Here is a 55,492-nt window from a genome sequence, read left to right on the forward strand (position 1 = left end):
ACAGCGTGCGGCCAAGAAAGCGGCCGCCGCGCACCAGAACGTAGGCCGCCATGGTGCCCAAAATGGTCGCCAGTGTGGACGAGAACACAGCGACCCGCAGCGTGACCCAGGCCGCGTCCAGGAAAGCCTGGTTGCGGATCAGTTCGCCATACCACTTGGTCGAGAACCCGGCCCAGACCGTCACCAGCTTGCTTTCGTTGAAGCTGAAGATGATCAGGATGACCATCGGGATGTAGAGAAAGGCGAATCCCAGAGTCAGGGACACCGCGTTGAACCAGCTCAGCCTGTTCATTGCTCCGCCTCCGCCTGTTTCTGCTGATTGCGCTGGAACAGCACGATCGGGATGACGAGGATCAGCAGCAGCACCACCGCCACCGCCGAAGCCACCGGCCAGTCGCGGTTCGAGAAGAACTCCTCCCACAGCACCTTTCCGATCATCAGCGTGCCCGAGCCGCCAAGCAGCGACGGGATCACGAACTCACCGATCACCGGGATCATGACCAGGAAACATCCCGCGATGATGCCCGGACGGGACAGCGGGATGGTCACCAGCCAGAAGGCCTGCGCCCGCGAGCAGCCCAGATCCTCGGCCGCCTCGATCAGCGACCCGTCCAGGCGGTCCAGCGCCGCGTAGATCGGCAGGATCATGAAGGGCAGATAGGTGTAGACGATGCCGATATAGACCGCCGCAGGCGTGTTGAGGATGATCAACGGCTCGGAGATGATGCCGGTCCACATCAGGAACTGGTTCAGGTAGCCTTCGTTGCTCAGGATACCCATCCACGCATAGACCCGGATCAGGAACGAGGTCCAGAACGGCAGGATCACCAGCATCATCAGGGTTGGGCGCCATTCCTCGGGCGCCCGGGCCATGCCATAGGCGATCGGATAGCCGACGAGCAGGGTCAGAGCGGTGGAGATCAGCGCGATCTTGACGCTGGACAGGTACGCCTTCCAGTAGAGGGCATCTTCGGTCAGGAAGATGAAATTCTCGAAATCCAGCTCTCTGACGAAGGCCCAGATGCCTTCGGCCCAGTCGAACTGCGGAATGTAGGGCGGCCTCGCGATGGCGGCGTCGGACAGCGAGATCTTCAGGACGATGAAGAACGGCACCAGGAACAGGGCCAGCAGCCACAGATACGGGATGGCGATGAGAACGAACCGGCGCATCAGTCTGCCAGCAGAACGCCTGCCGTGGCGGTCCAGGACAGCCAGACAGGGTCTTCCCATGTGTAGGAACGGCGCGAGATGCGCCGGGTGTTGGCGGATTGCGCCTTCATGATCGTGCCGTTGGCCAGTTCGACGTGGTAGGTCGAGAGATTGCCGAGATAGGCGATGTCATGCACCTTGCCCTGAACCGCGTTGGCGGCATCCGCGGGGCGCTCGGACGAAATCGTCACCTTTTCGGGACGGATCGCAAAATGGCAGGCCTGACCCTTTTCGAAAGGATGGGCAGAGGTGGCGGTCAGCGGCTCCTGCCCCTCGGCCCAGTCGATCCGATAGGTCTCGCCGTCGTTCGGGGTGGCGCGGCCCTCGATGATGTTCACGTCTCCGATGAAGTCCGCGACATAGACCGAGTTGGGCGTTTCATAGATCTTCGCCGGTGTGTCCGCCTGCACGATGCGCCCGTGATCCATCACCGCCACGCGCGAGGCGACGGTCATCGCCTCTTCCTGGTCGTGGGTCACGATCACGAAGGTGGTGCCGGTCTTTTCCTGGATGTCCATCAGTTCGAACTGCGTGTCCTGCCGCAGTTTCTTGTCCAGCGCGCCCAGCGGTTCGTCCAGAAGCAGCAGTTTCGGCGCCTTGGCGAGCGAGCGGGCCAGCGCCACGCGCTGCCGCTGACCGCCCGAGATCTGGTGCGGCTTGCGGTGGGCGAACTGTTCCAGCCGGGTCAGGCGCAGCATTTCCTCGACGCGCTCCTTCAAATCCTGCTTCGGCATCTTGGCGCGCTTCAGGCCGAAGGCGATGTTCTCCCAGACGCTGAGGTGGGGGAACAGGGCGTAGGACTGGAACATCATGTTCACCGCCCGCTTGTTCGGCGGGATCGGGTCGATGTCCTGGCCGGACAGCAGGATCACGCCCTCGGTCGGGGTCTCGAAACCCGCCAGCATCCGCATCATGGTGGTCTTGCCGCAGCCGGATGGGCCGAGAAGGGCGAAGAACTCGCGCTCGAAGATGTCGATCGACAGGTCGTCGATCGCGGTGAATTGCCCAAACCGTTTGGTGACGTTCCGGAACTGGATCAAGGGTTTCGCCTGGGGATCATCCCACGGCGCAAAGACGGAAGAATTCAAGGCGGACCCCCGTGTGGCTGCGGTCAGCAGTTTGGAAAGAAGCGGCGGGGCGGCCCGAGGGACGGCCCCGCCGACGAGGTTCAAATCAGGTGCCCGATTTGATCTTGGTCCACAGGCGGGTGACGGCCCGCTGGGTCTTTGCCGGATATGGCGTGGTGATGAAGAGGTTCTGCATGGTTTCCTCTCCCGGGTAGATCGCCGGGTCTCCGATCACGTCCTCTTCCAGATGCTCCTGGCTCGCCTTGTTGCCATTGGCGTAATAGACGTAGTTCGACGCCGCCGCCATGTTCTGCGCATCGAGGATGAAGTTCAGGAACTTGTGGGCCCCGTCGGGATTCGGCGCATCGACCGGAATCGCCATCTGGTCGAACCACATCTGCGCGCCTTCCTTGGCCGCGTGATACTCGATCTCGACGCCATTGTCGGCCTCGACCGCACGGTCGCGGGCCTGCAGGATGTCGCCGGACCAGCCGACGGCCACGCAGATGTCGCCATTGGCCAGAGCGTTGATGTATTCCGAGCTGTGGAACTTCTGGATGTAGGGCCGCACCGCCGTCAGGACCGGCTCGGTCTTGGCGATCACGTCGGGATCGTGGCTGTCCGGATCCTCGCCGATGTACTTGAGAGCCATCGGGATCATTTCGGCCGGTGCATCCAGGAAATGCACGCCGCACGACGCCAGCTTTTCCATGTTCTCGGGGTTCAGCACCAGTTCCAGGCTGTCGATCGGCGCATCCTCGCCCAGAACTTCGCGCACCTTGCCGACGTTCGCGCCGATGCCGGTCGTGCCCCACATGTAGTTGATCGAATAGGCGTTGTCGGGATCGTAGCCCGCGGTCCGGTCCTTGATGACGTCCCACAGGTTCTCGGCGTTGGGCAGCTTGGACATGTCGAGCGGCTGGAAGGCGCCGGCCTGAATCTGACGCTGCAGGAAAGTGCCCGACGGCACCACCACGTCATATCCCGACCCGCCTGCCAGCATCTTGGTCTCCAGAACCTCGTTGCTGTCGAACACGTCATAGACCAGCGTCAGGCCGGTTTCCTCCTGGAACTTGGTCAGCAGATCCTCGTCGATGTAGTCGGACCAGTTGTAGACGCGCACTTCCTCGGCGAATGCGGCCGAGGTTCCCAATGCGATCGCGGCCGTCATCGTCAGCGTTTTCAGTGTCATGTTTTTCTCCCTGGGTTTGTGCGGCTATTTTCCCCTTTTTTTGGATTTGATCAAGTTTTGCGTTCTGCGGCAACAATGTTTATGGTTTCACGAAGCGCCAAGTCCGGCACGTGACGACCATCAGGATCAGGGTAACCCTTTTGAATATGATCAAAAACAAGACATCAGAGTCGGCGTCCGACGATGGAAAACGCCCCGCGCACGAGCAGGTCTACCACACGCTCAGATCTCAGATCCTGTTCGGAGAGATGGTTCCGGGGCAGCCGGTGACCATCCAGGGACTGACTGATTCGCTGGGTGTCGGCATGACGCCCGTACGCGAAGCGATACGCCGCCTGATCTCGGACGGGGCGCTGGTGTTCCAGGGCAACCGCCGGGTCAGCGTTCCGGTACTGTCCGGCGAAGACATCGAGCAGTTGATCTTTGCCAGAAACGCAATTGAATCAGAGCTTTCCCGCCGCGCCGCGCTGCGCATGAACAAAAAGGAAGTCGATGACCTGGAAGCGATCGACCGGAACCTCGACGAGGCCATCGACGCGGGTGACGTCAGTGGCTATCTGCGGCAGAACTACGCCTTTCACGCCGCCCTTTACGCGCATGCGGACGCTCCTGTTCTCAGCGATCTCGCCGAACGCCTGTGGCTGCGGTTCGGGCCGTCGCTGCGCATCGTCTGCGGGCGATTCGGAACACAAAGCCTGCCGGACCGGCACAAGGACATCATCCGCTGCCTGCGCAACCGCGAGGCTGACGGAGTCGCCGAGGCCATGGCGCAGGATGTCGAACAGGGAATGGAACTGATGGCGGACGTGCTGGCAAAGCGGCCGTGACGTGATTCGATTGACAACGAAAAATTTGATCATATTGTGACCTGTGACCGTTTGCGCAGGAGATTTCCGATGTCGATCATCACCAACCACATGCCGACCGCCGAGTTGCAGGCGCTCGACGCCGCCCACCACATCCACCCTTTCTCCACCAACGCGGATCTGGGCAGGGATGGCGTCCGGGTCATTACCCGTGCGAAGGGCGTTTTCCTGACCGACAGCGAGGGCGAGGAAATCCTCGACGGCATGGCCGGCCTGTGGTGCGTGAACATCGGCTACGGGCGCGAGGAACTGGCCGAGGTCGCGGCGCGCCAGATGCGCGAACTTCCGTTCTACAACACCTTCTTCAAGACGACGCATGTGCCGGCAATCGCGCTGGCGAAAAAGCTGGCCGAACTGGCGCCGGGCGATCTGAACCATGTTTTCTATGCCGGCGGCGGCTCCGAGGCCAACGACACCAATATCCGCCTGGTGCGCACGTATTGGGCGGAAAAGGGCAAGCCGGACAAGAACGTGATCATCAGCCGCAAGAACGCCTATCACGGCTCGACGGTCGGCTCGGCCTCGCTGGGCGGCATGGCGCCGATGCACGCGCAGGGCGGCATTCCGATTCCGAACATCCACCACATCAACCAGCCCAACTGGTGGGCCGAGGGCGGCGGCATGTCGCCGGAGGAGTTCGGCCTGGCCCGCGCCCGCGAGTTGGAGGAAGCGATTCAGGAACTTGGCGAAGACCGCGTCGCAGCCTTCATCGCCGAACCGGTCCAAGGCGCGGGCGGCGTGATCGTGGCGCCGGACAGCTATTGGCCGGAAATTCAGCGCATCTGCGACAAGTACGAGATCCTGCTGATCGCGGACGAGGTGATCTGCGGCTTTGGCCGGACCGGCAACTGGTTCGGATCGCAGACACTGGGCATCCGTCCGCACATCATGACGGTCGCCAAGGGCCTGAGTTCGGGCTATGCCCCGATCGGCGCGTCCATCGTCTGCGACGAGGTGGCCGAGGTCATCGGCAACTGCGAGTTCAATCACGGATATACTTATTCCGGCCATCCGGTCGCCGCCGCGGTGGCGCTCGAGAATCTGCGCATTCTCGAGGAGGAGAAGATCATCGAGCACGTCCGCGACGTCGCCGCGCCCTACCTGAAGGAAAAGTGGGAGGCGCTGGTCGATCACCCGCTGGTCGGCGAAGCCAGGATCGTCGGCATGATGGGTTCGGTCGCTCTGACGCCCAACAAGGAGGCGCGGGCCAAGTTCGCTTCCGAGCCGGGCACTATCGGCCTGATCTGCCGCGAGCGCTGCTTTGCCAACAATCTGATCATGCGTCATGTGGGCGACCGGTTGATCATTTCGCCGCCGCTGATCATCACGCCCGCGGAAATCGACGAGATGTTCGTGCGCATCCGCAAGTCGCTGGACGAGGCCCACGCAGAAATCCTGCGGCAGGACCTGATGAAGGAAGCGGCCTGACGCCACCTGAGGCGCGACGGACCAAGAACAGGCTGACCGCGAAAGCGGTCGGCCTTTTTTGATGACCCCCGAAAGATGCGTCGCGAAAAGTCCGCAAGTGTCGTTATTCGGTTGCGCGGGGGTCCAAAGCGCGATTAACCTTGCGTGAATAGCGGCGCAGATCGCAGGAATACACAACGGGGAGTTGGCATTGACTGCACCAACCGGCAATGACGCGTTTGTCGAATTTGAACGCGTACAGAAAAGCTATGACGGCGAAACGCTTGTCGTCAAAGACCTCAACCTCACCATGCCGAAGGGCGAGTTCCTGACAATGCTTGGCCCCTCGGGTTCGGGCAAGACCACGTGTCTGATGATGCTGGCCGGGTTCGAAACCGCGACTCACGGCGACATCCGACTGGGCGGCATCTCGATCAACAACATCCCGCCGCACAAGCGCGGCATCGGCATGGTGTTCCAGAACTACGCCCTGTTCCCGCACATGACCATCGCCGAGAACCTGTCGTTCCCGCTGGAAGTGCGGAAGATGGGCAAATCCGAGCGCGAGGAAAAGGTGCGGCGGGTGTTGGACATGGTGGAAATGGGCGCGTTCGGCGGCCGCCGCCCGGCGCAGCTTTCCGGCGGTCAGCAGCAGCGAATCGCCTTGGCGCGCGCGCTGGTGTTCGAACCCGAACTGGTGCTGATGGACGAACCGCTGGGCGCGCTGGACAAGCAGCTGCGCGAGAAGATGCAGTTCGAGATCACCCACCTGGCCCACCGTCTGGGCATCACCGTGGTCTACGTGACCCACGACCAGACCGAGGCCCTGACCATGTCGGACCGAGTGGCCGTGTTCAACGACGGCGTGATCCAGCAACTGGCGCCGCCGGACGTGCTGTACGAAGAGCCGTCGAACAGCTTCGTCGCGCAGTTCATCGGCGAGAACAATACGCTGGAAGGCGAGATCAAGGAGATCAAGAACGGCATCGCCGTGGTCCAGCTGGACGATGGCGAACTGATCGACTGCAAGCCTGTCAATGTCAGCAAGCCCGGCGAACGCACCCGCGTTTCCATCCGCCCCGAGCGGGTGGAATACAACAAGGACCGTCTCAGGGCGGGCGTCCATACGCTCCATGCCGAGGTTCTCGAGTTCATCTACATGGGCGACATTTTCCGCACGCGCCTGCGCGTAGCCGGAAACGACGAGTTCATCATCAAGACTCGGAACGCGCCTGACCAGACCCGCCTGCAACCGGGTCAACAGATCGAGATTGGCTGGCTGCCGGAAGATTGCCGGGCGCTGGACGCCTGACGCGGCACGGCCTTGCAACCCGGCGCAAAGACCGGGGGGCTGATACCTGTCGGAACGAGTATTCAACAAGGAGTAAACTGAAGATGAAGCTATCCAAACTTTCCGCTCTGGCCGCGTCGACGGCGCTGTGTGCGCCGGCGGTCTTTGCCGAAGAAATGGCCAACGAACTGACGCTGGTCTCCTGGGGCGGCGCCTATCAGGCCAGCCAGATCAAGGCCTATGTCGAGCCCTATCTGGCAATGCACCCCGAAGTGAAAGTGGTCTGGGACGAAAGCTCGGCCGAAGCCACCGCCAAGATGCGGGCGATGACCGAAGCCGGCAACGTGACCTGGGACCTGGTCGACGCCGTGGCGTCGGACGCCATGCGGATGTGCGACGAAGGCCTGATCGAAGAGCTGGATCATGATGCCGTCCTGGCCGCCGCGCCCGACGGAACCCCGGCCTCCGAGGATTTCGGCGAGCTGCTGGTCAGCGACTGCTTCGTGCCGCAGATCGTGTATTCGACCACTTTCGGCTACCGCACTGACCTGGTCGGCGACAACCCGCCGGACAACATCTGCGCGATCTTCGACCTGGAAACCTATCCCGGCAAGCGCGCGCTGCAGAAGCGCCCGATCGACAACATGGAATGGGCGCTTTACTGCGACGGCGTTGCCAAGGACGAGATCTATGACGTTCTGAGCACGCCCGAAGGCGTCGAGCAGGCGCTGGCCAAGCTCGACACCATCAAGGACCAGGTGGTCTGGTGGACCGCAGGCGCGGAAACCCCGCAGCTGCTGGCCGATGGCGAAGTCGTGATGGGTTCGACCTTCAACGGCCGTCTGTTCTCGGCGATCGCCGAGCAGAACCAGCCGATCGGTATGCTCTGGGACATGCAGTCGTTCGACCTTGACGGCTGGGTGGTTCCGGCCGGTCTGCCGGCGGACCGCAAGGCTCGCGTCATGGACTTCCTGAAGTTCGCCACCGACACGCAGCGTCTGGCGGATCAGGCCAAGTACATCTCGTACGGCCCGGCACGCAAGTCGTCTGCACCGCTGGTCGGCCAGCACGCCGAACTGGGCATCGACATGGCGCCGCACATGCCGACCGACCCGGCCAATGCCGGCAACGTCCACGTCTACGACTACGAGTGGTGGGCGGACAACCGCGATGACCTGGACGCGAAGTTCCAGGCATGGCTGGCCAAGTAAGAACTTGAACTGCTGCAAGGGGGCCTTCGCGCCCCCTTGCAACCACAAGAACATGGCGGCCGCACAAGGCCGCAGACGCTGCAAGACGACAGCGGACAACGGGGAAAACGATGGCCGACACAACGCAAAACGGTCCGGTTCTGGCAGCCGACGGCACGCCGCTCAAGAGAAGCCTTTCGCGTGCGCTGCGAATGCAGAAGACGCGCGCCCTCATGCTGGTCGCGCCGCTGCTGCTGTTCGTTCTGATCACCTTTCTTCTCCCGATCGCGGACATGCTGTTCCGCTCGGTCGAGAACAACATCGTATCGGATACGCTGCCCAAGACCGTCGTAGCCCTGCGCGAGTGGGATCCGGCCTCGGGCGAAGCGCCCGGCGAAGAGGTTTACGCGGCGCTTGCCGCCGATCTGCAGGTCGCAGAGGAAAACAAGACCCATACCCGCGTCGGCACGCGCCTGAACTATGAGAACCCGGGGATATCCTCCCTGTTCCGCAAGGCGGGCCGCCGGGTCAGCAAATGGGACATCGAAACCGACGGCCCCTTCAAGGAACAGTTCCTTGATATGGACAAGGACTGGGGGAAAGTCGAAATCTGGCAGACCATCCAGACCTATTCCCCCACGATGACCAACGGCTACTTCCTGAACTCCGTCGACCTGATGAAAGGCGCCGACGGGGTCGAAGTGCGCCCCGAGAACGAACGGATCTACATCACGCTGTTCATCCGAACCTTCATCATGTCGCTGGTGATCACCTGCGCCTGCATCGTGCTGGGATACCCTGTGGCGTGGCTGCTGGCCAACCTGCCGACGCGTAGCGCCAACATGCTGATGATCCTCGTGCTGCTGCCATTCTGGACATCGTTGCTGGTGCGGACCTCGGCCTGGAAGGTGATGCTGCAGCAACAGGGCGTCATCAACGAAACGCTGGTCTGGCTGGGCCTTGTCGCGGATGACGCGAGGCTGGTGATGATCAACAACCAGTTCGGCACCATCGTCGCCATGACGCATATCCTGCTGCCGTTCATGATCCTGCCGATGTATTCGGTGATGCAGACGATCAACCCGTCTTACCTGCGCGCCGCGAAATCCCTGGGCGCGACCAACTGGACCGCGTTCTGGCGGGTCTATTTCCCGAACTCGGTTCCCGGGATCGGCGCGGGCAGCATCCTCGTCTTCATCCTTGCCATCGGCTACTACATCACGCCGGAACTGGTGGGCGGCACCAAGGGCGTCTTCATCTCGAACCGGATCGCCTTCCACATCTCCACCTCGCTGAACTGGGGGCTGGCGGCGGCGCTCGGAACGATCCTGCTGGCGGTGGTCCTGCTGCTATACTGGACCTACGACAAGATCGTCGGCATCGACAACGTGAAGCTGGGGTAAGAGATCATGAGCATCAATACCGTCGAACCTCAAACCCCCGGTTTCGTAGCTGCCGTCTCGGCCGCCGCCGGTGCCTTCTTTGGCCTCTTCGTCGGCACGGCGCAGGGATCGGGCCTGCTGGGCATCGTGATCGGGGCGGTCCTGCTGGGCACGATGGGCTTCGTCTTCGCGGGTATGGCCGAGCGCGAAAAGGCGCTGCGCTGGATCATCTTCGCGGTGTTTCTTGTGGCAGGCTTCGCACTGGGCGGTCTTTCGGTCGCGCTCGTGGGCGGGCTGTTCGGCTGGTTTGCCGGATGGTTCATCTTCTGGCTGGCCACGTCGCGCTATCGCGCCCCTCTGGCGCCCTATCTGACACCCGGACAGGTGCTGTGGCACTATACCTTCAGGGTCATCGCCGGGGCGATCTTTGTCTTCCTGATCACTCCGATTCTTGTGGTCATGCCACTCAGCTTCAACGCGCAGGACTTCTTCACCTTCACGCCCGAGATGCTTCGCTTTGATCCGGCGGGCTATTCTCTGAAGCACTACGAAGATTTCTTCAACAACCCGGATTGGCAGCAGGCGCTTTGGAACTCGCTCAAGATCGCGCCGATGGCGACGCTGCTTTCGGTCGGCTTCGGCACCCTCGCGGCCATCGGACTCAGCCAGCCGCACGTGCCGTTCCGCCGGGCGATCATGGCCATCCTGATCTCGCCCATGATCGTGCCTCTGATCATCTCGGCTGCGGGCATGTACTTTTTCTACAGCCGCATCGGCCTGCAGGGCACGTATTTCGGTGTCGTCCTGGCGCACGCCGCACTGGGCATCCCCTTCGTGATCATCACCGTCACGGCGACCCTCGTGGGCTTTGACCGGTCGCTGACGCGGGCGGCGGCCAACATGGGCGCAGGTCCTGTCACCACCTTCTTCCGCGTGCAGATGCCGCTGATCCTGCCCGGCGTGATCTCGGGCGGTCTGTTCGCCTTCATCACCTCATTCGACGAGGTCGTGGTCGTGCTGTTCGTCGGTTCCGCCGGTCAAAAGACCCTGCCGTGGCAGATGTTCACCGGCCTGCGCGAACAGATCTCGCCGACCATCCTCGCGGTTGCGACGATCCTGGTGGTCATCTCGATCATGCTGCTGACCACGGTCGAGATGCTGCGGCGACGATCAGAACGGCTGCGGGGCATGTCGCCGAGCTGACGAAATGAAAAGGGGGCCGCTCGGGCCCCCTTTTCTTTATCTCATACTTTCGAGCAATCGCAGCGAGGCGTAGCCATCCGGCCTCATTCCGCGGGCCAATTGATATTCGCGCACCGCGTTGACGGTCAGCGGCCCGATCCGTCCGTCGATCTTCTGCGTGTCGTAGCCAGCCCGGGTCAGGCGCAGCTGCAACTCCTGACGCTCGGTGAATGTCAGCGCCCGGTCGCCGCGCGGCCAATCCGTGCGGAAAGGTCCGTCGCCCGCGATCCGGTCGGCCAGATGCCCGACTCCGATCACATAGGCGTCGGCGGTGTTGTATCGTTCCAGCACTTCGAAATTGTCAAAGATCATGAACGCCACGCCCTGCCCGCCCGCAGGCAGCAGGATCGAGGCGCGGCTGTAATCCGGCACCGGCTTGCCGGCCATGTCGACAACGCCCGACGCGGCCCATTCCGACGGCAGACGGGTCAGTTCCCGTCTGGCGGAGGCGTAATCGAACCCGTCTGGCAATCGGACTTCGACGCCCCAGGGCTGGCCCTTGGTCCAGCCGTGACGCGCCAGGTACGCGGCGGTCGAGGCAAGCGCATCGGTCGGGTCGTCCGACCAGATGTCGCGCTTGCCGTCGCCGGTGAAATCGATGGCATGTTCCAGGTAGGAGGTAGGCATGAACTGGGTATGCCCCATGGCTCCGGCCCAACTGCCCCTCATCCCGGACGCCGTCACGTCGCCCGCATCCAGAATCTGCAGGGCGGCGATCAACTGCGCCTCGAAGAACTCGGCCCGGCGCGCATCGAAGGCCAGAGTCGCCAGCGAGCGGATGGTGCTGTCGCTGCCCCGGAAGGACCCGAACGCGCTTTCCAGCCCCCAGATCGCCGTCACGATCTCTTTCTCGACCCCGTATTTTGCTTCGATCCGCTCAAGCGTCGCCCGGTGCCGCTCCAGCGACGCCCTGCCGTTCCGGATCCGGTCATCCGAGACGGCGGAATCGAGATACTCCCAGATCGTCTTGGTGAATTCCGACTGGTTGCGGTCGCGTTTCACGACCTTCTCGTCATAGGTGACACCGCGAAACGCCTGATCCAGCGTCGCCGGTGAAATCCCCTGATCCAGCGCGCGGGACCTGAAGGTCGCGATCCAGACCTGGAATTGCGCATTGGATCCGCTTGCCGCCACGTTCTCTACCTCAGCCGAAGGCCGCAGGACGGGCCGGACCGATACCGCGACATCCGCCGACGCCAGTTGTATCACGCCCTCGGCAGGTTTTTCCTGCGGCCGGATCGTATGATTCCTTGTGTCCGCTGACACGCCTGTAGCCCAAATTGCGGCGAGGACGGCGCCACTCACGCATGTTCGCATTCCGGATTTCCCGATTGTCTGCTCGACCCCAGAATAGCGCGAATCTTGTCTTCCACAAATAGACTAGGACGGCGACTCGCGATCTTTCGCCGTGCGTTCCGCCCGGATGCGCTCCAGCGCCTCGCGCAGAAGCGGCACGCGGTTGGGACGGAAACTTTCCTCGGTGACCGACATCCCGCGCATACGGTCCAGGCGGAAGATCCGGAAATCCTGCCGCAGGTGGCACCAAGCGATCAGGACATTGGCGCGGTCCATATAGACGATGCTGAGCGGGTTCACCCGCCGGAAGGTCTCGGCCCCGTTCACGTCCGAATAGGCGAAGTCGACGGATCTCTCGTCCCATGTCGCCTGGCGCAAGGCCGCGACCGCGATCGTCGGCGGCTCGGGCCGGTCGAACCGGGTGGCGGTCAGAACCGCGTGGGTCAGGCGGTGCGATTGCCGCGGCGGCAGCCGCCCCTGCAGTTTTCTCAGCGCAGACCCGGCCGCTTCGAACAGAGCCGGATCGCCGATCAGCTGCACTTCGCGCAAGCCGAGGACCAGCGCCTCAAGCTCGTCGTCGGTGAACCCCAGCGGCGGCAAGGTGGCGTCTTCGACCAGCGTGAAACCGAACCCGGCCTCGCCATCGATCACCGCGCCCAGTCCGCGCAACGCGTCGATGTCGCGATGAATGGTGCGCGCGGACACCCCGAGATCCTGCGCCAGGTCATGCGACGTCCGCGGCGCCGGCCCCGAGCGCAGGGCTTGCATCAACTGGAACAGGCGATTGGTGCGGGACATGACAGACCTTATCTACACCTGATGACAGGAACTGTCATCAGCAAGGGATAGCCTTAAAGCTAACAACTATTGTGGAGTTTCCAGATGCTGACCCTGCTCACCTATCCCCCGGCCTTCGGCCTGTTCAGCGCCAGCCCGTTCTGCGTCAAGGCCGCCTACATGCTGCAACTGTCCGGACAAGCCTGGCAGCGGTCGGACATGCTGGACGCCCGCAGGATGCCGCACCGCAAATTACCGGTCCTGCGCACTGCGGAACGCCTGATGCCCGACAGCGACGGCATCCGCGCCTGGCTCGAAGCGCAGGGGGCGGATTTCGACGCCGGCCTTGACGATGTCCGCAAAGGCCAGTCCCGCGCGTTGATCCGCATGGCCGAAGAACATCTGTATTTCCAGGTCGTCATGGACCGCTGGGCCAACGACGAGGTTTGGCCCATCCTGCGCGACACGTTCTTCGCCGAAGTGCCCGCGCTGATCCGCAGGCCCGTAAGCAGCGCGATCCGCAAGTCGGTTTTGAAGGGTCTCGACGCGCAAGGCGTGTCCCGGTTCTCCGAGTCCGAGCGCCTGGAACGCGTCGAGTGCGACCTGCAGTCGATCTCGGCCTTTCTTCGGCAATCGGCGTTCCTGATGGGGGACGAGCCAACCTCGTCCGATCTGAGTGTCGGACCGATGCTGGCAGCCATGCGGGCGACACCGGCAGAAACCCGACTGACGCAGCGGATCAGGCAGGATAAGCTGCTGTGCGACTACATAGACATGATCGACCGGACCATAAGCCTGCCATGAGACCTTTTGCCGATCCGGCCGTGGCCCAAGCCTTCGATGCCTTTCCCGACGAGACCCGAAAGGGTCTGCTGGTACTGCGCGGGCTCATCTTCCAGACTGCCGACACCCTGCCGCGCGCGCAGCCGCTTCGCGAGGCGCTGCGCTGGGGCCAGCCCGCCTATCTGGCGCCGCTCGGGTCGACCATCCGGCTGGGTGCGCACAAATCCGCGCGGTTCGCGTTGTTCGTCCATTGCCGAAGCCGGCTGATCGGCGACTTCACCTCGGCCTTCCCGGGCGAAGACCGGATCGAGGGCACACGGGCCATCCTGTTCGACAACCCCGATCAGATCGACGAGACCCGCCACGGCTGGCTGATCGCGCGGGCGCTGACCTATCACCTCTGACGGCGTTTGCGTTCGATCTTGCGCTTGATCTTGTCCTTCTTGCGCTTGGTGCTGGCCGCCTTGCGCCGCACCCCGCGTCCCGCAGGAGCGCGCCCGCGCGGCAGGGACTGGTCGTCGATCGAAAGCAATTCCAGCTCCAGACCGCCGGTGACCGGAACCGCTTCGGTCAGGCGCACCGTCACGCGCTGCCCGATGGCGATCAGCAGACCGGTATCCGAACCCATCAGGGTTCCCGCCTCGCGGTCGAAGTGGAAGAATTCGCGCCCCAGCGACCGCACCGGCACCAGGCCGTCCGCGCCGGTTTCATCCAGCTTCACGAAGGCGCCGAACCGCGCGATGCCGCTGATCCGGCCGCTGAACTCGTTGCCCAAACGCTCGCTCAGATAGGCGGCCAGATAGCGGTCGGTCGTGTCCCGTTCGGCCATCATCGAACGGCGTTCGGTATCCGAGATGTGGTTCGCCGTCTCCTCCAGCCGGTCGATTTCGTCCTGCGTCAGGCCGTCCTCGCCCCAGCCATGGGCCGAGATCAGCGCGCGATGCACGATCAGGTCGGAGTAGCGCCGGATCGGCGAGGTGAAATGGGCGTAGTTCTGCAGCGCCAACCCGAAATGGCCGAAATTCTCGGGGCTGTAGTATGCCTGCGCCATGGACCTGAGCGTGCTGAGGTTGATGAGTTCCGCATCCTCGGTGCCCGCGGCCGCGTTCAGCAGGGCGTTCAGGTGCCGGGTCTTCAGCACCTGCCCCTTGGCCAGGTTCAGCCCGGCGGCCTGCGCGGTTTCCCGCAGCGATTCCAGCTTTTCGGGGGCCGGTTCCTCGTGAACCCTGAACACCAGCGGGCGGCGCTTGGCGATCAGCGTCTCGGCGGCGGCGACATTGGCGAGGATCATGAATTCCTCGATCAGCCGGTGCGCGTCCAGCCTCTCGCGGAAAGCGACGCTTTCGACATGACCGTTCTCGCTCAGGACGATCTTGCGCTCGGGCAGGTCCAGATCCAGCGGCTGCCGCGCCTCGCGCGCCCGCTTCAGCGCGCCATAGGCGTCGTAGAGCGGCTTCAGCACCTCCTCCAGCAGGGGACCCGTCCGGTCGTTGGGATTGCCGTCGATCGCCGCCTGCACTTCGGCATAGTTGAGCGAGACGACCGAGCGCATCAGCCCGCGCACGAAGCGGTGGTCGATCTTGTTGCCTTCGGAGTCGATGCGCATCCGCACCGCGATGCAGGCGCGCGGCACGCCCTCGTGCAGCGAGCACAGGTCGCCCGACAGCCGGTCCGGCAGCATCGGAACCACCCGGTCGGGGAAATAGGTCGAGTTGCCCCGCTTGCGCGCCTCGCGGTCCAGTGCGGTGCCGGGGCGCACATAGGCCGCCACATCGGCAATCGCGACCCAGATCACGTGACCGCCGGGGTTTTTCGGATCATCGTCGGCTTGGGCGTAGCAGGCGTCATCGTGGTCCCGCGCATCCGAGGGGTCGATCGTCAGCAGGGGCAGGTCGCGCAGATCCTCGCGCCCGGCCAGGCCCAGCGGTTTCGCCTTGTCGGCCTCTTCGATCACGTGGTCAGGAAAATCGTCCGGGATACCGTGCTGGTGGATCGCGATCAGGGACACCGCTTTGGGGGCCGACGGATCGCCCAGCCGCTCGACGATGCGCGCGCGGGGCAGGCCCATGCGGTTCTTGGGCCCCGACTGTTCGGCCTCCACCAACTCGCCGTCCCTGGCGCCCAGCGTCGTGCCGTCGGGCACAAGCCACTCGGTCGAGCCGGCCTTGTCGATGGGCACGATCCGTCCGCCCTCGGCCCCCTTGCGGAAGATCCCGACGACGCGCCGCTGGTTCTTTGCGATGCGGCGGATCAGGCGGGCCTCGTAGTTGTGATCCTCCTCGTGCACCAGCGTCAGCCGGGCAAGGATGCGGTCGCCTTCGCCCAGGGCCGGATCGCTGGCGCGCGGAAGAACCAGTACGATCGGCTCCACGCCTTCGCCATGCCACTCCAGCGGGCGGGCGAACAGGTCGCCGTCGGCGTTGGGCGCCTTGACCTGCAACACGCTGACCGGCGGCAGGCGGTCCGGATCATGGTAGCTGCGTTTGCGCTTTTCCAGATGCCCTTCGGCCTCAAGCTCTCTCAGAACGCGCTTGAGGTCGATCCGGTCCGCGCCCTTGATGCCAAAGGCCTTGGCGATGTCGCGTTTCGAAGTGAGGGTGGGATGCGCGGAGATCCATTCCAGGATTTCCTGCTTCGTCGGGATGCGTGTCATGTCTCCGCCGTAGCACGACGGAAATCGCCAGTCACCGCAAAAGCGACGGTGCCTGCACGGGCGCGGAAACTGCCGCCAGATCGGCCACACTGTCGACGTCACGCAACAGATCCACCATTGCCACCCGGCGGCCGGAGACCGTAGCCAGCGTGTCGGTCAAGGCATGTTCGGTCGACCAGCGCACGCCCTGGAACAGCCCGTTGGGCAGCAGGCCGGGGCGTCGCGCACCGACCAGCCAATAGCCGCCGTCCGTCGCCGGGCCGAACGCCATCTCGGCGCGGCCCAGCGCCGCGAAGGCCCGCGCGACATGGGCGGGGGTGATGCCGGGAATGTCCGCGCCGATCAGGCAGACCGGACCCTTCGGCGCCCGCCGCAACAACCGGCCCATACGCGCCCCCAGGTCGCCCCGTCCCTGTCCCGCGCGGGGCAGATCGTCGGGCCAGACCCGGCTGGACAATCCTTCGCGGTCCGGCGACACCGCCAGCACGATCCGCCAGCGCGGATCACGCAGGCCCCGGATCAGCGCACGGGCCTGGTGCCGGAACCACCACGCGGCGCGGACATGGCCGATATCCCGCCCCAGCCGCGTCTTGACCCGACCCGGGCGCGGTTCCTTGACCATGATGATCAGGGTGCGCCGCATGGATCAGGCGAAATAGTCCCGCAGGATCCGTCCGTAGATCGCCTTGAGCTGATGGATCTGGGCTACTTCCACGCATTCGTCCACCTGATGCATGGTCCGGCCCACAAGACCGAATTCCACGACCGGGCAATGATCCTTGATGAACCGCGCATCCGAGGTGCCGCCGGTGGTCGAAAGCTGCGGCGTCACGCCGGTTTCGGCAGCGACCGCGGCCGAGACCAGGTCCGACAGCGGGCCGGGCGGGGTCAGAAAGCTTTCGCCGGAAATCTGCAGCTTCATCTCGACCGCAACGCCGAATTCCTCGGCCACGCGGTCGGCCTCGGCCCGCAGCCAATCGCCGAGGCTGGCGCCGGAATGCAGGTCGTTGAAGCGGATGTTCACCGCTCCCTTGCATTGGGCCGGAATGACGTTGTTGGCCGGATTGCCGGTGTCGATGGTCACAACCGCAAGGGTCGAGGCGTCGAAATGCTCGGACCCGGTGTCAAGCTCGTGACTCGCCAGGCGGTCCATCAGGCGGGCCATCGCGGGCAGCGGGTTCCGCGCCCGGTGCGGATAGGCGGAATGCCCTTGCACACCGGTCACGGTGAACCAGGCGGTCATCGAGCCGCGGCGGCCAATCTTCATCATCTCGCCCATGCGGTCCGGGCAGGTCGGCTCGCCCACCAGGCAGACCGACATGCGCTCGCCCGCCTGCTTCATGTAGTCGAGGAGCGCCGTCGTGCCATCGACCGCGTCGCCTTCCTCGTCGCCGGTGATCGCCAGGATCACCGCGCCGTCCGGCGGGGTCTCGCGTACGAAATCCACGGCGGCGGTGGCAAAAGCCGCGACGCCCGATTTCATGTCCGTCGCCCCCCGTCCGTAAAGGACGCCATCGCGGATCTCGGCGCCGAAGGGCGCAACCGTCCAGGCCGCCTCGTCCCCCACGGGCACGACGTCGGTATGCCCGTTGAACCCGAAGCTGCGCGCATGGCCCCTGGCGCCCCAACGGGCGAAGAGGTTGCAGACGCCGCCCCGGTCCACCCGGACGCAGTCGAAGCCTGCATCGGCCAGCACCTTTTCAAGAAGGGTCAGTGCACCGCCTTCCACGGGTGTCACTGAAGGACAACGGATCAGGTCGGCGGTCAGTTGGGCGGCGTCGGTCATTTGGGTCGGGTTCTTTCGTTGCGCAATCAAAGGTCGCGCACAGATTCTATGAATTGTCCCGCTTGCCAACCCCTGACCCGCAAAAACGAGCCGCCCGCCGTTCTGGCTGGAGGGCAGGAACCCGAAATTCACCGCCCTTTCCCCGAGACTTCCTTGCCCGAACACCACAATCTGCGCTAGACGGCCACGAAACAGGTAGAAAATTGTCGATCCGAGCATTCTTCACCTTTCTGTGCCTGACTTTTTCGGCGCTTGCGCAGCAAAGTCTTGCACAGACCCTTACGGTCGCGACCGTGACCCGGCCCCCGTTCTCGTATGTCGAGGATGGCAAGGATGTGGGTTTCTCGATGGAACTGCTCGGGGCGCTGGCCCAGTCGCTGGGCTGGGACTACACGATCCAGCGCGCCGAAAGCTTCACCGACATGCTGGACGCGGTTCAGGAAGGGCGTGCGGACCTGGCGGTCGCGAACATCTCGATCACTGCTGCGCGCGAAACCCGCATGGATTTCAGCCAGCCGATCTTCGAGGCCGGGTTGCAGATCATGGTGCCCTCTGATGCCGCGCGCGAACCGTCCCTGCTGAACGCGCTGCTGGCGCGGGATCTTTTCATCGCCATCGGGCTGGCCTTTGGCATCCTGCTGACCGGCGGGATGCTGATGTGGTATTTCGAACGGCGGTCGCAACCCTATTTCGACCGTAGCCTGAACGAAGCCTGGTTTCCCTCGTTCTGGTGGGCGCTGAACCTCGTGGTGAACGGCGGGTTCGAGGAACGGGTGCCCCGGACCGCCTTCGGGCGGGTATTCGGCGTCGTTCTCGTCGTGTCCTCGTTGTTCATCGTGTCGGTGTTCACGGCCCGGATCACCTCGGTGATGACGGTGGACGCCATCAGCGGTTCGGTGAACTCGGTCAATGACCTCTATGGCAAGCGCGTCGGCACGATCGCGGCCTCCACCGCAGCCGGCTTCCTGGACCGCAGGGAAATCGAATACAGCAGTTATGACGGGCTCGATCCGCTGATCGCCGCCTTCGAGCAGAACGATCTGGACGCAGTCGTTTTCGACGCGCCGATCCTGTCCTACTATGCCGCGCATGAAGGGCGGAAGTTCGCGTCGATGGCGGGGGGCATCTTTCTGCGCGAGAATTACGGCATCGCCTTTCCGACCGGCTCGGCCCTGGTCGAGGACGTCAACCAGGCGCTGCTGGCGCTGCGCGAAGACGGCACCTATGACGCGATCTACAGGAAATGGTACGGCGCGCGGAACTGAGCGTCAGCCGTCCTGGTCTTCGGCGAAAAACGGGGTCATCTGCGCCACAATCACCGCGTTTTCATCGAGCGCCCGCTGCATCAGCCCGCGTTCCTCGTCATCGATCTCGTGCCCTGCCGCTTCGCGCTCTTCCAGTGTGCCGTATCCGGTCACGTCCAGAGGCGCGGTGTCTGCCTGTTTGAGGATCGCCACGGTTTCGCGCACCGCCTCGGCCTCGTCCACACCGCTGGCATAGCACATCAGCGCGGCGCCGGTTGCCCCCTTGGGCAGGCCATCGCCATCCTTGCGGCCGATCTGGACCAGAAGGGTATAGACCTGCTGGCGTGAGGGTTTCTTCTTTTCCATGGCGCCGCCATAAACGCGCGCCTGATCCCGGTCAACCGAATCCGCTTGATCGCGTCGCCGATCCCGATGCGCGATCAAAGGCTTGGGCATTCGCCCTGACCTGGAGTATCCTTCTGAACTGACAAATGAATTGGAACTTGAAGATGAAATTTCAGAAACTGTTTTCGGACGACGCCGGTGAAAGCCGTTGGGCGGACATCGAGGTCAATCTCGTGGAACGCAGCTTTGCTCCGCCGGCGCAGAACATCGAAATCTCGGAACCGGAGGACGTCAGGCGGATGATGTTTCTCAGGCTACGCGCGGGTTGGGACGAACCGATCCACCCGACCCCGGTGCGTCAGCGACTGGTCTGCCTTGCCGGCGCCGTCCGGGTCACCGCCAGCGACGGCGAGACGCGCGAGATCCGCCGCGGCGATGTCTGGCACATGGAAGACAAGAGCGGCAAGGGTCACCATACCTGCGTGATCGGCGACGAGGATTTCGAGGCGGTCATCGTTCAATTCGAGTGACAAAAGCGCCGGGGCCCAACGGCAAGGCGGGTCCGCATCCCGCCGCCTTTTGCCACGAAAAAAGGCCCCGGACACCTGTCGCCGCGGCCGTTCATATCGTTGCTACGCGCCGTATCAGTCGCGCAGCAGTTCGTTGATCCCTGTCTTCGAGCGGGTCTTTTCATCCACCCGTTTCACGATCACGGCGCAATACAGGTTGATGCCGTTCTTCGACGGCATCGAGCCCGACACGACGACCGAATAGGGCGGTACTTCGCCGTACATGACCTCGCCGGATTCGCGATCGACGATCTTGGTCGATTTGCCGATGTAGACACCCATGCCCAGGACCGAGCCTTCGCGGACGATGCAGCCCTCGACCACTTCCGAGCGCGCGCCGATGAAACAGTTGTCCTCGATGATGGTCGGGCCGGCCTGCATCGGTTCCAGCACGCCGCCGATGCCGACGCCGCCCGAAAGGTGCACGTTCTTGCCGATCTGGGCGCAGGAGCCGACGGTGGCCCAGGTGTCGACCATGGTGCCTTCGTCGACATAGGCGCCGAGGTTGACGAAAGAGGGCATCAGCACCACGCCCGGCGCGACAAAGGCCGATTTGCGGACGACGCAGTTGGGCACGGCGCGAAATCCGGCGGCCTTCCACTGATCGGCGCCCCAGCCGGCGAACTTGCTGTCCACCTTGTCCCACCAGCCGCCGCCCTGCGGGCCGCCCGACTGGATCTCCATGTCCTTGATGCGGAAGCCCAGTAGAACCGCCTTCTTGGCCCATTGGTTCACGTGCCAGTTGCCGTCGCCAAGCTTTTCGGCCACCCGCAGCGACCCGCTGTCCAGCGCGTTCAGCGTTTCTTCGATCGCGTCGCGCTGCTCGCCTTTGGTGGCGGGGGTGATGGTGTCGCGGACCTCCCAGGCGGCCTCGATCGCGGCTTCCAGTTTTGCGTTGGACATGGGGCTTCTCCCTGCAGAATCTCGTCGCGTTGGTGTCGCCTATATGCAAGCGGGGGCCAATGCGCAATGCGACGCAGATTCGATCCGATGCGGCAAGGCCGAAGATAATGCTGGCCTGGCGCGTTCAGCCCGCGAACGGATCGGGCGCGATGTTCCCGCCGCAGACCAGAACCGCGACCCTTTCGCCGCGCCGGGGCTGGTAGGCGCCGCAGGTCAGCGCCGCAAGCGCGGTTGCGCCCGCTGGTTCGACCAGCATCCGCCGCTCTTGCCAGAGGGCCCTTTGCGCCGCCGCGATCGCCGCGTCCGGCACCAGCACCGACTCGACCCCGCCGGACAGGCCGAAACAGATATCGCCGATGCGCCGGGCGCCGAGGGCGTTGGCGGCGATGCCCGACACCTCGACATCCACGGGCGATCCGGCGCGCAGGGCAGCATTCAGCGCGCAGGAGGTTTCCGGCTCGACCGCGACGACCTTGCGCGCGCCCTGCAGCCAGGCCAGCGCGCCTGCGATCAGACCGCCGCCGCCGACGGCGATCAGCACGGTGTCTGCCTGGAGACCCTGCGCCTCCCATTCGGCGAAACAGGTTCCCTGCCCGGCGACGGTGGCGGGCGCGTCATAGGCGTGGATCTGCATTGCGCCCGTCGCGGTCTCGTGCTCGCGGGCCTGGGCCAGCGCGTTCGCGTATTCCCCCGGCACGACGCTCAGATCGGCGCCGATGCCCCTGATCAGGGCAATCTTGGACAGCCCGGCCATTTCAGGAACGAAAATCTTGGCGGGGTATCCCAGCGCGCGCGCCGCATAGGCCGCCGCTGCGCCGTGGTTCCCGCCCGAGGCCGCCACCACGCCGGCGGGCGGCACATCGCAGCTGAGCAAGGTATTGAACGCCCCGCGCGCCTTGAAGCTGCCGGTATGCTGCAGATGCTCAAGCTTCATCTCCAGCGGGAAATCTAGCCCGAAGCCGCGCGTTTCGATCACTGGCGTCACCTGCACATGACCCGCGATCCGATCTGCCGCCTCCGCAATTTCCGCTTTCCAATCCATTCTCACGTTCCCGTCACTGGCGCTCCGTTCGCGAACCCTATAGCTGTTGGAAAAACACGCAAGCAGGGATCACCCAGCAATGAAAGAAGACCGCCGCAGCCCGTTCCGCGATGCCCAGACCGACCGTTCGACTGCACGTGGCGTTCCGGAAACGCCGCAATCCCGATCCCCGTCCTACAAGCTCGCCTTCGCGGACGAGGATTTCCTGCTTCGGGACGAGTTGCGCCCGGTGCGGCTGCAACTGGAACTGCTGAAGCCCGAGATGCTGATGGCCGAGCGGCAGATCACCTCGACCATCGTCATGTTCGGCGGCGCGCGCATTCCCGAGCCGTCGCAGAAGCACAAGGCACGCACGCAGACGCTGGCGGAACTGTCGCAGTATTACGAAGAAGCGCGCGAATTCGCCCGCCTGATGACCGAGAAGTCCAAGGAGAGCGGCTGCCGCGAAAACGTCATCGTCACCGGCGGCGGACCGGGCGTCATGGAGGCAGGCAATCGTGGCGCGCATGAGGCCGGGGGATGCTCGATCGGGCTCAGCATCGTGCTGCCGCATGAGCAGGCGCCGAACCTGTTCGTGACGCCGGAACTCAGCTTCAACTTCCACTATTTCGCCATCCGCAAGATGCATTTCCTGATGCGCGCCCGGGCCATCACCATCTTCCCCGGCGGCTTCGGGACGATGGACGAGATGTTCGAATCCCTGACGCTGATCCAGACTGGCCGGATGGGTCGGGTTCCGTTCCTGCTGTTCGGGCGCGCCTTCTGGGAAAAGGTCATCAACTGGGAGGCGCTGGCCGATGCCGGCACGATCTCGGCCGAGGATCTGGACCTGTTCCGGTTCGTGGACACCGCACAGGAGGCCGTGGAGATCATCGAGAACTGGGAGCCCGCGCCGCCGCGCGACACAATTCCGGGGAGGTGAGGCGATTCGTGCTACACTGAGCCCGTCCATTTCCAAGGGAGGGGCTCATGGCATATGTAACGGTCTCAAACTGGACTTATGACGACAGCCTGAACGAAGCGGCGCTGATCGCGACGGCCAAGGAAAAACTCAGCCAGCTCAAAGCCATGGGCGCCAGCAGCGGTCACCTGGTGCGCACCGGCCCGTACGAGGGGTTGATCGTGGTCGTGTATCCCGACGAGGGCTCCTGGAACCGCGTCCGCGAGGCCGTGCAACACATGCGCAAGGATACCAGCCCTTCCGAAGGCGGCGTGTTCACCGGCGCGCTCAGCGGCCCTGCCGTCGTGTCGGTCTGAGCGGCGCCTTTGTTCCGCCCGGATCAATGCAGATGCGCCGGCAACACACCCAGTTCGACACCCTGCGGCAGCTTGGTCAGCACCTGCGCGCCCGCCACCTCCTTGATCGCATAGCCGTAACCCGCCAGACGGAACTTCCATTCCCGCGCGCTCAGGGACTTGTCCCGCTCCCGTTGCAGCAGGTCCAATAGGCCCGCCTCGATCGCGTCGCGTGCAATTTCAACCCGTGCCATATGCCATCCTCCATGGCCTTGTTGCCAGTTTCGAAACTGATTGTTGATCGCGGCGAGGGTTTGCCGGGAATTGGGAAAGTTTCGGGCGCGCGGGCGGCTTTTCCCGGCGGGGATTGAGTGTTATGGCGGCCGTGTTGGATGAAGGAGACGCCCGGATGGACATGCTCGATGACGACCGGCCGCAGATGGGTGAAATGCTGCATCTGCGGGGCAACACGCTGGCGAAGGGCGACCCGGTCGCCTTGCCGCTGACCCAAAGCAGCATGTTCCACCTGCCGGGCTCTCCCGAAGGGTTTCCGAATTATGGCCGCGTGAACAACCCGACCTGGGAGCATCTGGAACACGTCCTCGCCCATCTCGAAGGTGCGCCCTGCCTGGCCTTTCCGTCCGGCATGGCCGCGATCTCGGCGGCGCTGTTCGCGACCGTCAAGGCAGGGAGCCGGGTGTTGATCCCGTCGGACGGCTATTACGTCACCCGCCTGCTGGCCGAGCAGTTCCTGGCGCCTCTGGGTATCACGGTCGAACAGCGCGCGACGGCGGGTTTTGGCGACGGCGGATTCGCCGGGTTCGATGTGGTCTTCGTGGAAAGCCCTTCGAATCCGGGGCTGGACATGATCGACCTGGCTGCGGTGGCCGATGACGTGCGGGCGGCGGGCGGCATCACCATCGCCGACAACACGACGCTGACGCCCCTGGGCCAGCGCCCCCTGGATCTGGGCATCGACGTGGTCGTTGCTTCGGATACCAAGGCTATGGGTGGGCATTCCGATCTGCTGATGGGACACGTCGCCAGCCGCGCCTCCGAAGTCATGCAGAGCGTGGCGGACTGGCGCAAGGTCGCGGGCGCGATCCCCGGCCCGCACGAGGCATGGCTGCTGCATCGCGGGCTTGAAACGCTGGATGTGCGGTTCGAACGCATGTGCGATACGGCCGGGGTTCTGGCCGAGCGGCTGGCGGGGCATCCGGCCGTGAAACGGATCCGCTATCCGGGCCTGAGCGCCGATCCCGCCCACGATCTGGCCAGGGCGCAGACCCTGCGTTTCGGGTTCCTGCTGTCCGTCACGCTGGAGAGCGAAGAGAAGGCCGAAAAATTCATCAACTCCTGCCCCCTGATCCGGCCGGCGACGTCGTTTGGCGGCGTCCATACCTCGGCAGAACGCCGTGCCCGCTGGGGCGATGCGGTGGATCCGGGTTTTGTCCGGCTGTCCGTGGGCTGCGAACCGGCCGAGGAATTGTGGCAGGCGATCGCCGCAAGCCTCGACGGTCTCACCTGAAGCTTGCCGCGGCCTATTTCCGGTTTTCGCGCAGTTCCTTAAACACGTAGATCGGCAGGATGATCCCCGCGATCAGCGCGCCCAACCAGACCAGCAACGTCGCCAGGAACAGGTTCGAGATCCCGCCGATCGTCAGCCCGTTGGTCACGGCATCCGTGATCAGAAGACCCACAAAGGTCACCACCAGCGCCACCCCACCCTGCAGCGCCGGCAGGTTCTTTTCGCTGATCTTCGAGATCAGCGGTTCGGCGATCACCTGCACCAGGGTGAAGACGGCGACCACGACGATCAGGGACAGGGGCGCTATGGAAAAGCCCTGCAGCAGAAGCGCCGCGAGAAGCAGACCGACAGCGTTGCCGATCAGCAGGGCGACCACCGACATAAGGGTACGGACCATGGAGAAACCTCGCATTCAATTCCTGTCGATATCGAATGCGAGCCTAAACCGGTCTCAAGCGGATTTCACCTGATTTTTCAAAGGCCCGCTTCGGATTCGATCTGCCTGCGGGATTTGCGCTCGCGTTCCGTGGCCGATTTCAGCTGACCGCAGGCGGCCATGATGTCCTCGCCGCGCGGCGTGCGGATCGGAGAGGCGTAGCCGGCCTGGTAGATGATGTTGGCGAAGGCCCGGATCCGGTTGTTCGAGCTGCGCTTGTAGGGGGCGCCCGGCCATTCGTTGAACGGGATCAGGTTGATCTTGGCCGGGATGTTGTGGCTGCGGATCAGGTCGATCAGGCGGTGCGCGTCCTCGTCGCTGTCGTTCACGCCGTCCAGCATCACGTATTCAAAGGTGATCCGTTCCGAATTCGAGGCGTTCGGATAGCTGGCCAGCGCCTGCAGCAGTTCCTCGATGTTCCAGCGTTTGTTGATCGGCACCAGCACGTCGCGCACCTCGTTCGTGGTGGCGTGGAAGGAAATGGCCAGCAAACAGCCTATTTCCTGGGCCGTGCGGGCGATTTCCGGCACCACGCCCGAGGTCGAGAGCGTGATGCGGCGGCGGCTCAGAGAGATCCCCTCGGGATCCATCGCGATCTTCATGGCGTCGCGGACATTCTCGAAATTGTAGAGCGGTTCGCCCATGCCCATCAGGACGATGTTCGACAGAAGGCGGGTCTCGTTCTTGGGTTCGCCCGGAACCGGCCACTCCTCGAGATCGTCGCGCGCCATCATGATCTGGCCGACGATTTCGGCGGTTGTTAGGTTTCGTACAAGTTTCTGGGTGCCGGTATGACAAAATGTACATGTCAGCGTGCAGCCCACCTGGGACGAAATGCAGAGCGTGCCGCGGTCTTCTTCGGGGATGTAGACCACCTCGACCTCGTGTCCGCCGGCGATGCGGACCAGGTATTTGCGGGTGCCGTCCTCGGAGACCTTGCGGGTCACCACCTCGGGGATCTCGATCACGAAAGCCTCGGCCAGCTGCGCGCGATACGCCTTGGCGAGGTTGGTCATCGCCGCGAAGTCGCGCACGCCCCACTGGTAGATCCAATGCCAGATCTGGTTGACCCGCATCTTGGCCTGTTTCTCGGGGGTGCCATGTTCGATCAGCACCTCGCGCAGCCGGTCGCGGGTGAGGCCGACAAGGTTGATCTTCCCCTCGGGCAGCTTGCGGGGGATGGTCATGACGTCTTGGGTGATCGGCGTTTTGGCGGACATGGGCGGGAACTCGGGATTCTGGCTTGGAATGCGCCTCTATATAGGAAAGCGGGCGAAGATCAAAAGGATTCGCGCGGATCGGGAGGGAATGGCGCCTTCGGCGCGGCGTTCGCGCCGGGCGCGCCGACGTTGTATGATGACCCGGCGAACCTAGCCCGGGGGAAGTGCACCATGCAGAATTCACTGACCAGGCGCAGCGTCAAGGCAGCCGCCGCATTCGGCATAGCCATGCTTCTTTCTTCGACCGACGCGCCCGCCGACCAGAGCGACGCGGAGAATGCGGTCGACACCTTCGACAAGGCGATGCTGTCGATCTTTCGCCGCAGTCAGGACCAGCTGACCGCCGAAACCCGGCCGATCATGGTGATCGCGCGCGACGTCACCGTGATTTCGGACGAGGGAGAGGCGACATATCCCAGGAACGCGCCGCGGTATCAGCAGTTGAAATCCACATCGCATGTTCTGTTGGGGATCATCGGCGCGGTCACGCCCTGGCCCGAAGGAGAAGCCGGCAAGCAACGCTGGCGGCGCGATTTTTCAAGCATAGCGACCGAGATCGATGCTCTTCTCGCTGCCATCGACGGTCTCGGCCTGTCGGAGGAGGCGTTGGCCAGCCAACGGAAGATGCTTGGCACGGCGCGCAGCTTCACGGAAAACGCGCTGAACCAGGATGAACTGACGCGCGAGGCCGTCTCCAAGGTCATCAACGACATGCGGCCGGCATGGGTGGAGAACATGCGCGAGGCCGCGCGCGCCGAGTTGACGGCGCTTCACGCCGCCGTGTCCCAGGCGCGCGCCGCGATGGACGAGGCGGATTGGGCGAGGATGTATGTCGTGCATCACGGCGGGTCGAGCGTGAAGAACGTCAACGTCGTGCTTTTGTACCTGCAGCGCGTGATGCCGGAAAAGGTGGCGGCCGGACAGGTGCTGTTTGCGGAAAACGCCCATGGGAAGGACGCGCTGGCGCGTCATGCCGGCTACGTGCGGATGCAGCGGCATGTGGGCGCGTGGGCGTTCGGAGATCCGGGGCGGATGGAAGTCGATTTGTTGGGCTACGAGGCCGGTGCCATTCTGGACGAAATGATTCCGGCGACGCCGCCAGTGGCCGCTGCCGAGTGAACGCGCCGACCTCGGCGTCTTTCCGGTCGCAAGCGTTCTGCGGCGCCATTACGGGCGTCTGCCAACGACGCGATACGCTGCAACCCGTTCCTCAAACCGAAAAAGCCCCGACCGGAACGGCGGGGCTTTCGGGGCGTCGGACAGCCTGATTCAGTTGGTGCAGCGCTTTTCGGCATCCTCGATCGCGGCGGTGAAGCCCAGCAGCGAGAAGGTGTCCTTGGTCTGCGTTCCGCGTTCCGACCGCGCGGTCAGGACCGCTTCGGTGCCGCGCTTCATGGCGGTGATGATCTTGGCGTCATCCGCCTCGGTCGCGGGCCAGGCCCATTCGCCTTCGGTGAACAGCTCGAACTCGCTGCCGTCGACGCTGAGGTTCACGGTCGAGCCCGGCGCGAAAGGATAGCCGCCCGTGAAGGTCAGCTGGCCCTTAACATCCGCCTTGGGGCGGTAGAAGACGAACAGCAGAATGTCGCTGCGGCGCACCGACACCACGCGGCCGCCGCGGGTGTTGACGGTTTCCTTGGGCGCCGAGACGCTCCAGCATTCCGTCGGGTCATCCTCGACGAACACGCTCCAATCGGTCTTGGCCGCGACCCGGTTGGTGCTTGTCGCCTGTTGAGCGATTGCGGTGGTGGCCATTCCGGCCATGCACAGGCCCGCAATGACGCGGACGAGCTTTGATCCCATTTGTCCAGCCTCCTAGCCCGACTTAAACCTCAAGTTACCGGGGATGCCGGCAGGTCTTGGCGACCCGTCTCATGTTGCGCATCCCGTCGTTTGCCGACATACACACACTATCGCAGGTTTCGCCATGGGCGAAAGGGCGATTGGCAGAATTTTGCGCACTCAGCGAGGGGACGTCATGACGCAGCCGGTGGCAATGACCGAAGTTTGGCGCGGGACGCTGCTTGAAAGCCTGCATCTGGGACATGCGGTGATCTGCGACGACACCGGCCGGATCGTGCAGAGTTGGGGCGACCCGAGGGCGACGGTCTATCCGCGATCCTCGTGCAAGATGATCCAGGCGCTGCCGCTGATCACCTCGGGCGCGGCGGCCAAGTACGGGCTGGGCCCGGAGCATCTGGCGCTGGCCTGCGCCTCGCATTCGGGGGCCGCGATCCACACCGACCGGGTGGCGGCCTGGCTGGAACACCTGGGTCTCGGCGACGACGACCTGCGCTGCGGGCCGCAGGAGCCCGGCGACATGGCCGCCCGCGACGCGCTGATCCTGGCCGATACCGTGCCCTGCCAGATGCACAACAACTGCTCGGGCAAGCATTCCGGCTTTCTGACGATGGCGCAGCACATGGGCGCGGGACCGGAATATGTCGAGATCGACCATCCGGTGCAGCAAGCCTGCCTTGCCGCCTTCGAGGAGGTCACCGGCGAGGCGAGCCCGACCTACGGGATCGACGGCTGCTCGGCGCCCAATTTCGCGACCTCGCTGGAGGGGCTTGCGCGGGCGATGGCCTGGTTCGCCACGGCCGGCGACCGTTCCGACCGCCAGAGCGCGGCCGCCCGGCAGCTGACCGCCGCGATGATGCGGCATCCGGAACTGGTGGCCGGCGAAGGGCGCGCCTGCACCGAGCTGATGCGCGCGATGAACGGGCGGGCCGCGATCAAGACCGGGGCCGAGGCGGTGTTCGTCGCCATCATCCCCGGGAAACGCATGGGCGTGGCGGTCAAGATCGCGGATGGCGCGACGCGCGCCAGCGAATGCGCGATCGCCGCGATTCTGGTGCAACTGGGCGTGCTGGAGGCCGACCACCCGGCGACGCGGAGGTTCATGAACGCGCCTCTGCTCAACCGGCGGGGCATCGACTGCGGCGTGATCAAACCGGCCGCCGGGTTTCCCTGACGGCCGGTTCGGGCGAGATCACATTTCCATGACCTCGGCAACCTCGACCGAGCCGTTGCCGGACACGACCATCGGGCAGCCCTTGGCCATTTCCGTCGCGGCGGCGATGTCGGCGGCCTTGACCACCGAATAGCCCGAGATCGGGTTGGCCCCGCCGTCATCGGCGACGCCGCTGGCGCTGACGGTCTTGGACATGCCCACCGGGGCGCCGGGAATCACCACCGCGTCGCCCAGGTTCTGGAACCAGGCCTGCCAGGCCGCCATGACCTGCTTGCCTTCCTCGGGGCTTTCCGGGGCCTTGCCGCCATGATAGGCGAAAACGAAATCAGGCATTGTCTTTCCTCCCTTGCTGAAAATTCATTGCAACACGGCTTCGAGCTTGCGCAGGCACGAGGTCCAGCCTTCCTTGTGGCTCTGGCCGATCTCGTCGTCGCCGAGGTCGCGGTGATCCAGCACCAGCCGCGCGCCCGTGTCGGTGGCCTCGACCGTGAAGGTCACGTGGCTTTCCTCGCCGCGCTTGTCGTTCTCGTCATGCCAGGCCCAGGTGAAGCCGACCGAAACCGGCGGGTTCACATGCGTGACCTGGCCCGAAACCTTGTAGGTCTGGCCCTCGCCGTTCATCATCACCGAATACCACGGGCCGGGGCGGCAGAAATCCAGGTTGTGTTCGGGCACATGCATCCCTTCGGGCCCCCACCACTGCAACAGCTTGGCGCCGTCGCTGACCCAGGCGAACAGGGTTTCGGGGCTGACGGGAAATTCCCGCACCAGTCTCAGGTCGGCCATGTGTTCTCCCTTTCCAACGCCTCGCCCAGGCGGTCGAGGCTGGTTTCCCAGAACCGCCGCCTGGAAATCGTCCAATCCGCGATGGCGCGCAGCCCCTCGGGCTGCACCGAATAAAGCCGCATGGTTCCCTTGGCCCGATGCCGGACCAGCCCCGCCTCGCGCAGCACCTTGAGGTGGCGCGAGATCGCGGCGCCCGACATGCCCTTGCCCCGGATCAGGTCGCCCGCGGGCAGCTCGCCCTCGTCCATCAACTGCTCGACGATGGAAAAGCGGGTGGGATCGGAGAGCGCGGAGAAGGCGGCCAGCAAATCTGTCATGTCCCGATATTTAACACATGCGTTAAACAAAGGAAAGCGGCAGATTGCCGGCCCCGAAGGCCGGTCAGGGCGTCGCGAACTCGTCCTTGGAATAGCCCTGCAGGTACAGAAGTGCCGTCAGGTCGCCGTGATTGACCCGGACGTCGCATTGCGCGGCGACCGAGGGCTTGGCATGCAGCGCCACCCCGGTTCCCGCGCGCCCCAGCATGTCCAGATCGTTGGCCCCGTCTCCGACGGCGATCACCTCGGCTTCGGCAATGCCGAGCCGCGCCGATATCTGCACCAACGCGTCGACCTTGGCCTGCCGCCCCAGGATCGGGCGCTGCACGTCGCCGTTCAGCCGGCCGTCTTCGACCAGCAGCGTGTTGGCGCGATTCTCGTCGAAACCCAGCATCGACGCGACCCGCGCCGTGAAGGCGGTGAACCCGCCCGAGACCAGCGCCGCGTAGGCGCCGTTGGCCCGCATGGTCGCCACCAGTTCCAATCCGCCCGGCATCAGGGTGATCCGGTCGTTCAGAACCTTGAGGATCACGCCCTCGCCCAGCCCCCGGAGCAGTCCGACCCGTTCGATCAAAGCGCCTTCGAAATCCAGCTCGCCGTTCATCGCCCGCGCGGTGATGTCCTTGACGCGGTCGCCCACGCCCGCCTCGTCCGCCAGTTCGTCGATGCATTCCTGCTGGATCATGGTGCTGTCCATATCCGCCAGCAGCATCTTCTTGCGCCGCCCTTCCGCCGTCTGCACGACCAGGTCGACGCCGATCTCCTGCAGCTCCGCCCAGACGTCCCAGCGGTTGGCCGGAACCTGCGCCAGCGCAAACTCGGCTGCCACGTCCGGGTTCAGCCAGACCGCATCGCCGCCGCCCCAGGCGTTGCGCAGCGATTCGACCAGCGACGGCTCGAGAGAGGGCGCGCCGGGATTGGTCAGCAGGGTGGCAACGTACATCCGAATTCTCCTGTATTGTCCCCCGCGCATAGCGCAGGTGCAGAAATTCCGCCAGACGCCGTGTCGTTCGCCGTCCCCGACCCCGTCCCCGACGCACCAGTCACCGCAAGTCGCGGCCCGGCCCGCGCAACCCTCTGCGCCGCTTCACCTTTTTTCAAATATTCATGCAAGTCCACCCGTTCGTCCGGCGGCCGGGTCTGGGCTGCAACGCGTAACGGAAGTTTCCGATCGTAGCCTTCGGGCGTCGGATTTGAACAACAAAGCGCCGATATCGGATCATTTTCCCGCTTGCCTGCCGCAACGCGGCGGCGTAGCTCTGGTCGTGGGACACCCCTCCCCAACGAGGGGCGTATATCTGGAAGGGTAACACCTATGACCATCGAACGACCGGCGACGCGGCCGGCCAATCCGCGCTTTTCCTCCGGCCCCTGCGCCAAGCCCCCCACATTCGATCTTGCCAAGCTCGCGGACGCCGCCCTGGGCCGTTCGCACCGCGCCGCTGTCGGCAAGGACAAGCTGAAAGCCGCGATCGAGGGCACGCGCGAGATCCTGGGCATCCCCGCGGATTACCGCATCGGCATCGTCCCCGCCTCGGATACCGGCGCGGTCGAGATGGCGCTGTGGTCGCTGCTGGGCGCGCGCAAGGTGGAAATGCTGGCCTGGGAAAGCTTCGGCGCGGGCTGGGTCACCGACGTCGTCAAGCAGCTGAAGATCGATGCCGAGGTCAAGACCGCCGAATACGGCGAGATCGTCGATCTGGCCTCGGTCGATTTCAAAAATGACGTGGTGTTCACCTGGAACGGCACCACCTCGGGCGTGCGGGTGCCGAACGGCGACTGGATCGCGGCCGACCGTCAGGGGCTGACGATCTGCGACGCCACCAGCGCCGCCTTCGCGATGGACCTGCCTTGGGACAAGCTGGACGTGACCACCTTCAGCTGGCAGAAGGTGCTGGGCGGCGAGGCCGCGCATGGAATGCTGATCCTCAGCCCCCGCGCGGTGGAGCGGCTGGAAAGTTACACGCCCGCCTGGCCGCTGCCCAAGATCTTCCGCCTGACCAAGGGCGGCAAGCTGATCGAGGGGATATTCAAGGGCGAGACCATCAATACCCCGTCGATGCTGGCGGTCGAGGATTACCTCTTCGCGCTCGACTGGGCCCGCTCGGTCGGCGGCCTGCGGGGGCTGATCGCCCGCGCCAACGCCAACACCAAGGCGATCGCTGATTTCGTCGAGCTGCACGGCTGGATCGACTTCCTGGCCCATGACCCGGCGACGGTGTCGAACACCAGCGTCTGCCTGAAGTTCACCGACGGCCGCATCGCGGACGGCGCGGCCTTTGCCAAGGCTGTGGCCAAGCGACTCGAGACCGAGGGCGTGGCCTTTGACATCGGCGCCTATCGCGACGCTCCGGCGGGCCTGCGCATCTGGTGCGGCGGCACGGTCGAGACCTCGGACATCGAGGCGATGCTGCCCTGGCTCGAATGGGCCTTCCAGGCCGAGATCGAAGCGCAGGTGCAGACTGCCTGAGAAACGTGTGCCGGGCTGAGGCCCGGCCCGCGGCCGACGCAAACGCAGGGCCGGCTTCGGCCCGCCATTCCCAGACCCATTCAAAGGACCAATCGAAATGGCCCCGAAAGTACTCGTTTCCGACAAGCTCAGCGAATCCGCCGTCCAGATCTTCCGCGACCGCGGCATCGACGTGGATTTCCTGCCCGACGTGGGCAAGGACAAGGAAAAGCTGGCCGAGATCATCGGCCAGTATGACGGCCTCGCCATCCGCTCGGCCACCAAGGTGACCGAGAAGATCCTCGAAAAGGCCGACCGGCTGAAGGTCATCGGCCGCGCCGGCATCGGCACCGACAACGTCGACAAGGACGCGGCGTCGAAAAAGGGCGTGATCGTGATGAACACGCCCTTCGGCAACATGATCACCACCGCCGAACACGCGATCGCGATGATGTTCGCGGTGGCGCGGCAGATCCCCGAGGCCAGCGCCTCGACCCATGCGGGCAAGTGGGAAAAGTCCAAGTTCATGGGGATCGAACTGACCAACAAGACCCTCGGCGTGATCGGCGCGGGCAACATCGGCGGCATCGTCTGCGAACGGGCGCATGGCCTGAAGATGAAGGTCATCGCCTACGACCCCTATCTGAGCCAGGAGAAGGCCGACAAGATGGCGGTCGAGAAGGTGGAACTGGACGAGCTGCTGGCGCGCTCGGATTTCATCACCCTGCACGTGCCGCTGACCGACCAGACCCGCAACATCCTGAGCCGCGAGAACCTGGCCAAGACCAAGAAGGGCGTGCGCATCGTCAACTGCGCCCGCGGCGGCCTGGTGGACGAGGAGGCGCTGGCGGAGATGCTGAAATCCGGCCATGTGGCCGGCGCGGCCTTCGACGTGTTCAGCGTGGAACCGGCCAAGGACAACCCGCTGTTCGACCTGCCCAACGTGGTCTGCACCCCGCACCTGGGCGCCGCCACCACCGAGGCGCAGGAAAACGTCGCGGTGCAGGTGGCCGAGCAAATCTCGAACTACCTGCTGACCGGCGCGGTCGAGAACGCGCTGAACATGCCCAGCGTCACCGCCGAAGAGGCCAAGATCATGGGGCCGTGGATCAAGCTGGCCGGCCACCTGGGCAGCTTCGTGGGCCAGATGACCGACGAGCCGATCAAGGCGATCAACATCCTCTATGACGGGGTCGCGTCCGAGATGAACCTGGCCGCGCTGAACTGCGCGCTGATGGCCGGGATCATGAAACGGGTCAATCCCGAGGTGAACATGGTCTCGGCGCCGATCGTGGCCAAGGAGCGCGGCATCCAGATCTCGACCACCAGCCAGGACAAGTCGGGAACCTTCGACGGCTACGTCAAGGTGACGGTCGTGACCGGCAAGCGCGAACGCTCGATCGCGGGCACCGTGTTCTCGGACGGCAAGCCGCGCTTCATCCAGATCAAGGGCATCACCATCGACGCCGAGGTCGGCGCGCACATGCTCTACACCACCAACGAGGACGTGCCGGGCATCATCGGCGCCCTGGGCGGCACGATGGGCGATTTCGGCGTCAACATCGCCAACTTCACCCTGGGCCGCACCCATGCTGGCGGCGAGGCCATCGCGCTGCTTTACGTCGATGAGCCGGTCCCGGCCGAGGCCCGGGCCAAGCTGGCCGAAACCGGGCTGTTCACCCAGATCAAGCCGCTGGAGTTCGACGTGGGCTGAGCCCCGGACCGCCTGAAAACGCCGCCCCTGCACGGGCGGCGTTTTTCTTGCCCGCGGCGCCGCGGGCTGAACGGCCCGAGCGCCAAGGTCGCGAAACCACGGTCCCGACCCCTTCCATTGGCGGCGCCGATGCGACAGAACGGGGAGCGCAGGAACCCGGAGGACCGCCATGACCCGCCCCATCTACGCAATCGGCGACATCCACGGACAGCGGGAAATGCTCGAATCCGCGCTGGCCCGGATCGACGCCGATGGCGGCCGGGATGCGCGGGTGGTGTTTCTGGGCGATTACACCGACCGCGGCCCGGACAGCCGCGGCGTGCTGGACATCCTTGTGCAAGGCAAGCGCGCCGGGCGGGACTGGATCACGCTCAAGGGCAATCACGACCGCATGTTCGCGCTGTTCCTGCGCGACTATCCCGCCAATGACGAACGCCTGCTGATCGGGCATCACTGGCTGCATGACAGCCTCGGCGGCCCGGAAACCCTGGCGTCATACGGCGTCGAGGTGAAGGACGGCGACCGCATCTACCAGGTGCACCAGAAGGCGCGCGCCGCCATTCCCGAAGCGCATCGGCAGTTCCTGGAGTCGCTGCCCGCCTGGCACGAGGAGGACGGGCTGCTGTTCGTGCATGCGGGCATCCGCCCCGGCGTGCCGCTGGACCGGCAGACCGAGGACGACCTGATCTGGATCCGGCACGAGTTCCTGGACGACCTGCGGCCCCACCCCTGGCTGGTGGTCCACGGACATACCCCGGCCCGCCAGCCCGAACATCGCGGCAACCGGGTCAATCTGGACACGGGCGCGGGATATGGCAGGCCGCTGGCGGCCGCCGTGTTCGAAGGCCGGGATTGCTGGCTGCTGACGGACAGGGGCCGGGTGCCGCTGAAACCCTGAACGGACCCAGTCGCCTCAGCTGGTGGCGAACATGTCCTTGTAGGTCTCGCGCAGCACGTTCTTCTGCACCTTGCCCATGGTGTTGCGCGGCAACTCGTCCAGCAGGATCAGCTTGCGCGGATGCTTGAACCGGGCGAGGCTGGCACTTACCGCCTGCATCACCGCGCCGAGATCCGGCTTCGCCCCCGGTTCGGGCACGATGAGGCACAGCACGGTCTCGCCGAAATCCGGGTGCGGCACGCCGATCACCGCGCTTTCCAGCACACCGGGCTGTTCGTCCAGCAGCAGTTCGATCTCCTTGGGATAGATGTTGTAGCCGCCCGAGATGATCAGGTCCTTGTTGCGGCCGACGATGTGGACATAGCCGTCGGAGTCGATCCGGCCCAGGTCGCCGGTGATGAAGAACCCGTCCTCGCGCAGTTCGGCGGCGGTCTTTTCCGGCATCTGCCAGTAGCCCTTGAAGACGTTGGGGCCGCGCACCTCGATCAGGCCGATCTCGCCCTGCGGCAGGGTCTCGGCGGTTTCGGGGTCGGTGATCTTCAACTCGACCCCGGGCAGCGGAAAGCCGACGGTTCCGGCCCGGCGCTCGCCGTCATAGGGGTTCGAGGTGTTCATGTTGGTCTCGGTCATGCCGTAGCGTTCGAGAATGCGGTGGCCCGTGCGCTGTTCGAACCGGGCATGGGTTTCCGCCAGAAGCGGCGCGGAACCCGAGACGAAGAGGCGCATGTGCGATGCCAGATCGCCGGTGAACCGGTCGTCGTCGAGAAGGCGGGTGTAGAAGGTCGGAACCCCCATCATCGCCGTCGCCCCGGGCATCAGGCGCAGGATGTCGTCGAGATCGAACCGCGGCAGGAAGATCATGCTGCCGCCGGTCGCCAGCACCACGTTCGTCGCCACGAAAAGCCCGTGCGTGTGAAAGATCGGCAGGGCGTGCAGCAGCACGTCGCCGCTGGTGAAACGCCATTCCCGCGCCAGCGTCTCGGCGTTCGACAGCAGGTTCCTCTGCGTCAGCATCGCGCCTTTCGACCGGCCCGTGGTGCCGGAGGTGTAGAGGAAGGCGGCCAGATCCTCTTCGGTCCGCTTGGCCGGGGCGAAGGCCGGCAACATGCCCAGCGCGCGGCGCATCAGGCTGCCGGTCCCGTCGGCGTTCAGCGTCAGGATCTGCGCGCCCGCCTCAGTCGCCACCGGGGCGAGCGCGTCTTCGCCGGCGCCGTCGCAGACGATCAGGGAGGCGCCGCTGTTGTCGATGAAATAGGTCAGTTCATCGACCGTGTAGGCGGTGTTGAGCGGCAGAAAGATCAGCCCCGCCTGGGCGCTTGCGGCATAGAGCGCCAGCGCCTCGGGCGATTTCTGGACCTGCACGGCGACCCGGTTCCCGGGCTCCAGTCCCAGGCCGGTCAGCGCGTTGGCGATCCGCGCGGCGGTGTCCAGAAACCCGGCATGGGTGATCACCTCGCCGTCCGGCAGGTGCAGGAACGGCGTGTCCTTGCCGGCGTGAACTCCGAACAGGCGGTCATAGAGCGGGTTGGGCATCGTGCGATCCTTTGCGGGCCGCGGCATGGGTCGCCGGGCGGGGTTGCCTCCGAAACTGTCGCGGAATTCGGGAATCGTAAAGGGTGCGCGACGGCGCACCCGTCCAATGCGTCAGATCTGCGTCGTCATCCTGTATCCCGCGCCGAAATAGAGCTTGGCGAAGGTCACCGGGCGCCCCTGCAGCCAGGTGGTCCTTTCGGCGGTGAAGACCGGCTCGCCCTCGGGCATGTCGAGGAAGCCGGCCAAGGTGGCGTCGGCGCGGCTGGCGAGGAAAGTCAGTTCGACATTGGTGAAGGGAACGGTCTGCACCAGCCAGTCGTTGGGGCCGGTCGCGGAAAAATCCGCCTGCGCCACCTGGGGCACGCTTTCGGCGACGATCCAGCGGTCCTCGTACTGGAAGGGCGTGTTGCTGGAATAGTGCATGCAGCGGACATGCATCACCTCTTGCGCCGCGCGCAATTGCAGCCGCGCGCTGAGCCATTCCGGGGCAGGCTGCAGTTCGGCCGAGACCAGCGCATAGCGGTATTGGCCGCCGCCGGCTTCGACCTCGTCCCGCACCAGGGGAATGGTGAAGCGCGCCTGCCTTTGCGGCGCGCTCAGCACCCGCGTTCCGGCCTTGCGACGCCGTTCGAGAAAACCTTCCTCGGCCAGTTCGCGCAGCGCGCGGTTGACCGTCGTCCGGGTGCAGGAGAACTCGACCGCAAGCTCCTGCTCGTTGGGCAGAAGCGTGTCCGGGCGCCAGGTCCCGGACCGGATCCTTTCGAGCACGGTGCGCTTGATGTCGCGGTAGCTGGTGGTTTCGCCGGGTTGTGTCATGATGGCTATGGAACGCCTTTTTCGTCTCTAAATCAGGCTTTTTGGTCCCGTTTCAGGCTGCGGCCAGAAGCTCGGCCAACGCATTGCGATAGCCCGCCACGATGGCGTCGCGCGCAACGTGCCGCCCGCCCTGCACCATGTGCCTGCCGGTCGACCAGAGGTCGGTGACGACCGCATCCGGCGCGGCGAAACACAGCCCGTCCAGCAGTTGATGATCGGCCAGCGCGCAGAGCGACGGGTGCTCTCGGTCGATGGCCACCAGATCGGCCAGCCTGCCGACCGCGATCTCGCCCGCGTCGCGGCCCAGCGCCTGCGCCCCGCCACGCGCCGCGCCGGTGTAGAGCGCGTGACCGACCGAGCCCTCGCCCGGAACCAGAACCGTTCGCGCCATGTCGCGAAGGCGTTGCGAGTATTCCAGCGTGCGCAACTCTTCGGTCAGCGAGATCCGCACGTTTGAATCCGATCCCACACCGAAGGCACCGCCGTTTTCCACGTAGACTGCTCCGTTGAAGATGCCGTCGCCCAGATTGGATTCGGTGATCGGGCACAGCCCGGCGACCGCTCCGGACCGGGCCATGCGGGCGGTCTCGTCATCGGTCATGTGGGTGGCGTGGATCAGGCACCAGCGCGCGTCCACCGCCACGTTGTCCAGCAGCCAGGACACCGGGCGCTGGCCGAACCTGGCCTCGACATCCGCGACTTCCTGAAGCTGCTCGGAGATGTGGATGTGCACCGGCCCTTCCGGCATCTGCGCCAGAACGGCCGCCAGATCGGCGGGCGAAGTCGCGCGCAGGGAATGCGGCGCGGTGCCGACCCGCGTATCGGGATGCGCCTCGGGCAGAGCGCCGCGGCACTCCGACACCAGGTTCAGGAATTGGTCCACGTCGTTGCCAAAGCGCAACTGCCCGCCCGACAGCGGCTCCTGCCTGACGCCGCCATAGGTGTAGAGCACCGGCAGGTGGGTCAGGCCGATCCCGGTCTGCCGCGCGGCGGCGAAGATGCGCTGGCTGAGTTCGGACAGTCTGCCGTAGGGCGTTCCGCCCGGCTGGTGGTGGACATAGTGGAATTCACCGACCGAGGCATAGCCGGCCTCCTGCATCTCCATGTAGACCAGCGCGGCGATGGCTTCGACCTGCTCGGGCGTCAGGCGATCCAGGAAACGGTACATCAGGCTGCGCCAGGTCCAGAAGCTTTCCTTTCCGGCGGCGCGCGTTTCGGTCATCCCCGCCATCGCGCGCTGAAAGGCATGGCTGTGCAGGTTGCCAAGCGCTGGCAGAAGCGTGTCGATGCGCACATCCCCCGCCGCCGGAACCGCGCCCGTTTCGAGCCCCGCAATCCGTCCGCCGGATACCTTGACCCGCAGATCATGCACCCAATCAGAGCCTAACAAGGCGGTTTTCGCGTGGATAGTCATGGCGGACTCATTTTGTGTAGACTTTATATTGTTACCCGTATACGAAAAATCCATCGGCAAGGGGAGCCCAAAAGAATCGCCATGACGAAAAAACTTGTTCTCGAAAGCGCGCGGGTCGCGACGCTGAACGGTGATGCCGAGCCTTATGGAATGATCCCAGACGGAGCCATCGCGATCGAGGACGCCCGGATTGCATGGGCCGGCGCCCGGAGCGCCCTGCCCGACCGGTTTGCCGACTGGCCGCACGAGGATCTGGGCGGGCGGCTGGTCACGCCGGGCCTGATCGATGCGCATACCCATGTCGTGTTCGGCGGCGACCGCGCCGTCGAGTTCGAAATGCGGCTGAACGGCGCCTCGTACGAAGAAATCGCCCGGGCGGGCGGCGGCATCCTTTCGACCGTCAACGCCACCCGCGCCGCGACCGAGGACGAGTTGCTGGCCGGCGCCCTGCCGCGGGTGGATGCGCTGCTGGCCGAGGGGGTCAGCTGCATCGAGGTCAAATCGGGCTATGGGCTGGATCAGGACACCGAACTCAGGATGCTGCGCGCGGCGCGGCGGATCGCGGCGGAACGGCCGGTGCGGGTCAGGACCAGCTTTCTAGGCGCCCATGCGGTGCCACCGGATTACAAGGGAAAGGCCGACACCTATATCGACGAGGTCTGCATCCCCGCCCTGCGCGCGGCCCATGCGCAGGGGCTGGTCGACGCGGTGGACGGGTTCTGCGAGGGCATCGCCTTTGACCCGCCGCAGATCGCGCGGGTCTTTGACGTGGCGCGGCAACTGGGCCTGCCGGTCAAGCTGCATGCCGAGCAGCTGTCGAACCTTGGCGGCGCGAAGCTGGCCGCCTCGTACGGGGCGCTTTCGGCCGACCATATCGAATACCTGGACGAGGATGGCGTGCGCGCCATGGCCGACGCGGGCACCGTCGCGGTGATCCTGCCCGGCGCCTTCTACACCCTGCGCGAAACGCAGGTGCCGCCGATCGACCTGCTGCGACGGCACGGGGTCCCGATGGCGCTGGCCACCGACTGCAATCCCGGCTCGTCGCCTCTGACCTCGCTGCTGCTGACGATGAACATGGCCTGCACCCTGTTCCGCATGACGCCCGCCGAGGCGCTGGCCGGGGTGACGCGCAACGCGGCGCGGGCCTTGGGCCTGACCGACACGGGGACCATCGCACCGGGCCTGCGCGCCGACCTGGCGGTGTGGGATGTCGAACACCCGGCGGAACTGTCCTATCGCATCGGCTTCAACCCTTTGCACACACGCATCTTTGGAGGCATCGAATGAGCGTTCTCAAGCTCACTCCGGGCGCTGTCACCCTGCAGGATCTGGCCGAGGTCTTCTGGCACGAAACGCCGGTCGCGCTGGACGAAGGCTGCCGGCCGCGCATCGATGCGGCTGCCGCGCGGATCGCCCGGGCAGCCGCCGGCGACGAGGCGGTCTATGGCGTCAACACCGGCTTCGGCAAGCTCGCCAGCCACAAGATCGCGGCCAAGGACACCTCGACCCTGCAGCGCAACCTGATCCTCAGCCATTGCTGCGGCGTGGGCGAGGCAGTGCCGCGCCGCATGGCCCGGCTGATGATGTCGCTGAAGCTGCTGTCCTTTGGCCGCGGCGCGTCGGGCGTCCGGTGGGAACTGGTCGCGCTGCTGCAGGAGATGCTGGCGCGCGGCGTCACGCCGGTGATCCCGGCGCAGGGCTCGGTCGGGGCGTCGGGCGACCTCGCGCCGCTGGCGCACATGACCGCGGTGGTGATCGGAGCGGGTGAGGCGGAGGTGAACGGAACCGTCCTGCCCGGTGCCGAGGCGCTGAATTCCGTCGGGTTAGAGCCGATTCAGCTGGGTCCCAAGGAAGGGCTTGCCTTCATCAACGGCACCCAGTTCTCGACCGCTTTCGCCCTGGCCGGCCTGTTCGAAGCCTGGCGCGCGGCGCAGAATTCGCTGGTGATCGCCGCCGCGTCGACCGACGCCATCATGGGTTCGACCGCGCCGCTGCAGCCCGAGATCCATGAACTGCGCGGCCATCGCGGCCAGATCGAAGCAGCGGGCGCGATGCGCGCGGCGCTGGACGGGTCGGAGATTCGCGAAAGCCACCGCGAGGGCGACACCCGCGTGCAGGACCCCTATTGCATCCGCTGCCAGCCGCAGGTGACGGGCGCGGCGATGGACGTGCTGCGCCAGGCCGCGGCGACGCTGGTGATCGAGGCCAACGCCGCCACCGACAACCCGCTGGTTCTGACCGAGCCGGAGATGATCGTTTCGGGCGGCAATTTCCACGCCGAACCGGTGGGATTCGCCGCCGACATGATCGCGCTGGCGGTGTCCGAAATCGGCGCCATCGCCCAGCGCCGCATCGCGCTGATGGTGGACCCGACGCTGAGTTTCGACCTGCCGCCGTTCCTGACGCCGGAGCCGGGGCTGAATTCGGGCCTGATGATCGCCGAGGTCACCACCGCCGCGCTGATGAGCGAGAACAAGCACCTGGCAACGCCCTGCGTCACCGACAGCACGCCCACCTCGGCCAATCAGGAGGACCACGTGTCGATGGCCGCGCATGGCGCGCGCCGCCTTGGCCGGATGGTGGAGAACCTGAACTACATCCTCGGCATCGAGCTGATCTGCGCGGCCCAAGGCGTCGAGTTCCGCGCGCCTCTCGCCACCAGCGCGCCGCTGCAGCGGGTCATCGCCCGCCTGCGCACGGACATCCCGGCGCTGGCCGAGGACCGGTACCTGGCCCCGGAACTGGAAATCGCCAAACGCCTGGTCGCCGGGGGCGCGATCCTGCACTCGGTCGGCGTCGACATGCCGGAGTTGGGGTGATGCGCGTGTTCGACGTCCTTCGCGGCGACGGTCCGATCGTCCTGGGCCAGCCGCATGGCGGCACGCATGTGCCCGAGGAGATCGCGGCGCGGCTGAACGTCAACGGGCACCGGCTGGCCGATACGGATTGGCACATAAACAGGCTCTACGAAGGGCTTTTGGGCGATGCGACCGTGGTGCAATCCCATATCCACCGCTACGTGATCGACGCCAACCGCGACCCGGCCGGCGTGTCGCTCTATCCCGGGCAGAACTCGACCACGCTGGTGCCGCTGACCGATTTCGACGGTCAACCGATCTGGGCCGAGGGGCAGGAGCCCTCGGAGGACGAGATCGAGGAGCGGCGCGCGGCCTATCACGCCCCCTATCACGCGGCGCTGGAGGAGGAATTGCAGCGCGTGAAGGCGAAATACGGGTTCGCGGTTCTATTCGACTGCCATTCTATCCGCAGCCGCATCCCGTTCCTGTTCGATGGAACGCTGCCGGACATGAACATCGGCACCGACGGGGGGGCGACCTGCGCGTCCGAGATCGAGGCCATTGCGCATGAGTTCTGCGCCTCTTCCCCCTACAGCACGGTTCTCAACGGGCGGTTCCGGGGGGGATGGGCAACGCGCCATTACGGCCGCCCGGCCGAGGGCCTGCACGCGATACAGATGGAGTTGGCCCAATCCACCTATCTGACAACCGAAGCCCCGCCCTGGCGCTATGACACCGAAAAGGCAGCCAGGCTTCGCCGCTGGCTGCGGGACACGCTGGACGCCATCCAGGACATTGCATTGGAGATTGCCTCATGAACGATCCGCGCAAGAACATCCGGGACATCTTTCCTCCCACCGGCCCGGACCTGAACGCCAAGAGCTGGCTGACCGAGGCGCCGCTGAGGATGCTGATGAACAACCTGCACCCGGACGTGGCCGAAAACCCGCATGAACTGGTCGTCTATGGCGGCATCGGGCGCGCGGCGCGCACCTGGAAGGACTTCGACCTGATCGTGGACAGCCTGAAATCGCTTGAGGCGGACGAGACGCTGATCGTCCAGTCCGGCAAGCCGGTGGCGATCATCCGCACCCACAAGGACGCGCCGCGGGTGCTGATCGCCAATTCCAACCTGGTGCCGCATTGGGCCACCTGGGACCATTTCAACGAGCTCGATAAGAAGGGCCTGATGATGTACGGCCAGATGACCGCAGGGTCCTGGATCTATATCGGCAGCCAGGGCATCGTGCAGGGCACCTATGAGACCTTCGCCGAGGCCGGCCGGCAGCACTATGGCGGCGACCTGACCGGCAAGTGGATCCTGACCGGCGGCCTGGGCGGCATGGGCGGGGCGCAGCCGCTGGCCGCCGTGATGGCCGGCGCCTGCTGTCTGGCCGTGGAATGCGATCCGGCCAAGATCGATTTCCGCCTGCGCACCCGCTATCTCGACGAACGGGCCGACGATCTGGACGAGGCGCTGGCGATGATCGACCGCTGGACCGCCGCCGGAGAGGCCAAGTCGGTGGGCCTGTTGGGCAACGCCGCCGACATTTTCCCGGAGTTGCTGCGCCGCGGCGTGCGCCCGGACATCGTGACCGACCAGACCTCGGCGCACGACCCGGTCCACGGCTACCTGCCGCAGGGCTGGACCCTTCATGATTGGCGCAGCAAGCAGGAAACCGCGCCGAAAGAGGTGGAAAAGGCCGCGCGCGCCTCGATGCGGGTGCAGGTCGAGGCGATGGTCGGGTTCCACCAGGCGGGCGTGCCGACGGTGGATTACGGCAACAACATCCGCCAGATGGCCTTTGAGGAGGGGCTGGAAAACGCCTTCGCCTTTCCCGGCTTCGTCCCCGCCTATATCCGCCCGCTGTTCTGCAGGGGCATCGGCCCGTTCCGCTGGTGCGCCCTGTCGGGCGATCCCGATGACATCCTGAAGACCGACGCAAAGATGAAAGAGCTGTTCCCCGAGAACGAGTCGCTGCACCGCTGGCTCGACATGGCGCAGGAGCGGATCGCGTTCCAGGGCCTGCCCGCGCGGATCTGCTGGATCGGGCTGGGCGACCGGCATCGGGCCGGTCTGGCCTTCAACGAGATGGTGGCCAAGGGCGAGTTGAAGGCCCCCGTGGTGATCGGGCGCGACCATCTGGATTCGGGCTCGGTCGCATCGCCCAACCGCGAGACCGAGGCGATGCGGGACGGATCGGACGCGGTGTCGGACTGGCCGTTGCTGAACGCGCTGATCAACACCGCCAGCGGCGCGACCTGGGTGTCGCTGCATCATGGCGGCGGCGTCGGCATGGGCTTTTCCCAGCACGCGGGCGTGGTGATCTGCGCCGACGGCACCGAAGACGCGGCGCGGCGGTTGGAGCGGGTGCTGTGGAACGACCCGGCCTCGGGCGTCTGGCGGCACGCCGATGCCGGCTACGAGATTGCCAGGGACTGCGCCCGCGAACACGGGCTGCGGCTGCCGGGAATCCTTGGATGAAGGGTTGCGGTGTCGGTCCCTGCTGCCGACTTGTTTGAAGGGCGCGTATCGGTCACAGTCACAACCTAGCAATTTGGTGACATTGATCGGGTGGCAGACATGGGCAAGGCACGGATAACGGCCATTACCGCACTTCTCGCCTGTTGCGCGGCTGGTGCAGCGTTCGCGCAGGAATCGGGCAATCTCGGCAATGCGGCCAACGACCCGACGGCCTCGATCACGAGTTACCAGTTCCAGGACTATTACACCTACAACTTCCACAATGCGCCGAACGCGACGGCGAACCGCCTGCAGTTCCGCGCCGCGATCCCGTTTTCCACCGGCGATCTGAACCACATCTTCCGGATCACGGTTCCCTATCAGACAGAAACGCCGGGCGGGGCGGACGGATGGTCGGACATCACGATATTCGACCTCGTGACGTTCGACCGGTCCTGGGGGCGTTTCGGCATCGGGGCGGTGGCGTTGCTGCCCACCGGAAGCAGCGGACTGAGCGCGGAAAAGTGGGGGCTCGGCCCGGCCGCCGGGTTCGTGGCCAACGAGCCGTGGGGCGTCTGGGGGCTGTTCAACCAGAATATCTTCACCGTAGGCGGTGACAATTCGCGCCCGGATGTCGACATCTCGATCCTGCAGCCGGTGTTCAACTACCAGCTTGGAAACGGGTGGTCGGTGGGGCCCTCGGAAATGCTGGTCACCTACGACTGGGAGAACGGCGACTGGGCCAGCCTGCCGCTGGGCATCGGCGTCAACAAGCTGGTCCCGATCGGCGGCAATCCGTGGCAGTTCACCCTGAGCTACGAGCGCAATTTCAAGGATGACGGGGTGCGCCCGGCGGACACGCTGAACTTCACGGCGAAACTGCTGGTGTCGAACTAGGCGCGGTTGCGATCCCGCCCTCTCAGGTCCAGTCCAGCACCACCTTGCCCGAAAGTCCGGACTTCATCGCGGCGAAGCCTTCCTTGAACTCGTCCACCGTGAAGCGGTGGGTGATCACCCGGCTCACGTCCAGGCCGTTCTGCAGCATGGCGATCATCTTGTACCAGGTCTCGAACATCTCGCGGCCATAGACACCCTTGAGGGTGATCGCCTTGAACACGATCCGGCTCCAGTCGACCGGAGACTTGCCCGGCGGGATGCCCAGCAGCGCGATCTTTCCACCCATCACCAGCGCCTCGACCATCTGGTCGAGCGCCGCCTGCGAGCCCGACATCTCGAGGCCCACGTCGAAACCTTCCTTCATGCCCAGATCCGCGATCACGTCCTGCAGATCCTCGCGGGTGACATCCACCGTGCGCACCCTGGGTTCGACATGCTGCGCCAGTTTCAGGCGGTCGGGGTTGATGTCGGTGATGACCACGTGGCGCGCGCCCGCGTGTTTCGCCACCGCCGCCGCCATGATGCCGATCGGGCCGGCACCGGTGATCAGCACGTCCTCGCCCAGCAGATCGAAGCTGAGCGCGGTATGCACCGCGTTGCCCAACGGGTCGAGGATGGCGCCGATCTCGTCCGGGATGTCGTCGGGCAGCGGCACCACGTTGAAGGCGGGCAGCTTGAGGTATTCGGCAAAGGCACCCTGTTCGTTCACGCCGATCCCGCGCGTGCCGGGATCGAGGTGGAACTTGCCCGCGCGGCTCTGGCGGCTTTCGGTGCCGATCAGGTGGCCTTCGCCCGAGCAGCGCTGGCCGATCTTCAACCCCTTCACGTCGCGTCCGATCTCGACGATCTCGCCGGCGAATTCGTGGCCGGTGATCAGCGGCACCGGCACCGTGTGCGAGGCCCAGTCGTCCCAGTTCCAGATATGGATGTCGGTGCCGCAGATGCCGGTTTTCTTCACCTTGATCAGCACGTCGTCCGGGCCGATTTCGGGAACCGGGGCCCGCACCATCCACAGCCCTTCCTCGGGTTTGGATTTTTCCAGGGCCTTCATCGTGTTGGGTCGCATCAGATCACTCCCACTTCCTTGCCGACCTTGCCGAATGCGACAAGCGCCCGGTCCAGTTCTTCCCTTGTTAGAGCCGCATTCATCTGCGTCCTGATCCGCGCCTGTCCGCGCGGAACCACCGGGAAGAAGAAGCCCGAGACATAGACGCCTTCGTTGAACAGCCGCGCCGCCATCTCCTGCGCCAGCGTCGCCTCGCCCAGCATCACCGGGATGATCGGGTGTTCGCCTTGCAGCAGGTCGAAGCCAAGCCGCTCGAGCCCTGCGCGCCAGTAGCGCGCGTTGTCGAACAGCTGTGTGCGCAGGACGTCGCCCTCTTCGACAAGACGGATCGCCTCGAGCCCGGCGGCGACGATTGCGGGCGGCAGCGAGTTCGAGAACAGATAGGGCCGCGCCCGCTGCCGCAGAAGGTCGATCACCGGCTGCGGCCCGGCGATGTAACCGCCGATTGCCCCCCCGAGCGCCTTGCCCAGCGTCCCCGTCAGTATGTCCACGTCGACGCCGAAGTGATCCGGCGTGCCCGCCCCACGCGGCCCCATGAAGCCGGTGGCATGGCAATCGTCCACCATCACCACGGCGTCATATCTGTCAGCCAGTTCGCGGATCCTGGGCAGGTTGGCCAGATAGCCGTCCATCGAGAACACGCCGTCGGTGGCGATCATGATGTGCCGCGCCCCGTCCGCGCGCGCCTGCTTCAGCCATGCCTCGAGATCGTTCATGTCGTTGTTGAGATAGCGGTAGCGTTTCGCCTTGCACAACCGCACCCCGTCGATGATCGAGGCGTGGTTCAGGCTGTCCGAGATGATCGCATCCTCGGGGCCCAGGAGCGGCTCGAACAAGCCGCCATTGGCGTCGAAACAGGCGGCGAACAGGATCGCGTCGTCCTTGTCCAGGAACTTTGCCAGGCGCTGCTCCAGCTCGCGGTGGATGTCCTGCGTGCCGCAGATGAAGCGCACCGAGGCCATGCCGAAGCCGCGCGGCTCCATCGCCCCTTTGGCCGCGGCGATCAGGTCCGGATGATCCGCAAGGCCCAGGTAGTTGTTGGCGCACAGGTTGATCACCCGCCGCCCGCCGACGGTGATTTCCCCGCCCTGCGGCGAGGTGATCATCCGTTCGCGCTTGTAGAGTCCTTCGGCCTCGATCTGGTCAAGCGTGTCGGTGACATGGGACAGGAATGCGTTGGACATGGCGATCTCCTTGCTCTGAGTCGCGCATCTAACATAACGGATGAAATTCCCAAATAGGGGATTTCATCATTACGGAAAAAAATCCACCAAGACGGAAACGCGTCCGAAAAACGGGATCGTCAGGCGTTCTTGACGATCAGGAACACGCGGGCCGCCCCGGCCGGTGCGGAAATGGAATGCACGACATCCGCAGCGTAGCGCGCCGTGTCGCCTACTCCAAGTTCGCTCGCGGCCGTTCCGGACGTGACATGGACCGACCCTTCGAGAACCGTGAGTTGCTCCTGCGCGCCGCGGGTATGCGGTTGGCTGTTGAGCGCGCCGCCCTTTTCGAACCGGATGTCGTAGACCTCGTGGCCGCCGGCCTCTTCCGGGGCCGAGAGGATGCGGATGCGGCAGCCCTGCCCCATGTTGTCGATGCTGGGAACTTCAGACTGCCGCAGAACCTCGATCCGGTCCGAGGCGTCGGCCGCGTCCAGAAGCCCGGCGAAATCGACCTGCAGGGCGCGGGTCAGGTTCCAGAGCGTCGCGATGGTCGGGCTGCTTTCGCCGCGTTCGATCTGGCTGACCATCGAGCGCGAGACGCCGCTGAGGTTGGCGACCGCCTCGAGCGACAGCCCCTGGGCGCGGCGCGCCTGTTTCAGGCGGGCGGGCAGGCGTGTCAGGATATCGTCTGGATCTTCCGTCATGACGGATTCTGTGCGCCCTGGGCGGTGAATTGTCAATTCCGCCCGTGACGGTACGTCTCATGAGACAGGGCGATGCCGCAGGTGCATAATGCCGCCAGACCTGAGAGGAGCAAGACATGACCGACATCGTAATTCTGGACGGTGCGCGCACCGCGATCGGCACCTTCGGCGGCGCGCTGGCCTCGACCGCCCCCATCGACCTGGCGACCGTCGCCACCGAAGCCGCACTGGAGCGGTCCGGCGTCGAGGGCGGCCAGATCGGCCACGTGGTCTTTGGCCACGTGATCAACACCGAGCCGCGGGACATGTACCTGTCCCGGGTGGCGGCGATGCAGGCGGGGATCCCGAACGGCACGCCGGCGATGAACGTCAACCGCCTGTGCGGGTCGGGCGCGCAGGCCGTCGTGTCGGCGATCCAGTCGCTGATGCTGGGCGATGCGGAATTCGCGCTGGCCGGCGGCGCCGAAAGCATGTCGCGCAGCCCGTTCGTCATGACCCAAGCGCGCTGGGGCGCCAAGATGGGCGACGTGAAGTCGCTTGACATGATGCTGGGCGCGCTGAACTGCCCGTTCGGCACCGGCCACATGGGCGTGACCGCCGAGAACGTGGCGGACGAGCACCAGATCACCCGCGAGCAGATGGACGAGTTCGCGCTGACCAGCCAGAACCGCGCGGCGGCGGCGATCGCGGCCGGGCATTTCGACAGCCAGATCACGCCGGTGCAGGTCAAGGTCAAGCGCGACATGGTCGATTTCAAGGTGGACGAACATCCCAAGGCCACGACGCCCGAGGCGCTGGCCGGGTTGCGACCGGTGTTCAAGAAGGATGGCCGCGTCACGGCGGGCAACGCCAGCGGCATCAACGACGGCGCCGCCGCGATTGTGCTGGCCACCGCGGATGCTGCGGAAAAGGCGGGGCTGAAGCCCAAGGCGCGGATTCTCGGCTATGCCCATGCCGGGGTGCGGCCCGAGGTGATGGGGATCGGCCCGGTTCCGGCGGTGCAGAACCTGATGGCCCGGACCGGCCTGTCGGCCGACGATTTCGACGTGATCGAAAGCAACGAGGCCTTCGCGGCGCAGGCGCTGGCGGTGAACAAGGAACTGGGGCTGGATGCCGCCAAGGTGAACCCCAATGGCGGCGCGATCGCGCTGGGGCATCCCGTCGGGGCGACGGGCGCCATCATCACGCTCAAGGCGCTCTATGAGCTGGAGCGGACCGGCGGGTCCAAGGGGCTGATCACCATGTGCATCGGCGGCGGCCAGGGAATCGCCATCGCAATAGAACGGCTCTGATCCGAAGGGATTTGCGGGGGGGCACGTCCCCCCCCCAAAAAAAAACGCCATGTCCCCTGCCCGTCAGATCAAGGCATTGAGCAACAGGACGGCACCGGCGCCGGCGGCCGCCCCGATCAGGGCCGGCAAGAACGCGGCGCCGGACCGGGGATGCGCGGGCTCCTCCGATCTGGTCTGGGCGATCAGGGCGTTCTCCACCAGCACCGGCAGGCGCGGGCCGAAGCGTGCGAGAACGAGGGCGGTCTTGCCCAGATCACGCACCATGGCGCGCGGGCCGATCGAGCCCTTGATGTAATCCTCGACCACCGGGCGGGCCACCTGCCAGATGTTGATGTGCGGGTTGAGCGACCGGGCGACGCCTTCGACCACCACCATGGTGCGCTGCAGCAGGATCAGCTCGGTCCGGGTTTCCATGCCGAATCGTTCGGTCACCTCGAACAGGTAGTTCAGCAGACGTCCCATCGAGATGTGCGAGGCGTCCATGCCGAAGATCGGCTCGCCCACCGCGCGCAGGGCGCGGGCGAATTCGTCAACGTCCTGATTGGCGGGCACGTATCCGGCCTCGAAATGGACCTCGGCCACGCGCTTGTAGTCGCGGCGGATGAAACCGAACAGAATCTCGGCATAGACCCGGCGCGTATATTCGTCGATATGCCCCATGATGCCGAAGTCATAGGCGATGATGTCGCCATTGGCGGCCACCTTGAGGTTGCCCTGATGCATGTCGGCATGGAAGAACCCGTCGCGCAGGGCGTGCAGCAGGAACATCCGCAGGACGCGCTCGGCCAGGTCGCTTCGGTCGTGATCGGCGGCGTCCAGCGCGGCGTTGTCGCCCAGCGCGATGCCGTCCGCCCAGCTGAGCGTCATCACCCGGCGCGCGCAGAGCGACCAGATCACCGGCGGCAGCCAGAAGCCCTTGTCGTCCTTGGTGTTGGCGGCGTATTCCGAGGCGGCGGAGCTTTCGAGCCGCAGGTCAAGCTCGCCCCGGACCACGCCGTCGAAATGCGTGATGACCTCCATCGGGCGCAGGCGGCGCGCGCCGGGCGCGAAAAGCTCGATGATGCGGGCCGCGAAATAGAAGGCGTCCACGTCCTTGCGGAAGGCGCGTTCGATTCCCGGGCGCAGGACCTTGACCGCGACCGCCTCGCCGGTCCCGGCCAGCTTCGCCTTGTGGACCTGCGCGATCGAGGCGGCGGCGATCGGCTCGCTGAATTCCTCGAACATCTCGTCGACGGGCCGGCCCAGTTCCTTGGCCACCTCTTTCATGGCCTGGTCGCGGGGAAAGGGCGGCAGCTTGTCCTGCAGCACCCGCAGCTGATCCGCCAGTTCGACCCCCACAACGTCGGGCCGGGTCGAAAGCACCTGCCCGAACTTGATGTAGGCCGGGCCCAGCGCCGTCAGGGCCCGCGTGGCGGGCGGCATGGCGGGATCGCCCTTGTAGCCCAACCACTGGAACGGCTTGCCGAGGGCGTGCGCCAGGATCCGGATGGCGCGCGGCGCCTCGAAGGCGTCGAGCACCACGTTCATGGCGCCGGTGCGCTCCAGAGTGGCGCCCGTGCGTATCAGGCGGATGATGTTGTGGGGTCCGCGCATGGATCAGATCTTCCAGCCAGAATGCAGCGCGGCGATGCCCATGCTGAGGTTGCGGTACTTGGCGTTTTCGAACCCGGCCTTGCGGAGCATGTCCAGAAAGGTGTCCTGATCGGGGAACTTGCGGATCGATTCCACCAGGTACTGGTAGCTGTCGCGATCGTTGGCGATCAGCTGGCCCATGCGCGGGATCACGTTGAAGCTGTAGAGATCGTAGAGCCTTTGCAGCCCGTCGTTGGGCAGCTGGCTGAATTCCAGCACCATCAGCCGGCCGCCGGGCCTGAGCACGCGGAAGGCTTCGTTCAGCGCCTCCTGCGGGCGGGTCACGTTCCGGATGCCGAAGGAAATGGTGTAGACGTCGAAGGTGTTGTCCTCGAACGGCAACGCCATGGCGTCGCCCACCACCCAGTCGAGGCTGCCCTCCATCTGCGCGGCCTCGGCGCGCTTGCGGCCTTCGACCAGCATCGGCTCGGTCAGGTCCAGAACCGTGGCGTGCCCGCTGCCCGCGCGTTTGAGAAACCGGAACGAGATGTCGCCGGTGCCGCCCGCCACGTCGAGCAGGCGCTGCCCGGGCCGCGGCGCCAGCCAGTCCATCATCGCATCCTTCCAGACGCGGTGGATGCCCATGGACATGACGTCGTTCATCACGTCGTATCTGGACGCCACCGAATTGAACACGCCTTGCACCCGGCCGGCCTTGTCGGCCTCGCGGACGGTCTCGAACCCGAAATGGGTGGTCTTTTCGCTGGTCTCGGACATGGGCCTTGCCGTTTCTCGAATTTCGCCCCTGTTATAGGGCCTTGGAACCTGGGCACAATGCGGCCCGTTGGAACAGGAGCGTCCTAATGCCGGAATTGCCAGAGGTCGAGACAGTAAGACGCGGCCTCGCCCCCGCGATGGAGGGGGTGGTGATCGAGAAGGCGGAGGTGAACCGGCCCGACCTGCGCTGGCCGTTTCCCGAACGCATGGCCGAGCGGCTGAGCGGGCGGCGCGTCGAACGGCTGCGGCGCCGGTCGAAATACATTCTCGCCGATCTGGACAGCGGCGAGACGCTTCTGATCCACCTCGGCATGTCGGGCCGGATGACGGTGTCGGGCGATCCGCTGGGTCAGTTCGTGCATGACCACCCCGCCCCCGCCAAACATGACCACGTGGTGTTTCACATGGCCAACGGCGCCCGCATCACCTTCAACGATCCGCGCCGGTTCGGAGTGATGGACCTGATGCCGACGGACACGGCGCATCGGCACAGGCTGCTGGCGGCGCTCGGGCCCGAACCGCTGGGCAACGCGTTCAGCGAGCAGCACCTGATCGATGCCTTCCGGGGCAGGAACACGCCGGTCAAATCCGCGCTGCTGGATCAGGGAATCGTCGCCGGGCTTGGCAATATCTATGTCTGCGAAGCCTTGTTCCGCGCCGGGGTGTCGCCACGTCGCAAGGCCGGCCAGATCGCGGCGCGCCGGGTGGCGGCGCTGGTTCCGGTCATCCGGCAGGTGTTGATGGAGGCCATCGAGGCCGGCGGATCATCCCTGCGCGATTTCCGGCAAGCCGATGGCGAGCTTGGATATTTCCAGCACCGCTTTGACGTCTACGGGCGCGAGGGCCAGCCCTGCCGCGCGCCCGGCTGCGGCGGGACCGTGCAGAGAATCACTCAATCGGGCCGTTCGTCTTTCTATTGCGCGCAATGCCAAAGATAGCTTGAACCATCTTTTTCCCGTGGTAAGGAATCGTCCCTGTACGGAACAACCGAAAGCATATGCCCCATGGCCTTTGAGACGATCATCGTCGAAACTGAAGACCACGTAGCCCTGATCAGGCTGAACCGTCCGGATGCGCTGAACGCACTGAACACCCAACTGCTGGGCGAGCTTTGCACCGCGCTGGAAGAGGCGGACGCCAACGACAAGGTCCGCTGCATCGTCGTGACCGGTTCGGACAAGGCCTTTGCCGCCGGTGCGGACATCAAGGAAATGTCGCAGATGAGTTTCGTGGACGTGTACACCACGAACCTCTTCGCCGACGCGAATGACCGCATCGCCGCGATCCGCAAGCCGATCATCGCGGCCGTGGGAGGCTATGCGCTGGGCGGCGGCTGCGAACTGGCGATGATGTGCGACTTCATCATCGCGGCGGACACCGCCAAGTTCGGCCAGCCCGAGATCAACCTGGGCGTCATCGCCGGCATGGGCGGCAGCCAGCGCCTGACCCGGTTCGTGGGCAAGTCCAAGTCGATGGACATGAACCTTACGGGGCGTTTCATGGATGCCGAAGAGGCCGAGCGCGCGGGCCTCGTCAGCCGGGTCGTCCCGGCCAAGAAGCTGATCGAAGAGGCGGTCGGCGCGGCCCAGAAGATCGCCGAGAAATCCATGCTGACCGCCATGGCCGCGAAAGAAGCGGTGAACCGCAGCTACGAGGTGCCGCTGAGCGAGGGCATGCTGTTCGAGCGCCGCGTGTTCCACTCGATGTTCGCGACCGAGGACCAGAAGGAAGGCATGGCCGCCTTTCTGGAAAAACGCGCGGCGCAGTTCCGCGACAAGTGACGCCGCCGCGGCGTTCGAGGGAAATCAGGCGGGCCCCGGCCCGCCTTTTTCATGGCGGCGCCGGGGCCGGCAAGAATGGGCTTGGCAAAGACGGCAAACTTGGATATGCAGCGCCGCTATACATGCGCGTGCGGCCCGCTTTGGCCAGAATCACACCCGTGATGCCTGACCCGGTGCGGCTATGTCCGTTGCGCAAACCAGAGACAACCGAACCGAACAAAGGTCAGAGATACACATGGCAAATTCGCCCCAGGCCGCCAAGCGCGCCCGTCAGAACGAAAAACGCTTCGCCGTCAACAAGGCGCGCCGGTCGCGCATCCGCACCTTCCTGCGCAAGGTCGAGGAAGCCATCGCCTCGGGCGACAAGGAAGCCGCAACCGCAGCCCTGCGCGCCGCTCAGCCCGAGCTGATGCGCGGCGTCTCCAAGGGCGTCTTCCACAAGAACACCGCAGCCCGCAAGATGTCGCGCCTGTCGTCGCGCGTCAAAGCCCTGGGCTGACCCTACGCACCCAATCGGTGATTCAGATCGGAAAAGGCGCTGCCAATTGCAGCGCCTTTTTTCGTGCTGTTGCCAGAATGCCTCGCCTTCACGAAAGCGGGAGATTCGTTCCGGCAAAGACGCGAGTCAACATCAGAGTTTCGTTGCCGCCGCGCGCCCGGACTTGTTACCACTGAGTCAGGCGATTCACTCGCTTGGGGGGACAGGCTGCTTTACGGGCGTACCTGACGGGCATCAGGTAAGTTCAGAAGCGAATGTCGCCAGCCGGCTACGGCCAGGTTGGCGGTCTGCTGCTGGTTTCAGGCTCCACTGAAACTTCGGCCCTGTCGAAAACAGTACTGGTAGCTGGTGGCCCGGCTTTGGGACACAACTCGGATTTTCGAGTCGTGTCGTGATGTTTGGCCCCGACTGTCCAGCCTTCGGGATCCACCGCCAAACCATTGGTTTCGGCGACTGGATAGCTGTGTGCGGGTGAACGCGGACCGGGTAACCGGCACAAAAGGCAAAGACAGAAAAAATGGCCATCAGGCCAGGACAACGAATGGGATGCGTGAGGCGCTGGATGACACAAGAGAAATGGGGACAACTCCGCGGCAAGTTGCTGAAGACCGTCGGTCAGAACAACTACACCACTTGGATCGAACCACTGGAATTCCAGGAACTGCAAGACGGGGTCGCGGTTTTTTCGGTTCCGACCAACTTCATGGGCAACTATGTCAGCCAGAATTTCGCGGACATCATTCTCTATGAACTGAACTCCTCGGGCGCGTCGGTGCAGCGCCTGGCCTTCCGCGTCGCGGCCAATTCCACCGCGCGGCCGGTGAACGCCCCCGCGGTTGCCGCGGCAGATCCCGAAACACCCGAAGAGCCGCATCCCCCCACCACCGACACGTCCAACCCGCCGATGG

The 55,492-nt window shown here is 65.0% G+C and carries 56 protein-coding genes (2 of these 56 only partly in view); 28 read left to right on the forward strand and 28 right to left on the reverse strand.

The window, feature by feature from the left end:
- The 4 genes from FGK63_RS17750 to FGK63_RS17765 all read right to left on the reverse strand — a co-directional run.
- Positions 1–292, reverse strand: the beginning of a protein-coding gene (locus FGK63_RS17750; RefSeq protein ID WP_138844765.1) for an ABC transporter permease. Its footprint begins 527 nt before the window's first position; only the first 292 of its 819 coding nucleotides appear in the window; its start codon is at positions 290–292; its stop codon lies beyond the left edge, outside the window.
- Positions 289–1,170, reverse strand: a complete 882-nt coding sequence (locus tag FGK63_RS17755; protein ID WP_138844767.1) for an ABC transporter permease subunit — start codon at positions 1,168–1,170, stop codon at positions 289–291. Before FGK63_RS17755 ends, FGK63_RS17750 begins: the two co-directional genes overlap by 4 nt.
- On the reverse strand, positions 1,170–2,297 hold the full coding sequence (locus tag FGK63_RS17760; protein WP_138844769.1) for an ABC transporter ATP-binding protein: 1,128 nt from the start codon (positions 2,295–2,297) through the stop codon (positions 1,170–1,172). Before FGK63_RS17760 ends, FGK63_RS17755 begins: the two co-directional genes overlap by 1 nt.
- Positions 2,298–2,382: 85 nt before the next feature.
- The gene (locus FGK63_RS17765; protein ID WP_138844771.1) at positions 2,383–3,468 is read right to left on the reverse strand and encodes a polyamine ABC transporter substrate-binding protein; all 1,086 of its coding nucleotides are present in this window, start codon (positions 3,466–3,468) and stop codon (positions 2,383–2,385) included.
- A 146-nt stretch (positions 3,469–3,614) separates the two neighbouring features.
- Between FGK63_RS17765 and FGK63_RS17770 the strand changes: the two genes are divergently transcribed.
- From FGK63_RS17770 to FGK63_RS17795, 6 genes are all read left to right on the forward strand, one after another.
- Complete coding sequence (locus tag FGK63_RS17770) at positions 3,615–4,295, forward strand: GntR family transcriptional regulator (RefSeq protein WP_138844891.1); 681 nt, start codon at positions 3,615–3,617, stop codon at positions 4,293–4,295.
- 69 nt (positions 4,296–4,364) lie between these two features.
- Positions 4,365–5,762: an aspartate aminotransferase family protein gene (locus FGK63_RS17775; RefSeq protein WP_138844773.1), complete on the forward strand. Its 1,398-nt coding sequence runs from the start codon at positions 4,365–4,367 to the stop codon at positions 5,760–5,762.
- A 190-nt stretch (positions 5,763–5,952) separates the two neighbouring features.
- Positions 5,953–7,053: an ABC transporter ATP-binding protein gene (locus FGK63_RS17780; protein ID WP_138844775.1), complete on the forward strand. Its 1,101-nt coding sequence runs from the start codon at positions 5,953–5,955 to the stop codon at positions 7,051–7,053.
- 83 nt (positions 7,054–7,136) lie between these two features.
- Complete coding sequence (locus FGK63_RS17785; RefSeq protein WP_138844777.1) at positions 7,137–8,243, forward strand: extracellular solute-binding protein; 1,107 nt, start codon at positions 7,137–7,139, stop codon at positions 8,241–8,243.
- 110 nt (positions 8,244–8,353) lie between these two features.
- Entirely contained in the window at positions 8,354–9,625 is a 1,272-nt protein-coding gene (locus tag FGK63_RS17790; protein WP_138844779.1) for an ABC transporter permease, read from the forward strand.
- A 6-nt stretch (positions 9,626–9,631) separates the two neighbouring features.
- On the forward strand, positions 9,632–10,807 hold the full coding sequence (locus tag FGK63_RS17795) for an ABC transporter permease (protein WP_138844781.1): 1,176 nt from the start codon (positions 9,632–9,634) through the stop codon (positions 10,805–10,807).
- Positions 10,808–10,843: 36 nt separating this feature from the next.
- Here the strand turns inward: FGK63_RS17795 and FGK63_RS17800 are convergent, their stop codons facing one another.
- Entirely contained in the window at positions 10,844–12,163 is a 1,320-nt protein-coding gene (locus FGK63_RS17800; RefSeq protein ID WP_138844782.1) for a lytic murein transglycosylase, read from the reverse strand.
- A gap of 63 nt (positions 12,164–12,226) precedes the next feature.
- Complete coding sequence (locus FGK63_RS17805) at positions 12,227–12,940, reverse strand: helix-turn-helix transcriptional regulator (protein ID WP_138844784.1); 714 nt, start codon at positions 12,938–12,940, stop codon at positions 12,227–12,229.
- Positions 12,941–13,024: 84 nt separating this feature from the next.
- On the opposite strand from FGK63_RS17805, the gene FGK63_RS17810 reads away from it, so the two are divergent.
- Both FGK63_RS17810 and FGK63_RS17815 read left to right on the forward strand, forming a co-directional pair.
- Complete coding sequence (locus FGK63_RS17810; RefSeq protein ID WP_138844786.1) at positions 13,025–13,723, forward strand: glutathione S-transferase family protein; 699 nt, start codon at positions 13,025–13,027, stop codon at positions 13,721–13,723.
- Entirely contained in the window at positions 13,720–14,106 is a 387-nt protein-coding gene (locus FGK63_RS17815; RefSeq protein ID WP_138844788.1) for a DUF1801 domain-containing protein, read from the forward strand. Before FGK63_RS17810 ends, FGK63_RS17815 begins: the two co-directional genes overlap by 4 nt.
- Here the strand turns inward: FGK63_RS17815 and rnr are convergent.
- From rnr to dapE, 3 genes are read right to left on the reverse strand one after another with little or no spacing between them, the layout of a single operon-like run.
- Positions 14,097–16,355 carry a ribonuclease R gene (gene rnr, locus FGK63_RS17820; protein WP_138844790.1) on the reverse strand — a complete coding sequence of 753 codons (2,259 nt, stop codon included), beginning with the start codon at positions 16,353–16,355 and terminating at the stop codon, positions 14,097–14,099. The genes FGK63_RS17815 and rnr overlap by 10 nt on opposite strands.
- 31 nt (positions 16,356–16,386) lie before the next feature.
- Positions 16,387–16,998, reverse strand: a complete 612-nt coding sequence (locus FGK63_RS17825; RefSeq protein WP_138844792.1) for a TIGR04282 family arsenosugar biosynthesis glycosyltransferase — start codon at positions 16,996–16,998, stop codon at positions 16,387–16,389.
- 3 nt (positions 16,999–17,001) lie between these two features.
- Positions 17,002–18,141, reverse strand: a complete 1,140-nt coding sequence (gene dapE / locus FGK63_RS17830) for a succinyl-diaminopimelate desuccinylase (protein WP_138844794.1) — start codon at positions 18,139–18,141, stop codon at positions 17,002–17,004.
- Between the two features lie 209 nt (positions 18,142–18,350).
- Here dapE and FGK63_RS17835 point away from each other — a divergent pair, with 209 nt between their 5' ends.
- Positions 18,351–19,406: a transporter substrate-binding domain-containing protein gene (locus FGK63_RS17835; RefSeq protein WP_246044077.1), complete on the forward strand. Its 1,056-nt coding sequence runs from the start codon at positions 18,351–18,353 to the stop codon at positions 19,404–19,406.
- A gap of 3 nt (positions 19,407–19,409) precedes the next feature.
- Here the strand turns inward: FGK63_RS17835 and FGK63_RS17840 are convergent, their stop codons facing one another.
- On the reverse strand, positions 19,410–19,751 hold the full coding sequence (locus FGK63_RS17840; RefSeq protein WP_138844893.1) for a hypothetical protein: 342 nt from the start codon (positions 19,749–19,751) through the stop codon (positions 19,410–19,412).
- 143 nt (positions 19,752–19,894) lie between these two features.
- On the opposite strand from FGK63_RS17840, the gene FGK63_RS17845 reads away from it, so the two are divergent.
- Complete coding sequence (locus FGK63_RS17845; protein WP_138844798.1) at positions 19,895–20,260, forward strand: cupin domain-containing protein; 366 nt, start codon at positions 19,895–19,897, stop codon at positions 20,258–20,260.
- 114 nt (positions 20,261–20,374) lie between these two features.
- On the opposite strand, the gene dapD is transcribed toward FGK63_RS17845, so the two are convergent.
- Entirely contained in the window at positions 20,375–21,202 is an 828-nt protein-coding gene (gene dapD, locus FGK63_RS17850; RefSeq protein WP_138844800.1) for a 2,3,4,5-tetrahydropyridine-2,6-dicarboxylate N-succinyltransferase, read from the reverse strand.
- A gap of 124 nt (positions 21,203–21,326) precedes the next feature.
- The gene (locus tag FGK63_RS17855) at positions 21,327–22,244 is read right to left on the reverse strand and encodes a threonine/serine dehydratase (RefSeq protein ID WP_138844802.1); all 918 of its coding nucleotides are present in this window, start codon (positions 22,242–22,244) and stop codon (positions 21,327–21,329) included.
- Between the two features lie 79 nt (positions 22,245–22,323).
- Between FGK63_RS17855 and FGK63_RS17860 the strand changes: the two genes are divergently transcribed.
- Together FGK63_RS17860 and FGK63_RS17865 are read left to right on the forward strand one after the other, a co-directional pair.
- Positions 22,324–23,166, forward strand: coding sequence for an LOG family protein (locus FGK63_RS17860; RefSeq protein ID WP_138844804.1), 843 nt, complete (start codon positions 22,324–22,326; stop codon positions 23,164–23,166).
- A gap of 47 nt (positions 23,167–23,213) precedes the next feature.
- Complete coding sequence (locus FGK63_RS17865) at positions 23,214–23,501, forward strand: hypothetical protein (protein WP_138844805.1); 288 nt, start codon at positions 23,214–23,216, stop codon at positions 23,499–23,501.
- Between the two features lie 23 nt (positions 23,502–23,524).
- On the opposite strand, the gene FGK63_RS17870 is transcribed toward FGK63_RS17865, so the two are convergent.
- Positions 23,525–23,734 carry a hypothetical protein gene (locus tag FGK63_RS17870; protein ID WP_138844808.1) on the reverse strand — a complete coding sequence of 70 codons (210 nt, stop codon included), beginning with the start codon at positions 23,732–23,734 and terminating at the stop codon, positions 23,525–23,527.
- A 155-nt stretch (positions 23,735–23,889) separates the two neighbouring features.
- Here FGK63_RS17870 and FGK63_RS17875 point away from each other — a divergent pair, with 155 nt between their 5' ends.
- Entirely contained in the window at positions 23,890–25,008 is a 1,119-nt protein-coding gene (locus FGK63_RS17875) for a cystathionine gamma-lyase (RefSeq protein ID WP_246044076.1), read from the forward strand.
- Positions 25,009–25,021: 13 nt separating this feature from the next.
- On the opposite strand, the gene FGK63_RS17880 is transcribed toward FGK63_RS17875, so the two are convergent.
- Together FGK63_RS17880 and rlmN are read right to left on the reverse strand one after the other, a co-directional pair.
- Positions 25,022–25,405: a phage holin family protein gene (locus tag FGK63_RS17880; RefSeq protein ID WP_138844809.1), complete on the reverse strand. Its 384-nt coding sequence runs from the start codon at positions 25,403–25,405 to the stop codon at positions 25,022–25,024.
- 77 nt (positions 25,406–25,482) lie between these two features.
- A complete protein-coding gene (rlmN, locus tag FGK63_RS17885) occupies positions 25,483–26,664 on the reverse strand; it encodes a dual-specificity RNA methyltransferase RlmN (RefSeq protein ID WP_138844812.1) in 1,182 nt (393 codons plus the stop codon).
- 171 nt (positions 26,665–26,835) lie between these two features.
- Between rlmN and FGK63_RS17890 the strand changes: the two genes are divergently transcribed.
- On the forward strand, positions 26,836–27,783 hold the full coding sequence (locus tag FGK63_RS17890) for a hypothetical protein (RefSeq protein ID WP_138844814.1): 948 nt from the start codon (positions 26,836–26,838) through the stop codon (positions 27,781–27,783).
- 150 nt (positions 27,784–27,933) lie between these two features.
- Here the strand turns inward: FGK63_RS17890 and FGK63_RS17895 are convergent, their stop codons facing one another.
- On the reverse strand, positions 27,934–28,467 hold the full coding sequence (locus FGK63_RS17895; RefSeq protein WP_138844815.1) for an invasion associated locus B family protein: 534 nt from the start codon (positions 28,465–28,467) through the stop codon (positions 27,934–27,936).
- Between the two features lie 175 nt (positions 28,468–28,642).
- Between FGK63_RS17895 and FGK63_RS17900 the strand changes: the two genes are divergently transcribed.
- The gene (locus FGK63_RS17900) at positions 28,643–29,638 is read left to right on the forward strand and encodes an asparaginase (RefSeq protein ID WP_138844817.1); all 996 of its coding nucleotides are present in this window, start codon (positions 28,643–28,645) and stop codon (positions 29,636–29,638) included.
- An 18-nt stretch (positions 29,639–29,656) separates the two neighbouring features.
- Here FGK63_RS17900 and FGK63_RS17905 read toward each other — a convergent pair whose 3' ends face one another.
- From FGK63_RS17905 to serB, 4 genes are all read right to left on the reverse strand, one after another.
- Positions 29,657–29,971 (reverse strand): YciI family protein, encoded by a 315-nt coding sequence (locus FGK63_RS17905; protein WP_138844819.1) that lies wholly within the window; start codon positions 29,969–29,971, stop codon positions 29,657–29,659.
- A 24-nt stretch (positions 29,972–29,995) separates the two neighbouring features.
- A complete protein-coding gene (locus FGK63_RS17910; RefSeq protein WP_138844821.1) occupies positions 29,996–30,424 on the reverse strand; it encodes an SRPBCC family protein in 429 nt (142 codons plus the stop codon).
- Positions 30,412–30,741 carry an ArsR/SmtB family transcription factor gene (locus tag FGK63_RS17915; protein ID WP_138844823.1) on the reverse strand — a complete coding sequence of 110 codons (330 nt, stop codon included), beginning with the start codon at positions 30,739–30,741 and terminating at the stop codon, positions 30,412–30,414. The genes FGK63_RS17910 and FGK63_RS17915 overlap by 13 nt, the downstream gene beginning before the upstream one ends.
- A gap of 64 nt (positions 30,742–30,805) precedes the next feature.
- Entirely contained in the window at positions 30,806–31,684 is an 879-nt protein-coding gene (serB, locus tag FGK63_RS17920) for a phosphoserine phosphatase SerB (RefSeq protein ID WP_138844825.1), read from the reverse strand.
- 372 nt (positions 31,685–32,056) lie between these two features.
- Between serB and FGK63_RS17925 the strand changes: the two genes are divergently transcribed.
- The 3 genes from FGK63_RS17925 to FGK63_RS17935 all read left to right on the forward strand — a co-directional run bounded on the left by FGK63_RS17925 (position 32,057) and on the right by FGK63_RS17935 (position 35,802).
- Positions 32,057–33,211 (forward strand): phosphoserine transaminase, encoded by a 1,155-nt coding sequence (locus FGK63_RS17925; protein ID WP_138844827.1) that lies wholly within the window; start codon positions 32,057–32,059, stop codon positions 33,209–33,211.
- A 97-nt stretch (positions 33,212–33,308) separates the two neighbouring features.
- Positions 33,309–34,904, forward strand: coding sequence for a phosphoglycerate dehydrogenase (serA, locus tag FGK63_RS17930; RefSeq protein WP_138844830.1), 1,596 nt, complete (start codon positions 33,309–33,311; stop codon positions 34,902–34,904).
- Between the two features lie 169 nt (positions 34,905–35,073).
- Positions 35,074–35,802 (forward strand): metallophosphoesterase family protein, encoded by a 729-nt coding sequence (locus tag FGK63_RS17935; RefSeq protein ID WP_138844832.1) that lies wholly within the window; start codon positions 35,074–35,076, stop codon positions 35,800–35,802.
- Positions 35,803–35,817: 15 nt separating this feature from the next.
- Here FGK63_RS17935 and FGK63_RS17940 read toward each other — a convergent pair whose 3' ends face one another.
- The 3 genes from FGK63_RS17940 to FGK63_RS17950 all read right to left on the reverse strand — a co-directional run bounded on the left by FGK63_RS17940 (position 35,818) and on the right by FGK63_RS17950 (position 39,565).
- Entirely contained in the window at positions 35,818–37,335 is a 1,518-nt protein-coding gene (locus FGK63_RS17940) for a malonate--CoA ligase (RefSeq protein ID WP_138844834.1), read from the reverse strand.
- A gap of 111 nt (positions 37,336–37,446) precedes the next feature.
- The gene (locus tag FGK63_RS17945; protein WP_138844836.1) at positions 37,447–38,151 is read right to left on the reverse strand and encodes a histidine utilization transcriptional repressor HutC; all 705 of its coding nucleotides are present in this window, start codon (positions 38,149–38,151) and stop codon (positions 37,447–37,449) included.
- Positions 38,152–38,203: 52 nt separating this feature from the next.
- Positions 38,204–39,565, reverse strand: a complete 1,362-nt coding sequence (locus FGK63_RS17950; RefSeq protein ID WP_138844838.1) for a formimidoylglutamate deiminase — start codon at positions 39,563–39,565, stop codon at positions 38,204–38,206.
- 81 nt (positions 39,566–39,646) lie between these two features.
- On the opposite strand from FGK63_RS17950, the gene hutI reads away from it, so the two are divergent.
- From hutI to FGK63_RS17975, 5 genes are all read left to right on the forward strand, one after another.
- Positions 39,647–40,855 (forward strand): imidazolonepropionase, encoded by a 1,209-nt coding sequence (gene hutI, locus FGK63_RS17955; protein ID WP_138844840.1) that lies wholly within the window; start codon positions 39,647–39,649, stop codon positions 40,853–40,855.
- A complete protein-coding gene (gene hutH / locus FGK63_RS17960) occupies positions 40,852–42,387 on the forward strand; it encodes a histidine ammonia-lyase (RefSeq protein ID WP_138844842.1) in 1,536 nt (511 codons plus the stop codon). The genes hutI and hutH overlap by 4 nt, the downstream gene beginning before the upstream one ends.
- On the forward strand, positions 42,387–43,184 hold the full coding sequence (gene hutG, locus FGK63_RS17965; RefSeq protein ID WP_138844844.1) for an N-formylglutamate deformylase: 798 nt from the start codon (positions 42,387–42,389) through the stop codon (positions 43,182–43,184). Before hutH ends, hutG begins: the two co-directional genes overlap by 1 nt.
- Positions 43,181–44,851, forward strand: a complete 1,671-nt coding sequence (gene hutU, locus FGK63_RS17970) for a urocanate hydratase (RefSeq protein WP_138844847.1) — start codon at positions 43,181–43,183, stop codon at positions 44,849–44,851. The genes hutG and hutU overlap by 4 nt, the downstream gene beginning before the upstream one ends.
- A 99-nt stretch (positions 44,852–44,950) precedes the next feature.
- The gene (locus FGK63_RS17975; RefSeq protein WP_138844849.1) at positions 44,951–45,727 is read left to right on the forward strand and encodes a hypothetical protein; all 777 of its coding nucleotides are present in this window, start codon (positions 44,951–44,953) and stop codon (positions 45,725–45,727) included.
- Between the two features lie 22 nt (positions 45,728–45,749).
- Here FGK63_RS17975 and tdh read toward each other — a convergent pair whose 3' ends face one another.
- The 3 genes from tdh to FGK63_RS17990 form a co-directional block, all read right to left on the reverse strand.
- Positions 45,750–46,778 carry an L-threonine 3-dehydrogenase gene (gene tdh, locus FGK63_RS17980; protein ID WP_138844897.1) on the reverse strand — a complete coding sequence of 343 codons (1,029 nt, stop codon included), beginning with the start codon at positions 46,776–46,778 and terminating at the stop codon, positions 45,750–45,752.
- Positions 46,779–46,792: 14 nt separating this feature from the next.
- Positions 46,793–47,977, reverse strand: a complete 1,185-nt coding sequence (locus FGK63_RS17985) for a glycine C-acetyltransferase (protein WP_138844851.1) — start codon at positions 47,975–47,977, stop codon at positions 46,793–46,795.
- Between the two features lie 119 nt (positions 47,978–48,096).
- Positions 48,097–48,663 carry a helix-turn-helix domain-containing protein gene (locus FGK63_RS17990; RefSeq protein WP_138844853.1) on the reverse strand — a complete coding sequence of 189 codons (567 nt, stop codon included), beginning with the start codon at positions 48,661–48,663 and terminating at the stop codon, positions 48,097–48,099.
- A gap of 116 nt (positions 48,664–48,779) precedes the next feature.
- Here FGK63_RS17990 and FGK63_RS17995 point away from each other — a divergent pair, with 116 nt between their 5' ends.
- On the forward strand, positions 48,780–49,955 hold the full coding sequence (locus tag FGK63_RS17995) for an acetyl-CoA C-acyltransferase family protein (RefSeq protein ID WP_138844855.1): 1,176 nt from the start codon (positions 48,780–48,782) through the stop codon (positions 49,953–49,955).
- A gap of 63 nt (positions 49,956–50,018) precedes the next feature.
- Here FGK63_RS17995 and ubiB read toward each other — a convergent pair whose 3' ends face one another.
- Positions 50,019–51,548: a 2-polyprenylphenol 6-hydroxylase gene (ubiB, locus tag FGK63_RS18000; RefSeq protein WP_138844856.1), complete on the reverse strand. Its 1,530-nt coding sequence runs from the start codon at positions 51,546–51,548 to the stop codon at positions 50,019–50,021.
- A gap of 3 nt (positions 51,549–51,551) precedes the next feature.
- On the reverse strand, positions 51,552–52,304 hold the full coding sequence (gene ubiE / locus FGK63_RS18005; protein WP_138844858.1) for a bifunctional demethylmenaquinone methyltransferase/2-methoxy-6-polyprenyl-1,4-benzoquinol methylase UbiE: 753 nt from the start codon (positions 52,302–52,304) through the stop codon (positions 51,552–51,554).
- Between the two features lie 86 nt (positions 52,305–52,390).
- Here ubiE and mutM point away from each other — a divergent pair, with 86 nt between their 5' ends.
- The 4 genes from mutM to dnaA form a co-directional block, all read left to right on the forward strand.
- Positions 52,391–53,242, forward strand: a complete 852-nt coding sequence (gene mutM / locus FGK63_RS18010) for a bifunctional DNA-formamidopyrimidine glycosylase/DNA-(apurinic or apyrimidinic site) lyase (RefSeq protein WP_138844860.1) — start codon at positions 52,391–52,393, stop codon at positions 53,240–53,242.
- A 66-nt stretch (positions 53,243–53,308) separates the two neighbouring features.
- Complete coding sequence (locus FGK63_RS18015) at positions 53,309–54,085, forward strand: enoyl-CoA hydratase (protein ID WP_138844862.1); 777 nt, start codon at positions 53,309–53,311, stop codon at positions 54,083–54,085.
- A 235-nt stretch (positions 54,086–54,320) separates the two neighbouring features.
- Positions 54,321–54,584, forward strand: a complete 264-nt coding sequence (rpsT, locus tag FGK63_RS18020) for a 30S ribosomal protein S20 (RefSeq protein ID WP_138844864.1) — start codon at positions 54,321–54,323, stop codon at positions 54,582–54,584.
- A gap of 562 nt (positions 54,585–55,146) precedes the next feature.
- On the forward strand, positions 55,147–55,492 hold the 5' end (the start) of the coding sequence (dnaA, locus tag FGK63_RS18025; RefSeq protein WP_138844866.1) for a chromosomal replication initiator protein DnaA. 1,046 nt of this gene lie beyond the right edge of the window; 346 of the gene's 1,392 nt are visible here — the first part of the coding sequence; its start codon is at positions 55,147–55,149; its stop codon lies off the right edge, out of view.

Origin of the sequence: Ruegeria sediminis, from assembly GCF_005938215.1 — a bacterium.
GTDB classification, from domain to species: Bacteria; Pseudomonadota; Alphaproteobacteria; order Rhodobacterales; family Rhodobacteraceae; genus Ruegeria; species Ruegeria sediminis.

Excerpts from the sequence above, each read along its gene's own strand:
- FGK63_RS17755 (WP_138844767.1), bottom strand. The coding sequence starts at position 1,170 with ATGCGCCGGTTCGTTCTCATCGCCATCCCGTATCTGTGGCTGCTGGCC.
- FGK63_RS17765 (WP_138844771.1), bottom strand. The coding sequence starts at position 3,468 with ATGACACTGAAAACGCTGACGATGACGGCCGCGATCGCATTGGGAACC.
- FGK63_RS17770 (WP_138844891.1), top strand. The coding sequence starts at position 3,615 with ATGATCAAAAACAAGACATCAGAGTCGGCGTCCGACGATGGAAAACGC.
- FGK63_RS17775 (WP_138844773.1), top strand. The coding sequence starts at position 4,365 with ATGTCGATCATCACCAACCACATGCCGACCGCCGAGTTGCAGGCGCTC.
- FGK63_RS17785 (WP_138844777.1), top strand. The coding sequence starts at position 7,137 with ATGAAGCTATCCAAACTTTCCGCTCTGGCCGCGTCGACGGCGCTGTGT.
- FGK63_RS17790 (WP_138844779.1), top strand. The coding sequence starts at position 8,354 with ATGGCCGACACAACGCAAAACGGTCCGGTTCTGGCAGCCGACGGCACG.
- FGK63_RS17795 (WP_138844781.1), top strand. The coding sequence starts at position 9,632 with ATGAGCATCAATACCGTCGAACCTCAAACCCCCGGTTTCGTAGCTGCC.
- FGK63_RS17800 (WP_138844782.1), bottom strand. The coding sequence starts at position 12,163 with ATGCGAACATGCGTGAGTGGCGCCGTCCTCGCCGCAATTTGGGCTACA.
- FGK63_RS17805 (WP_138844784.1), bottom strand. The coding sequence starts at position 12,940 with ATGTCCCGCACCAATCGCCTGTTCCAGTTGATGCAAGCCCTGCGCTCG.
- FGK63_RS17810 (WP_138844786.1), top strand. The coding sequence starts at position 13,025 with ATGCTGACCCTGCTCACCTATCCCCCGGCCTTCGGCCTGTTCAGCGCC.
- FGK63_RS17815 (WP_138844788.1), top strand. The coding sequence starts at position 13,720 with ATGAGACCTTTTGCCGATCCGGCCGTGGCCCAAGCCTTCGATGCCTTT.
- rnr (WP_138844790.1), bottom strand. The coding sequence starts at position 16,355 with ATGACACGCATCCCGACGAAGCAGGAAATCCTGGAATGGATCTCCGCG.
- FGK63_RS17825 (WP_138844792.1), bottom strand. The coding sequence starts at position 16,998 with ATGCGGCGCACCCTGATCATCATGGTCAAGGAACCGCGCCCGGGTCGG.
- dapE (WP_138844794.1), bottom strand. The coding sequence starts at position 18,141 with ATGACCGACGCCGCCCAACTGACCGCCGACCTGATCCGTTGTCCTTCA.
- FGK63_RS17840 (WP_138844893.1), bottom strand. The coding sequence starts at position 19,751 with ATGGAAAAGAAGAAACCCTCACGCCAGCAGGTCTATACCCTTCTGGTC.
- FGK63_RS17845 (WP_138844798.1), top strand. The coding sequence starts at position 19,895 with ATGAAATTTCAGAAACTGTTTTCGGACGACGCCGGTGAAAGCCGTTGG.
- dapD (WP_138844800.1), bottom strand. The coding sequence starts at position 21,202 with ATGTCCAACGCAAAACTGGAAGCCGCGATCGAGGCCGCCTGGGAGGTC.
- FGK63_RS17855 (WP_138844802.1), bottom strand. The coding sequence starts at position 22,244 with ATGGATTGGAAAGCGGAAATTGCGGAGGCGGCAGATCGGATCGCGGGT.
- FGK63_RS17860 (WP_138844804.1), top strand. The coding sequence starts at position 22,324 with ATGAAAGAAGACCGCCGCAGCCCGTTCCGCGATGCCCAGACCGACCGT.
- FGK63_RS17865 (WP_138844805.1), top strand. The coding sequence starts at position 23,214 with ATGGCATATGTAACGGTCTCAAACTGGACTTATGACGACAGCCTGAAC.
- FGK63_RS17870 (WP_138844808.1), bottom strand. The coding sequence starts at position 23,734 with ATGGCACGGGTTGAAATTGCACGCGACGCGATCGAGGCGGGCCTATTG.
- FGK63_RS17875 (WP_246044076.1), top strand. The coding sequence starts at position 23,890 with ATGGACATGCTCGATGACGACCGGCCGCAGATGGGTGAAATGCTGCAT.
- FGK63_RS17880 (WP_138844809.1), bottom strand. The coding sequence starts at position 25,405 with ATGGTCCGTACCCTTATGTCGGTGGTCGCCCTGCTGATCGGCAACGCT.
- rlmN (WP_138844812.1), bottom strand. The coding sequence starts at position 26,664 with ATGTCCGCCAAAACGCCGATCACCCAAGACGTCATGACCATCCCCCGC.
- FGK63_RS17890 (WP_138844814.1), top strand. The coding sequence starts at position 26,836 with ATGCAGAATTCACTGACCAGGCGCAGCGTCAAGGCAGCCGCCGCATTC.
- FGK63_RS17895 (WP_138844815.1), bottom strand. The coding sequence starts at position 28,467 with ATGGGATCAAAGCTCGTCCGCGTCATTGCGGGCCTGTGCATGGCCGGA.
- FGK63_RS17900 (WP_138844817.1), top strand. The coding sequence starts at position 28,643 with ATGACGCAGCCGGTGGCAATGACCGAAGTTTGGCGCGGGACGCTGCTT.
- FGK63_RS17905 (WP_138844819.1), bottom strand. The coding sequence starts at position 29,971 with ATGCCTGATTTCGTTTTCGCCTATCATGGCGGCAAGGCCCCGGAAAGC.
- FGK63_RS17910 (WP_138844821.1), bottom strand. The coding sequence starts at position 30,424 with ATGGCCGACCTGAGACTGGTGCGGGAATTTCCCGTCAGCCCCGAAACC.
- FGK63_RS17915 (WP_138844823.1), bottom strand. The coding sequence starts at position 30,741 with ATGACAGATTTGCTGGCCGCCTTCTCCGCGCTCTCCGATCCCACCCGC.
- serB (WP_138844825.1), bottom strand. The coding sequence starts at position 31,684 with ATGTACGTTGCCACCCTGCTGACCAATCCCGGCGCGCCCTCTCTCGAG.
- FGK63_RS17925 (WP_138844827.1), top strand. The coding sequence starts at position 32,057 with ATGACCATCGAACGACCGGCGACGCGGCCGGCCAATCCGCGCTTTTCC.
- serA (WP_138844830.1), top strand. The coding sequence starts at position 33,309 with ATGGCCCCGAAAGTACTCGTTTCCGACAAGCTCAGCGAATCCGCCGTC.
- FGK63_RS17935 (WP_138844832.1), top strand. The coding sequence starts at position 35,074 with ATGACCCGCCCCATCTACGCAATCGGCGACATCCACGGACAGCGGGAA.
- FGK63_RS17940 (WP_138844834.1), bottom strand. The coding sequence starts at position 37,335 with ATGCCCAACCCGCTCTATGACCGCCTGTTCGGAGTTCACGCCGGCAAG.
- FGK63_RS17945 (WP_138844836.1), bottom strand. The coding sequence starts at position 38,151 with ATGACACAACCCGGCGAAACCACCAGCTACCGCGACATCAAGCGCACC.
- FGK63_RS17950 (WP_138844838.1), bottom strand. The coding sequence starts at position 39,565 with ATGACTATCCACGCGAAAACCGCCTTGTTAGGCTCTGATTGGGTGCAT.
- hutI (WP_138844840.1), top strand. The coding sequence starts at position 39,647 with ATGACGAAAAAACTTGTTCTCGAAAGCGCGCGGGTCGCGACGCTGAAC.
- hutH (WP_138844842.1), top strand. The coding sequence starts at position 40,852 with ATGAGCGTTCTCAAGCTCACTCCGGGCGCTGTCACCCTGCAGGATCTG.
- hutG (WP_138844844.1), top strand. The coding sequence starts at position 42,387 with ATGCGCGTGTTCGACGTCCTTCGCGGCGACGGTCCGATCGTCCTGGGC.
- hutU (WP_138844847.1), top strand. The coding sequence starts at position 43,181 with ATGAACGATCCGCGCAAGAACATCCGGGACATCTTTCCTCCCACCGGC.
- FGK63_RS17975 (WP_138844849.1), top strand. The coding sequence starts at position 44,951 with ATGGGCAAGGCACGGATAACGGCCATTACCGCACTTCTCGCCTGTTGC.
- tdh (WP_138844897.1), bottom strand. The coding sequence starts at position 46,778 with ATGAAGGCCCTGGAAAAATCCAAACCCGAGGAAGGGCTGTGGATGGTG.
- FGK63_RS17985 (WP_138844851.1), bottom strand. The coding sequence starts at position 47,977 with ATGTCCAACGCATTCCTGTCCCATGTCACCGACACGCTTGACCAGATC.
- FGK63_RS17990 (WP_138844853.1), bottom strand. The coding sequence starts at position 48,663 with ATGACGGAAGATCCAGACGATATCCTGACACGCCTGCCCGCCCGCCTG.
- FGK63_RS17995 (WP_138844855.1), top strand. The coding sequence starts at position 48,780 with ATGACCGACATCGTAATTCTGGACGGTGCGCGCACCGCGATCGGCACC.
- ubiB (WP_138844856.1), bottom strand. The coding sequence starts at position 51,548 with ATGCGCGGACCCCACAACATCATCCGCCTGATACGCACGGGCGCCACT.
- ubiE (WP_138844858.1), bottom strand. The coding sequence starts at position 52,304 with ATGTCCGAGACCAGCGAAAAGACCACCCATTTCGGGTTCGAGACCGTC.
- mutM (WP_138844860.1), top strand. The coding sequence starts at position 52,391 with ATGCCGGAATTGCCAGAGGTCGAGACAGTAAGACGCGGCCTCGCCCCC.
- FGK63_RS18015 (WP_138844862.1), top strand. The coding sequence starts at position 53,309 with ATGGCCTTTGAGACGATCATCGTCGAAACTGAAGACCACGTAGCCCTG.
- rpsT (WP_138844864.1), top strand. The coding sequence starts at position 54,321 with ATGGCAAATTCGCCCCAGGCCGCCAAGCGCGCCCGTCAGAACGAAAAA.